Source organism: Lactobacillus sp. OTU4228 (assembly GCF_001006945.1).
GTDB classification, from domain to species: domain Bacteria; phylum Bacillota; class Bacilli; order Lactobacillales; family Lactobacillaceae; genus Lactobacillus; species Lactobacillus amylovorus.
The window spans coordinates 1-57671 of the sequence record NZ_CDLD01000012.1; the positions used below are offsets into that span (position 1 = coordinate 1).

General features: G+C 40.2%; 53 protein-coding genes, 7 tRNA genes, 2 pseudogenes and 1 riboswitch (1 of these 63 running past the window's edge). Of the genes and pseudogenes, 46 read left to right on the forward strand and 16 right to left on the reverse strand.

The window, feature by feature from the left end:
- Positions 1-182: 182 nt before the first annotated feature.
- The 3 genes from eno to BN1206_RS02300 all read right to left on the reverse strand — a co-directional run bounded on the left by eno (position 183) and on the right by BN1206_RS02300 (position 3373).
- Positions 183-1469 carry a phosphopyruvate hydratase gene (gene eno / locus BN1206_RS02290; RefSeq protein WP_013641592.1) on the reverse strand — a complete coding sequence of 429 codons (1287 nt, stop codon included), beginning with the start codon at positions 1467-1469 and terminating at the stop codon, positions 183-185.
- 77 nt (positions 1470-1546) lie between these two features.
- Positions 1547-1607: riboswitch (Fluoride riboswitch) on the reverse strand.
- Positions 1608-1698: 91 nt separating this feature from the next.
- The gene (locus tag BN1206_RS02295) at positions 1699-2061 is read right to left on the reverse strand and encodes a hypothetical protein (RefSeq protein WP_052542864.1); all 363 of its coding nucleotides are present in this window, start codon (positions 2059-2061) and stop codon (positions 1699-1701) included.
- A complete protein-coding gene (locus BN1206_RS02300; protein ID WP_052542865.1) occupies positions 2054-3373 on the reverse strand; it encodes a Y-family DNA polymerase in 1320 nt (439 codons plus the stop codon). The genes BN1206_RS02295 and BN1206_RS02300 overlap by 8 nt, the downstream gene beginning before the upstream one ends.
- 352 nt (positions 3374-3725) lie before the next feature.
- On the opposite strand from BN1206_RS02300, the gene BN1206_RS02305 reads away from it, so the two are divergent.
- From BN1206_RS02305 to BN1206_RS02330, 6 genes are all read left to right on the forward strand, one after another.
- The gene (locus BN1206_RS02305; RefSeq protein ID WP_013437337.1) at positions 3726-4124 is read left to right on the forward strand and encodes an iron-sulfur cluster biosynthesis family protein; all 399 of its coding nucleotides are present in this window, start codon (positions 3726-3728) and stop codon (positions 4122-4124) included.
- A 140-nt stretch (positions 4125-4264) separates the two neighbouring features.
- Positions 4265-4714, forward strand: a complete 450-nt coding sequence (locus BN1206_RS02310; RefSeq protein ID WP_013641596.1) for a GNAT family N-acetyltransferase — start codon at positions 4265-4267, stop codon at positions 4712-4714.
- Positions 4715-4779: 65 nt separating this feature from the next.
- A tRNA-Tyr gene (locus BN1206_RS02315) sits at positions 4780-4861 on the forward strand.
- Positions 4862-4895: 34 nt separating this feature from the next.
- Positions 4896-4967 (forward strand) — tRNA-Gln (locus tag BN1206_RS02320).
- A gap of 202 nt (positions 4968-5169) precedes the next feature.
- Entirely contained in the window at positions 5170-6285 is a 1116-nt protein-coding gene (locus tag BN1206_RS02325; RefSeq protein ID WP_014565636.1) for a hypothetical protein, read from the forward strand.
- Between the two features lie 94 nt (positions 6286-6379).
- Positions 6380-7081, forward strand: a complete 702-nt coding sequence (locus BN1206_RS02330; RefSeq protein ID WP_013437341.1) for a GntR family transcriptional regulator — start codon at positions 6380-6382, stop codon at positions 7079-7081.
- A gap of 62 nt (positions 7082-7143) precedes the next feature.
- On the opposite strand, the gene tagD is transcribed toward BN1206_RS02330, so the two are convergent.
- On the reverse strand, positions 7144-7530 hold the full coding sequence (gene tagD, locus BN1206_RS02335; protein WP_013437345.1) for a glycerol-3-phosphate cytidylyltransferase: 387 nt from the start codon (positions 7528-7530) through the stop codon (positions 7144-7146).
- A gap of 129 nt (positions 7531-7659) precedes the next feature.
- Between tagD and BN1206_RS02340 the strand changes: the two genes are divergently transcribed.
- From BN1206_RS02340 to BN1206_RS02430, 19 genes are all read left to right on the forward strand, one after another.
- A complete protein-coding gene (locus tag BN1206_RS02340; RefSeq protein WP_013437346.1) occupies positions 7660-8388 on the forward strand; it encodes a WecB/TagA/CpsF family glycosyltransferase in 729 nt (242 codons plus the stop codon).
- A gap of 7 nt (positions 8389-8395) precedes the next feature.
- Complete coding sequence (locus tag BN1206_RS02345) at positions 8396-9484, forward strand: glycosyltransferase family 4 protein (protein ID WP_013437347.1); 1089 nt, start codon at positions 8396-8398, stop codon at positions 9482-9484.
- Between the two features lie 81 nt (positions 9485-9565).
- The gene (locus BN1206_RS02350; protein WP_013437348.1) at positions 9566-11044 is read left to right on the forward strand and encodes a nicotinate phosphoribosyltransferase; all 1479 of its coding nucleotides are present in this window, start codon (positions 9566-9568) and stop codon (positions 11042-11044) included.
- Positions 11041-11871, forward strand: coding sequence for an ammonia-dependent NAD(+) synthetase (nadE, locus tag BN1206_RS02355; RefSeq protein WP_013437349.1), 831 nt, complete (start codon positions 11041-11043; stop codon positions 11869-11871). The genes BN1206_RS02350 and nadE overlap by 4 nt, the downstream gene beginning before the upstream one ends.
- Positions 11872-12045: 174 nt before the next feature.
- The gene (locus BN1206_RS02360) at positions 12046-14733 is read left to right on the forward strand and encodes a calcium-translocating P-type ATPase, PMCA-type (RefSeq protein ID WP_255349907.1); all 2688 of its coding nucleotides are present in this window, start codon (positions 12046-12048) and stop codon (positions 14731-14733) included.
- Positions 14734-14824: 91 nt separating this feature from the next.
- The gene (locus tag BN1206_RS02365; RefSeq protein WP_014565638.1) at positions 14825-15976 is read left to right on the forward strand and encodes a CDP-glycerol--glycerophosphate glycerophosphotransferase; all 1152 of its coding nucleotides are present in this window, start codon (positions 14825-14827) and stop codon (positions 15974-15976) included.
- Between the two features lie 3 nt (positions 15977-15979).
- Positions 15980-17410, forward strand: a complete 1431-nt coding sequence (locus tag BN1206_RS02370; RefSeq protein WP_052542867.1) for an oligosaccharide flippase family protein — start codon at positions 15980-15982, stop codon at positions 17408-17410.
- Between the two features lie 2 nt (positions 17411-17412).
- On the forward strand, positions 17413-18111 hold the full coding sequence (locus tag BN1206_RS02375) for a glycosyltransferase family 32 protein (RefSeq protein WP_052542868.1): 699 nt from the start codon (positions 17413-17415) through the stop codon (positions 18109-18111).
- On the forward strand, positions 18108-18563 hold the full coding sequence (locus BN1206_RS02380) for a SprT family protein (RefSeq protein ID WP_052542869.1): 456 nt from the start codon (positions 18108-18110) through the stop codon (positions 18561-18563). Before BN1206_RS02375 ends, BN1206_RS02380 begins: the two co-directional genes overlap by 4 nt.
- A gap of 81 nt (positions 18564-18644) precedes the next feature.
- Positions 18645-18729, forward strand: a tRNA-Leu gene (locus BN1206_RS02385).
- A gap of 86 nt (positions 18730-18815) precedes the next feature.
- Positions 18816-19463: a glycoside hydrolase family 73 protein gene (locus BN1206_RS02390; RefSeq protein WP_014565640.1), complete on the forward strand. Its 648-nt coding sequence runs from the start codon at positions 18816-18818 to the stop codon at positions 19461-19463.
- A gap of 85 nt (positions 19464-19548) precedes the next feature.
- On the forward strand, positions 19549-21795 hold the full coding sequence (pcrA, locus tag BN1206_RS02395; RefSeq protein WP_052542870.1) for a DNA helicase PcrA: 2247 nt from the start codon (positions 19549-19551) through the stop codon (positions 21793-21795).
- Between the two features lie 35 nt (positions 21796-21830).
- Positions 21831-23834 (forward strand): NAD-dependent DNA ligase LigA, encoded by a 2004-nt coding sequence (ligA, locus tag BN1206_RS02400; protein ID WP_013641606.1) that lies wholly within the window; start codon positions 21831-21833, stop codon positions 23832-23834.
- 13 nt (positions 23835-23847) lie between these two features.
- A complete protein-coding gene (locus tag BN1206_RS02405) occupies positions 23848-24996 on the forward strand; it encodes a CamS family sex pheromone protein (protein WP_022087426.1) in 1149 nt (382 codons plus the stop codon).
- Between the two features lie 11 nt (positions 24997-25007).
- A complete protein-coding gene (gene gatC / locus BN1206_RS02410) occupies positions 25008-25316 on the forward strand; it encodes an Asp-tRNA(Asn)/Glu-tRNA(Gln) amidotransferase subunit GatC (protein WP_013437359.1) in 309 nt (102 codons plus the stop codon).
- On the forward strand, positions 25316-26755 hold the full coding sequence (gene gatA / locus BN1206_RS02415) for an Asp-tRNA(Asn)/Glu-tRNA(Gln) amidotransferase subunit GatA (protein WP_052542871.1): 1440 nt from the start codon (positions 25316-25318) through the stop codon (positions 26753-26755). The genes gatC and gatA overlap by 1 nt, the downstream gene beginning before the upstream one ends.
- Before the next feature lie 4 nt (positions 26756-26759).
- The gene (gene gatB, locus BN1206_RS02420) at positions 26760-28190 is read left to right on the forward strand and encodes an Asp-tRNA(Asn)/Glu-tRNA(Gln) amidotransferase subunit GatB (protein WP_013437361.1); all 1431 of its coding nucleotides are present in this window, start codon (positions 26760-26762) and stop codon (positions 28188-28190) included.
- Positions 28191-28215: 25 nt separating this feature from the next.
- On the forward strand, positions 28216-29136 hold the full coding sequence (locus tag BN1206_RS02425) for a diacylglycerol kinase family lipid kinase (RefSeq protein ID WP_052542872.1): 921 nt from the start codon (positions 28216-28218) through the stop codon (positions 29134-29136).
- A gap of 320 nt (positions 29137-29456) precedes the next feature.
- On the forward strand, positions 29457-29639 hold the full coding sequence (locus BN1206_RS02430; RefSeq protein WP_231575951.1) for a hypothetical protein: 183 nt from the start codon (positions 29457-29459) through the stop codon (positions 29637-29639).
- Positions 29640-29689: 50 nt separating this feature from the next.
- Here BN1206_RS02430 and BN1206_RS02435 read toward each other — a convergent pair whose 3' ends face one another.
- Positions 29690-30400, reverse strand: a complete 711-nt coding sequence (locus BN1206_RS02435; protein WP_013437364.1) for a Bax inhibitor-1/YccA family protein — start codon at positions 30398-30400, stop codon at positions 29690-29692.
- A gap of 140 nt (positions 30401-30540) precedes the next feature.
- Here BN1206_RS02435 and BN1206_RS02440 point away from each other — a divergent pair, with 140 nt between their 5' ends.
- The gene (locus BN1206_RS02440; protein WP_013437365.1) at positions 30541-30888 is read left to right on the forward strand and encodes a hypothetical protein; all 348 of its coding nucleotides are present in this window, start codon (positions 30541-30543) and stop codon (positions 30886-30888) included.
- A gap of 51 nt (positions 30889-30939) precedes the next feature.
- Here BN1206_RS02440 and nhaC read toward each other — a convergent pair whose 3' ends face one another.
- Positions 30940-32316, reverse strand: coding sequence for a Na+/H+ antiporter NhaC (nhaC, locus tag BN1206_RS02445; RefSeq protein ID WP_013437366.1), 1377 nt, complete (start codon positions 32314-32316; stop codon positions 30940-30942).
- A gap of 368 nt (positions 32317-32684) precedes the next feature.
- Between nhaC and rlmD the strand changes: the two genes are divergently transcribed.
- The 7 genes from rlmD to BN1206_RS02480 all read left to right on the forward strand — a co-directional run bounded on the left by rlmD (position 32685) and on the right by BN1206_RS02480 (position 36507).
- Entirely contained in the window at positions 32685-34031 is a 1347-nt protein-coding gene (gene rlmD / locus BN1206_RS02450; protein WP_014565643.1) for a 23S rRNA (uracil(1939)-C(5))-methyltransferase RlmD, read from the forward strand.
- A gap of 9 nt (positions 34032-34040) precedes the next feature.
- A complete protein-coding gene (locus tag BN1206_RS02455; RefSeq protein ID WP_052542874.1) occupies positions 34041-34541 on the forward strand; it encodes a GNAT family N-acetyltransferase in 501 nt (166 codons plus the stop codon).
- 101 nt (positions 34542-34642) lie between these two features.
- A tRNA-Ser gene (locus BN1206_RS02460) sits at positions 34643-34729 on the forward strand.
- Positions 34730-34735: 6 nt separating this feature from the next.
- A tRNA-Asp gene (locus BN1206_RS02465) sits at positions 34736-34809 on the forward strand.
- Positions 34810-34816: 7 nt separating this feature from the next.
- Positions 34817-34892 (forward strand) — tRNA-His (locus BN1206_RS02470).
- A gap of 4 nt (positions 34893-34896) precedes the next feature.
- Positions 34897-34969 (forward strand) — tRNA-Val (locus tag BN1206_RS02475).
- Positions 34970-35040: 71 nt separating this feature from the next.
- Positions 35041-36507 (forward strand): MFS transporter, encoded by a 1467-nt coding sequence (locus BN1206_RS02480; RefSeq protein ID WP_013437369.1) that lies wholly within the window; start codon positions 35041-35043, stop codon positions 36505-36507.
- Positions 36508-36561: 54 nt separating this feature from the next.
- Here the strand turns inward: BN1206_RS02480 and BN1206_RS09995 are convergent.
- Positions 36562-36998, reverse strand: a pseudogene (locus tag BN1206_RS09995) (TetR/AcrR family transcriptional regulator); the annotation flags it as partial.
- A 109-nt stretch (positions 36999-37107) separates the two neighbouring features.
- Between BN1206_RS09995 and BN1206_RS02490 the strand changes: the two are divergent.
- The 3 genes from BN1206_RS02490 (at position 37108) to BN1206_RS02500 (ending at position 40124) form a co-directional block, all read left to right on the forward strand.
- Positions 37108-38880 carry an oleate hydratase gene (locus BN1206_RS02490; RefSeq protein WP_013437370.1) on the forward strand — a complete coding sequence of 591 codons (1773 nt, stop codon included), beginning with the start codon at positions 37108-37110 and terminating at the stop codon, positions 38878-38880.
- A 189-nt stretch (positions 38881-39069) separates the two neighbouring features.
- A complete protein-coding gene (locus BN1206_RS02495; protein ID WP_081456847.1) occupies positions 39070-39546 on the forward strand; it encodes a GNAT family N-acetyltransferase in 477 nt (158 codons plus the stop codon).
- An 89-nt stretch (positions 39547-39635) separates the two neighbouring features.
- Positions 39636-40124 (forward strand): DUF3955 domain-containing protein, encoded by a 489-nt coding sequence (locus BN1206_RS02500; RefSeq protein ID WP_014565645.1) that lies wholly within the window; start codon positions 39636-39638, stop codon positions 40122-40124.
- An 18-nt stretch (positions 40125-40142) separates the two neighbouring features.
- On the opposite strand, the gene BN1206_RS02505 is transcribed toward BN1206_RS02500, so the two are convergent.
- Genes BN1206_RS02505 through BN1206_RS09375 form a run of 3 tightly spaced genes read right to left on the reverse strand, consistent with a single transcriptional unit; the run spans position 40143 to position 42667 of the window.
- On the reverse strand, positions 40143-40958 hold the full coding sequence (locus tag BN1206_RS02505; protein WP_014565646.1) for a PTS system mannose/fructose/sorbose family transporter subunit IID: 816 nt from the start codon (positions 40956-40958) through the stop codon (positions 40143-40145).
- Positions 40933-41745 (reverse strand): PTS mannose/fructose/sorbose/N-acetylgalactosamine transporter subunit IIC, encoded by an 813-nt coding sequence (locus BN1206_RS02510; protein ID WP_014565647.1) that lies wholly within the window; start codon positions 41743-41745, stop codon positions 40933-40935. Before BN1206_RS02510 ends, BN1206_RS02505 begins: the two co-directional genes overlap by 26 nt.
- A gap of 10 nt (positions 41746-41755) precedes the next feature.
- A complete protein-coding gene (locus tag BN1206_RS09375; protein ID WP_014565648.1) occupies positions 41756-42667 on the reverse strand; it encodes a PTS sugar transporter subunit IIAB in 912 nt (303 codons plus the stop codon).
- A 344-nt stretch (positions 42668-43011) separates the two neighbouring features.
- On the opposite strand from BN1206_RS09375, the gene BN1206_RS02520 reads away from it, so the two are divergent.
- From BN1206_RS02520 to BN1206_RS02530, 3 genes are all read left to right on the forward strand, one after another.
- On the forward strand, positions 43012-43419 hold the full coding sequence (locus BN1206_RS02520; RefSeq protein ID WP_014565649.1) for an HlyD family secretion protein: 408 nt from the start codon (positions 43012-43014) through the stop codon (positions 43417-43419).
- Positions 43416-45056 carry an SLAP domain-containing protein gene (locus tag BN1206_RS02525; protein WP_052542875.1) on the forward strand — a complete coding sequence of 547 codons (1641 nt, stop codon included), beginning with the start codon at positions 43416-43418 and terminating at the stop codon, positions 45054-45056. The genes BN1206_RS02520 and BN1206_RS02525 overlap by 4 nt, the downstream gene beginning before the upstream one ends.
- Positions 45057-45223: 167 nt before the next feature.
- Positions 45224-46060: an aldo/keto reductase gene (locus BN1206_RS02530; protein ID WP_052542876.1), complete on the forward strand. Its 837-nt coding sequence runs from the start codon at positions 45224-45226 to the stop codon at positions 46058-46060.
- A 66-nt stretch (positions 46061-46126) separates the two neighbouring features.
- On the opposite strand, the gene BN1206_RS02535 is transcribed toward BN1206_RS02530, so the two are convergent.
- From BN1206_RS02535 to BN1206_RS10300, 4 genes and pseudogenes are all read right to left on the reverse strand, one after another.
- Entirely contained in the window at positions 46127-47455 is a 1329-nt protein-coding gene (locus BN1206_RS02535; protein ID WP_013437375.1) for a solute carrier family 23 protein, read from the reverse strand.
- A 10-nt stretch (positions 47456-47465) separates the two neighbouring features.
- Entirely contained in the window at positions 47466-47996 is a 531-nt protein-coding gene (gene pyrR / locus BN1206_RS02540; RefSeq protein ID WP_013437376.1) for a bifunctional pyr operon transcriptional regulator/uracil phosphoribosyltransferase PyrR, read from the reverse strand.
- A 198-nt stretch (positions 47997-48194) separates the two neighbouring features.
- Positions 48195-48362 (reverse strand): annotated as a pseudogene (locus BN1206_RS09700) (HAD family hydrolase); the annotation flags it as partial.
- Positions 48346-48525 (reverse strand): HAD hydrolase family protein, encoded by a 180-nt coding sequence (locus tag BN1206_RS10300; protein ID WP_369792927.1) that lies wholly within the window; start codon positions 48523-48525, stop codon positions 48346-48348. The gene BN1206_RS10300 and the pseudogene BN1206_RS09700, both read right to left, overlap by 17 nt.
- A 134-nt stretch (positions 48526-48659) precedes the next feature.
- Here BN1206_RS10300 and BN1206_RS02545 point away from each other — a divergent pair, with 134 nt between their 5' ends.
- Positions 48660-50129 (forward strand): MFS transporter, encoded by a 1470-nt coding sequence (locus BN1206_RS02545; RefSeq protein WP_013437379.1) that lies wholly within the window; start codon positions 48660-48662, stop codon positions 50127-50129.
- 31 nt (positions 50130-50160) lie between these two features.
- Here BN1206_RS02545 and BN1206_RS02550 read toward each other — a convergent pair whose 3' ends face one another.
- Positions 50161-51360: an MFS transporter gene (locus BN1206_RS02550; protein ID WP_013437380.1), complete on the reverse strand. Its 1200-nt coding sequence runs from the start codon at positions 51358-51360 to the stop codon at positions 50161-50163.
- Between the two features lie 92 nt (positions 51361-51452).
- Here BN1206_RS02550 and BN1206_RS02555 point away from each other — a divergent pair, with 92 nt between their 5' ends.
- The 4 genes from BN1206_RS02555 (at position 51453) to BN1206_RS02570 (ending at position 55995) form a co-directional block, all read left to right on the forward strand.
- Positions 51453-52535 carry a M42 family metallopeptidase gene (locus tag BN1206_RS02555; RefSeq protein ID WP_013437381.1) on the forward strand — a complete coding sequence of 361 codons (1083 nt, stop codon included), beginning with the start codon at positions 51453-51455 and terminating at the stop codon, positions 52533-52535.
- A 97-nt stretch (positions 52536-52632) separates the two neighbouring features.
- The gene (locus BN1206_RS02560) at positions 52633-54255 is read left to right on the forward strand and encodes an ABC-F family ATP-binding cassette domain-containing protein (RefSeq protein WP_013437382.1); all 1623 of its coding nucleotides are present in this window, start codon (positions 52633-52635) and stop codon (positions 54253-54255) included.
- Positions 54256-54351: 96 nt separating this feature from the next.
- Positions 54352-55272 (forward strand): aldo/keto reductase, encoded by a 921-nt coding sequence (locus BN1206_RS02565; RefSeq protein ID WP_013437383.1) that lies wholly within the window; start codon positions 54352-54354, stop codon positions 55270-55272.
- 81 nt (positions 55273-55353) lie between these two features.
- Complete coding sequence (locus BN1206_RS02570; RefSeq protein ID WP_052542877.1) at positions 55354-55995, forward strand: hypothetical protein; 642 nt, start codon at positions 55354-55356, stop codon at positions 55993-55995.
- A 233-nt stretch (positions 55996-56228) separates the two neighbouring features.
- Here BN1206_RS02570 and BN1206_RS02575 read toward each other — a convergent pair whose 3' ends face one another.
- Positions 56229-57047, reverse strand: coding sequence for a transporter substrate-binding domain-containing protein (locus BN1206_RS02575; protein ID WP_013437385.1), 819 nt, complete (start codon positions 57045-57047; stop codon positions 56229-56231).
- Positions 57048-57213: 166 nt separating this feature from the next.
- Here BN1206_RS02575 and BN1206_RS02580 point away from each other — a divergent pair, with 166 nt between their 5' ends.
- The gene (locus BN1206_RS02580) at positions 57214-57654 is read left to right on the forward strand and encodes a MarR family winged helix-turn-helix transcriptional regulator (RefSeq protein ID WP_013437386.1); all 441 of its coding nucleotides are present in this window, start codon (positions 57214-57216) and stop codon (positions 57652-57654) included.
- Positions 57654-57671, forward strand: partial view of an ABC transporter ATP-binding protein gene (locus BN1206_RS02585; protein WP_013437387.1) — the start only. The gene runs 1713 nt beyond the window's last position; 18 of the gene's 1731 nt are visible here — the first part of the coding sequence; its start codon is at positions 57654-57656; the stop codon falls past the right edge of the window. The genes BN1206_RS02580 and BN1206_RS02585 overlap by 1 nt, the downstream gene beginning before the upstream one ends.

Genomic DNA, 57671 nt, shown 5'->3' on the forward strand with positions numbered 1-57671 from the left:
TCACCTTAATTTCTAAAGAGTGGTATCAAAGGACATTATGCAGTGAGGCTTGTGCCTCTTTTTTAATGCAAAAAATCCTATTGATAGAATATCATAGAAATCTATCAACAGGATTTATCATAGAACCGGTTTTTTTAGTTTGGTTTTTGATTGAGGGAGTTTGTATTAATAATTAGCAAATATTAGTCCAAATCAATGTTGTTTGGAAAATGTGCTAAACGTTCATCTTTGACACCAATCTCTTCTTCGATTTCAAGCAAGCGGTTGTACTTTTCAACACGTTCTGAACGAGCTGGAGCACCTGACTTAAGTTCTGCAGCGTTAGTAGCAACAGTGAAGTCAGCGATAAAGGTGTCGCCAGTTTCACCTGAACGGTGAGAAACCATCGTAGTGAAGTTGTTCTTTCTTGCTAATCTAATGGTTTCAAGGGTTTCAGTAACCGTACCAATTTGGTTCAACTTAATTAAAACAGCGTTGCAAAGCTTGTCCTTGATGGCTTTTCTAACTAGCTTAGGGTTAGTACATACATTATCATCAGCCACTACTTGCATTTGCTTGCCGAACTTAGCAGTGAATTTTTCGAAGTTGTCCCAATCATTTTCATCGAATGGGTCTTCAGCAGAGATGATTTCTGGGAATTCCTTAAAGAGCTTTTCGTAGAAATCAATCATTTGCTCGCCATCCCAAACATGTCCTTCGAAGTGATACTTACCATCATTTGCATTGTAGAAGGAACTTGCGGCGGCATCGAATGCAATAGCGATATCTTCACCTGGTTTGTAACCAGCCTTAACAATAGCTTCATGAAGCATCTTCAAGGCTTCTTCAGAACTGTTAAGGTTAGGAGCAAAACCACCTTCGTCACCTAAGCCAGTTTCAAAGCCAGCATCTTCAATAACTTTCTTCAAAGTGTGATAGGTGTTAACGATCTTTTCAAAGCCATCACGGAATGAAGTCTTCTTAACTGGTGTAATCATGAACTCTTGGATATCAATACCGTTGTCAGCGTGCTTACCACCATTGATTACGTTGTGGAAAGTTTGTGGGAGTTCTAAGTCGCAGCCACCAAGGTAACGGTAGAGTGGTTCATGCTTAGACTTGGCGGCAGCGCGAGCAATTGCCATTGAAACACCCAAGATTGCATTGGCACCTAAACGAGCCTTATTAGGAGTGCCATCTAGTTCAATCATCGTACGGTCAATCTTAGCTTGATTGAATGGATCAGCACCTTGTAAAGCTTTATTGATTTCTGTGTTAACGTTGTTGACTGCTTTCAAAACGCCTTTGCCGCCCAAACGTGAGCCGCCATCACGAAGTTCAACCGCTTCTTTTTCACCAGTTGAAGCACCTGATGGAACTTCTGCCTTAGCAACAGTACCATCGGAAAGGAATGCGTGGACTTCAACAGTTGGGTTACCACGTGAATCAAAAATTTCCATTGCACGAACTTTTTCAACATAAACAGTCATAATTCTTGTACCTCCAAAAACTACAAAAAAGAGCAAAACAAATAGACGCCTACTTTCTGTACACACCCAGTGTGTAGGTAAAAGTAGACGTCATTAGATTTTGCTCGTTTAAAGGCGAACGTCATCGCCGTATTCAATTTACAAGTTCAGTGTACAACATAAATTTATTATTGCAAGGTGAAATTTTAGATTAATTATCGTGATATAAGAATCAATATAGGGAGAATTTTTATTCAATAAATTCAATATGATTAATATTATCAATCAGAACCAGATTCCCCGAAATGATCGCCGTATCTTCCTGATAACCTTCGACAAAGCCCACAATATCAGCCTGTAAGTCATTATCTACAGACAGCTCCTTCAACTGCACCGATACTTTTCTATGTTCACCAAAAGACCGCATTAACATGGCCCTGATATCTTTCTGACTCCTCGTCTTCTTTTTGACGTAGACAGTATCTCTTCTGCGCTGTTCCTGATTAATCTTTACCGTGTGGTCACTCAAGTAGAAGCCAGCCCATTTTTTCATCCCTCGATCCTGATAGGTCCTAAAGAATTCCTCAACTCTTTTATCAAACTCGCTACTCATAAGCGTTACCTCCATTGTGGCCACCCACGAGTTTGCTACGTCTGATCGCTGTCGCTCCTGGCAGCAGGCTAGAGGCCTTCACCACACTAGAGAAGCCGTATTTTTTCCGCAGACTATCAACCGTTTTATCTAAAGTCTTCCGCTTCACCTGCAAATCCGGCTTAACAAACAAGTTGAATTGCTGACTAGTGTCCAGCGACAGATCACCATAATCAACGCCAATATTCCTGACGCCTTCTCCTTGCCATTTGTTTCTAAACAGAGCAATCAGCTGCGTAGTTAAATCATGATTATCGTTAGTCGGAGTAATTTTCTTTTGCACGTTAAAGCCGCCACGCGGATGGTCCGGATCGATCGAATCAAAAGAATAACCAATGAATAAGCCGATTTTACCAGTTCGCAGATCATGCGCCCTGATTCTCGCTGCTACTTGTTCACCAATCTCACGAATGACGATCTCAATCTGTCTTTGATCATAGTAGTCGCGATTCAAGACCTGGGAATTGCTGTAGCTTTTAGTTTTCGGAATGTATTTATTCATGATGATGCTGCGATCGACGCCCCAACTCATGGCATAGAGCTGCTCGCCAATCACGCCGAATTCTCTTTTCATAATTTCCGGATTAGAGTGGGCGAGGTCGTACATGTTGTTGATGCCAAGTCGTCTCAAGTGGTCGGCCGTTCTAGTGTTGATGCCCCAGACGTCTTCGAGCTTAGGGATGCGCCAGATCGTATCAGGGACGTCGATATAATGCCAGAAGTCGATCATCGACTCGCGATGCTTAGCCGAAATATCCATAGCAAGTTTGGCTAGCAAGGGATTTTCACCAATGCCGCAGGTCGTGTACAGCCCCAGCGTATCGTGGATATCTTTTTGAATTTTTCTTGCGACATAATACGGATCATCGCCGAAAAGCTTCCACGAATTAGTCATATCGATCATGCCTTCATCGATAGAGTACATGTGAATGTCCTCGTCCGCCGCATATTTATGGAAAATATCTAGCACCTGCATGCTACGCTTGATGTAAAGATTCATATGTGGGTCCACCAGCATCAAGTCAGGTGCTTCTTTTTTAGACGGTAAATTCCTTGCCCGCATTACATTGTGCAGCCCATATTTTTTCTTAGCCAAAGGGGATGCGGCCATGATTAACCCAGACCCCCAGCTGAAATCTGGCTGACGAGAGATTACGGCTAACACCGACTTCATGGGATTCAAACCCAATCTGATTGATTCGCAACTTGCAAAGAAGCTCTTATTATCGATCATGAAGACTAGCCTGTGTGGTTCATATCTATAGTCATACATGTGCATCCCCACCTTACTATGCTAAGCGAATATACGTTCACTTACTTGATAATGCTATTATACGAAAATATGTTTGTGTTATCAATGCTAGTCTGATATTTTTAGCTAAAAAATAAGTCTTCTTTTAAGCCAATCTTTAGAAAAGGTGTTATGTTATGGGTGTATTGTAATTCATGATGCAATACACTTTTAAATACTCAGTATGATCTATATGTGTAAAAAAGTCGTTACCATGGTCTCCTTAAGGTAATGATTTTTTGTGCCTAAATTAATATTTATTGATTTAGATCAATTTATTTACTAGCTTTTTTCGCTATAATTTAATTAACAAAGCCAAAAGGAGAGTGGACTTATGTTGAAAATTACATTTACTGATAAAGCACTTGATTACTTAAAGAGAAGAGAAATCGCAGACAAGACTTTGATCTTAATCACCGATGATGGTGGTGGCAAGTATTCTATCAAGGGTGGCGGCTGCAGCATTGGTTCCCACTTTTCAATCATCTGGGTTGATCAAGTTGATCCCGATTATCCTGTAGAGCTTGAAAACGATCAGGGCTTGAAGATCTATACTTCAAAGTATGATATGACGATGATGGGACCAAACATGGTGATGGATTATGATGCCGGCAGCTTGAATCTTCGTTCTGACGAAGGAATTCTTGACGGTGGCGTAGAAATCGGCAATGGTGCCGCATTAATTAAGGCTAACAAGAACGTTAAGATGGGCGCTGTTGAATGGCGTTGTTAATAAGCGTAAATTTTGATATATTAAAAGCGAAGGACAATTTGCCATAATTGCATTTTGATTCAATGCAAAGGCACAGAAGTCATTACTCTAGAAACCACAATAAGAGTAATGGCTTTTGTTTTTCAAACGAGTAAATATAAATGATTTTACGTGAATATAAATCTGCTGACTGTGCACAACTAGCCCAATTGTTTTATGAAACTGTACATACTATCAACATTTTAGATTACTCCCCAGAGCAAATGGATGCGTGGGCACATAAAGAGATTGATTTACCAAAATGGGATGCATCTTTTAGAGCGCACAAGAGGATTGTTGCAATTGATAAAAAACAAATTGTAGGTTTTGGTGATATTGATAAATCAGGATATTTAGATAGACTTTTTGTTCATAAAGATTATCAAGGACAAGGTATTGCAAGTGCTATTTGTGATGAACTGGAAAGTAGTATAAAAGATGGTAAAATTGTGACACATGCATCTATTACTGCTAGACCATTTTTTAAGGCTAGGGGATACATTGTAGTTAGGAAACAAAAAGTTGTAAGGGATGGAATAGAATTGATCAATTTCGTAATGGAGAAAAAATGAAAACTTTTTTCAATTTTTCCTTGCATTTGTCCTAGATATTCGTTATTATAATTAAGTCAGCTAACGGAGGAGTAGCGAAGTGGCTAAACGCGGCGGTCTGTAAAACCGCTCTCTCTGAGTTCGGCGGTTCGAATCCACCCTCCTCCATTGTTGAGCAACAAGTAAAAAGCTCAGCTGGTATTGGGTTATAGCCAAGTGGTAAGGCAATGGTTTTTGGTACCATCATGCGCTGGTTCGAATCCAGCTAACCCAATAGTTCTAAAAGAACACCCAACCCTAATCAAAGAAACGTCTTATGACGTTTCTTTTTTTACCTAAAATTAAATATCATCATTTGCGTAGATAGAACTTGATCATTTCGATCAGGTTCTATTTTTAATAGGAAAAAATTAACCATTATTAGTGGAAAACAAGTACAATATAAGAGCTGTCTTTTTAAGTAAGGGGAAATTTGAATGGCTAGAATAATCAGAGTTGGAGGTTCAAGCAGCGAAACAAGTTGGCACGAAGCGTTAAAAGATTTGCGTGCCGATGACGTTTTAATGCTGGGGCCTGGCTTTTACTATTTGCCACAAGGCTTAACACTAACAGATATTACGATTAAAGGGACAGGATCCGTCCCAGAAGATACGACAATTGAAGGCTACATTAGCGTTTCAGATGATAGCCGCTATGTCACTTTAGAAAATTTATGCATTAATACCAGCACTGACAACAACAGTCTTTTCGTCCCAGTTGAAAGTGATGGTTATTTGACGCTACGTAATTGCTTTATCAAGGGTAACGGCACCGACACTGCTGCGATCGCTGTGAACGGGAAGGTAACCGTTGAACTTTATTCAACTAAGGTGATTAACGGCTCTGTTTCCATGTACGAAAATGCTAATTTCCGTTTGGAAATGAATGATTCCGAAATCGACTACAAGTCTGATAAATACTGTGCTTTGGCCTTAGAGGGACAAGGTACCGCGATTATCAATAATTCCAACATCCACGGTAGCATCAACACTTTTGCCAAAACCAATGCAGAACTTGATATTAATAATTCCGAAGCCGATTATATTTTATTGCACGGACAAACCTGGATGAACATGCTCAACAGTACGGTGCGTGCTAAGGATGATTCATGTCTTTACCTCAGTGACGACTGCTGGAGCAACATCATGAACAGCAAGTTCAACGGCGGCGTTTATATCGATAAAAAGACGCGGACGATTATCCAAAACTGCACCATCAACCGCATGGTGGTTATTAATGAGGCAAAAGTCACAATGAGCAATTCAACTGTGACCGCCCACAGTGATTTTCAAGATCAATCCAGCTGTGAAGCAACACGTGTCAGCTTTATGGGCAACATGGATTATGAATACTTCTTGGCATTGAGCGGCAACGCTAACTTGCGCGGTCATGATTTACTGCTTCATCCCAACGGCGCCGATTTGGCTATTCAAGACGAAGCCAAGTTGCACACCAACGTCATCGCCGACAAAGGTGAGAAGCTCAGCGTGGAATGTGATAAACGTCCGAATGTGTACATTTTAGGTGTTCAATGGACCGCTAAAAGAAAATAGCATGGTAAAATTATTCTACCGTATTAAATGCAATCTAGACCAATTTACTTTATAATAACAGGTAGTATTAGAGGACTTTGGAGGGCGACATATTATGGAAGAACCTATGTATATCAAGATCCATAATCAGATCAAGCGCGATATTGAAAATCATGTGTACAAAGTGGGAGACAGAATTCCAGCTGAACGTCAATTATCAGTGAAGTTTGGCGTTTCAAGAATGACTTTGCGTCAAGCAATCAAGACACTGGAAGAAGAAGGGATTCTTGAACGGCGCCTGGGCAGCGGTACTTATGTAGCTAGCCAAAAGGTGCAGGAAAGAATGTCAGGGATCATGTCATTTACCGATATTACTAAGGCAAATGGTCAAGTTCCTTCCAGCAAGTTGACATCTTACCAAATTGGCAACCCATCATTGTCAGAAAAGGAACGTCTGATGCTTAAGAAGGACGAAAAGGTTCTACGCATGGAGAGAATTCGTTACGCTGACGATGTGCCAATTTGTTATGAAGTAGTTACTGTGCCTTACTACTTGGTTAAGGACTTCTCAAAAGAAGAAGTTTCCAGCCACCTTTATGAAACACTTGAAAAGCGTGGCGGTTTTGAAATAGGCCGAGTAACTGAACATATTTCTGCCTCAATTGCTAATGAACAAGATGCGCGCTTGTTAAAAGCTAAGAAGGGCGAAGCTTTAATTACTAGACGTCAGGTTACTGAACTGGCATCTGGACAACCATTTGAATATACGCGTGCTCGCTATGTTGCCGAAAGATTTGAATTCACTTTCTCTAAGTAATAGATAGGACAAAATAAAACTCCAACCTCATTCAAAATTTGAGTGAGATTGGAGTTTTTGTTTTACTTCAAATCTTCTTTAATTTTAGTAGTTGAAATACCTGGCGTTCTTGGCAAGTAAACGACGTCACAGTAAGGTTTCAAAAAGTCGAATTTACCTTTCCAGTCGTCACCCATCACGAAGGTGTCGATGTTGTATTTCTTCACGTCGTCGATCTTCTGATCCCAGTCTTTTTCAGGGATAACCTTATCAACGTAGCGGATAGCTTCCAAGATGTATTTTCTTTCTGGGTAAGTGTTGTAGGCTTCCTTGTGCTTCTTGAATTCGTTGAATTCATCAGTTGAAAGCCCCACGATTAGATAATCGCCTAATTCTTTTGCACGTTTAAGCAGGCGCACATGACCATAATGAAGCAGGTCGAATGTGCCATAAGTAATTACTCGTTTCATGTTCTCTCCTTTGATTAAAACAATCTTATCATGTTTAAAGAAAATATGAAACTTGGACTTCGTTAACGTACTTGTCTGATCAAATGGTAAAATAGAAAATAGATGAGAATACGCGCGAGGTGTACAAAAATGGACAAAGTTAATGTTTTAGGCGTTGATTTTGATAATAAGACTTTTAATCAATTTCAAAATGAATTTATTGAGCGATTGAATAATCACTTATCTACTTTTGTAGTAACAGCCAATCCCGAAATCGTGATGGCAGCTAATGAAAATCCCGAGTTTATGAAAATCTTAAAAAACGACACGGATTACATTACCGCTGATGGGATCGGCATTGTTAAAGCAGCTAAGATGCTTAAGCAGCCTTTGCCTGAGCGAGTAACTGGCTATGATCTTTTTACTTGGTTAATGAGCGTGGCTAACGACCGCGGCAGTCGAGTTTACCTAATCGGTGCTAAGCCACAAGTAATCCACGCAGTCCAAGCAAAAGTGGCTAAGGAATATCCTAATATCAACTTGGTTGGTGCCGAAGACGGCTACTTTACCGACGATTTAGAGTTGGTAGCTCGCAGAATCGCCAAGACCCAACCAGACATGGTTTTTGCGGCACTAGGTTTTCCTAAGCAAGAGCAACTACTCGCAATTTTGCGCAGAAATGAACTTCCTGCTCTAATGATGGGAGTTGGCGGAAGTTTTGACGTCTTTTCCGGTATGGTTAAAAGAGCGCCAGAAGCGTTCCAAAAGACGCACTTAGAATGGTTTTATCGTTTAATTACTAATCCAACTCGTTTCAAGCGAATGCTGGTTTTGCCGCAGTTCGTAGCACGAGTTCAACAATCGAAGAGAGGAAAATAATCACAGAATGAAGGTTTTGCATGTAAATGCTGGTCTTGAAAATGGCGGCGGCCTATCGCATATTGTAAATTTATTAACCGAGGCCAAACAGGAAGGCAAGGACTTCGAATTATTAACTTTAGCAGAAGGTCCTGTTGCGCAGGCAGCACGTGAACACGGGATTGAGACTCATGTTTTGGGCGCAAATAGCCGTTATGATTTAGCCAGTTTGAAGAAATTAACCCGCTTTATCAATGATGGTGACTACGACATTGTGCATACTCACGGAGCTAGGGCCAACTTATTTCTCTCACTGATTCATAAGAAGATTAAGGCAACTTGGTGCATTACGGTGCACTCTGATCCTTATTTGGACTTTGCTGGTCGCAGCCTTTTAGGCAAGATTTTCACCAGTTTGAATATCCGTGCCTTAAGAAAGGCTGACTGTGTTTTTGCGGTGACTGAGTGTTTTGCCAGATTGCTCATTAATAAAGCACAGGTGGATAAAAATAAGGTGCACGTCATCTATAACGGCATTGTTTTCCACAACGACAGCGAAATCCCTGCTAAATATGAACACACATACTTCAATATTATCAACGTTGCTCGTACCGAAAAGGTAAAGGGCCAAGAATTGCTGCTTAAGGCGGTTAAACAGCTCAACGACCAGCATATTCGTTTGCACATCGCAGGCGACGGCAGTCAGCTTGAGCCGCTTAAGGCTTTGACGAGACAATTAAACATGGCTCCACAAGTAACTTTCCACGGCTTTATGACGCATCATCAATTAAGCAGCTTGTATAAACGCATCGACCTTGCCGTTTTGACCTCATATTCCGAAAGTTTTCCACTTGTGCTTTTAGAGGCAACCGATAATTTAATTCCTATTTTATCCACAGACGTAGGCGACATTCATAAGATGATCCCTGGGCCAGAATATGGTTTTATCGCTAAAGTGGGCGACATTGATTCCATTGCCAAGCAGGTTAATTTAGCAGTAAACAAGTCAAATAAGGAACTCCGTCAAATGGCTCATGCCGAAAAACGTTACGCTGAAGAACATTTTTCAATTAAGAATCAATTGGATTCAATTTTGGCTGTATATCGTACGTTTTGAGTCGAAGAATAGTCATACGTTCGTAATGGTTGTATAATAAAAAACAAAATCATAATTTTTTAATTAACAGAAAGGGAAACAATGTTTTACCCAGAATTAGACAAAGACGATTCTTTGGCTTTACACACTGATTTATACGAAATTAACATGATGTACACCTACTTCAAGAAGGGCATCGCAGATCGCAACGCCGTTTTTGAAGTCTTCTATCGTAAAGAGCCGTTCGGCAACGGTTATGCCGTTTACGCAGGTCTTGAACACGTCATCGATTACTTGAAGAATTTAAAATTCAAGGAAAGCGACCTTCAATATTTGAAAGAACAAGAAGATTACGATGATGACTTTATTGACTACTTGCGCAATTTAAAGCTCAAGCTCACCATCCGTTCAATGAGAGAAGGGGAATTGGTCTTCGCTAATGAACCAATCCTTCAAGTTGAAGGTCCTCTTGCTCAATGTCAATTAGTTGAAACTGCTATTTTGAACATCATCAACTTCCAGACTTTACTTGCTACTAAAGCAGCACGTATTAAGTTGGCTGTTCAAGATGACAGCATAATGGAATTTGGTTCACGTCGTGCTCAAGAAACTGACGCAGCTATTTGGGGTACTAGAGCCGCTTATATTGGCGGTTTTGACTCAACTAGTAACGTGCGTGCTGGTAAGTTATTCAATATTCCAATTTCAGGTACTCATGCTCACTCTTTAGTTGAAGCATTCGGCAGCGAATACGAAGCCTTCAAGGCATACGCTGAAACCCACAAGGATTGTGTCTTCTTGGTTGATACTTACGACACTGTTAGAAGTGGTGTGCCTAACGCGATCAAGGTTGCCAACGAAATGGGCGACAAGATCAACTTCTTGGGTGTTCGTATCGACTCCGGCGACATGGCTTACATTTCTAAACAAGTTCGTAAGGAATTGGACGATGCCGGCTATCCTAACGCTAAGATTTTTGCTTCAAATGATTTAGACGAAAATACCATCACTAACTTGAAGATGCAAGGTGCCAAGATCGATGTTTGGGGTATCGGTACTAAGTTTATTACCGCTTATGACCAACCAGCCCTTGGCGCAGTTTACAAGTTAGTTGCCATGGAAGATGACGTTCACGCAATGCGTGACACTTTGAAGATTTCTTCAAACGCAATCAAGGTTTCTACTCCAGGCAAAAAGCAAGTATGGCGTATCAGTGCCAACACTGCTAAGAAAAATGAAGGTGACTGGGTATCTCGCTACGACGAAGACCCACGTAAGTTTGATGCATTGTTCATGTTCCACCCTCAATACACTTACATCAACAAGGTGGTTACTGATTACACTGCTATTCCGCTTTTGCACGATATCTTTAAGGAAGGTAAGCTCGTTTACAAACAACCTAGCCTTGATGAAATTAAGAAGTTCTGTGCTGACAACCTTGATGGCTTATGGGATGAATACAAGCGTAGCTTGAATCCACAAGAATACCCAGTAGACTTGTCACAAAACTTATACGAAAGTAAAATGAATCTTATTCAAGACATTCGTCGTAAGATTAGAGAAAGAAGTATTGGTCGATGAGAGAATTACAAAAAGAAATTATTGCTTATGAACATGTTCAACCTGAAATTGATCCTAAGAAGGAAATCAGACGTTCAATCGATTTCTTAAAGAATTACTTGAAGGCTAACCCATTTCTTAAGTCATATGTTTTAGGTATTTCTGGTGGTCAAGACTCAACTTTGACTGGTAAGTTATGCCAAATGGCAATGGAAGAAATGCGTAAAGAAACTGGCGATGATTCTTACCAATTTATCGCTGTTCGTTTGCCATACGGTGTTCAAGCTGACGCAGATGATGCGGCTGATGCTGTTAAGTTTCAACACCCAGATCAAGATTTGATCGTTAACATCAAAGAACCAGTTGACGCCATGGTTAAGGTAGTTGAAGCAACTGGCCAAAAGATTACCGACTTTAACAAGGGTAACATCAAGGCCCGTGAAAGAATGGTCGTTCAATACGCTATCGCTGGTGCTAACAACGGTGCAGTTGTAGGTACTGACCACGCCGCTGAAAACTTCTGTGGTTTCTACACTAAGTTCGGTGATGGTGCTGCCGATTTGACTCCATTGTTCCGTTTAGACAAGCGTCAAGGCAAGATGCTTTTGAAAGAATTAGGTTGTCCTGAACACCTTTACGAAAAGGCACCTACTGCTGACCTTGAAGAAGAAAAGCCAGACTTGCCGGACGAAGTTGCACTTGGTGTAACTTACAAGGAAATTGACGATTACCTTGAAGGAAAAGAAGTTTCTGACAAGGCTGCTAACCAAATTGAAAAATTATGGAACAAGAGTAAACACAAGCGTCATTTGCCAGTTACTGTTTTCGATGATTTCTACAAAAAGTAAAATTATTCGCTAAAACTTGTGAAAGTTTAAAAATTTTCTTATAATAAACTTGTCATAAGGGAGTGACGGCAATTTGCTTGCGATAAACTCAACAGCCGAAGCTATTATACTTCTGGGTTTATCTTAATTTGTGAGACTTATGTGCTACAAGCATGTAAGTCTCTTTTTGTTTATATTAAGGAGGAAACTAAATTGGCTAAGAAATATTACACCGAGTCAGTACCCGATGTGGAAAAAGAGCTAAAAACATCCCTCGATGCCGGACTAAGCGATAGCGAAGCCAAAGCCAGACTTGAAAAGTATGGCCCCAATGCTTTAGCTGCTAAAAAGAAGGAGAGCATGTTTATGCGCTTCATCGATCAATTCAAGGATTTCATGATCATTGTTTTGATCATCGCCGCCATTTTATCCGGTGTAGTTGCTAAAGAATGGACCGATGCAGCAATCATCATGATCGTTGTTATCTTGAACGCCATTTTAGGTGTCTTTCAAGAGGCAAGAAGTGAAGCTGCGATTGAAGCCCTAAAGGATATGGCCACGCCGGAAGCGCATGTCCGGCGTAACGACGCAATCATTACGATTCCAAGTACCGAATTGGTACCAGGCGACATCGTTTTGCTTGAAGCCGGTGACGTTGTTCCAGCTGACTTGCGTTTGAATTTGGCAAGTAGTTTGAAGATTGAAGAATCAGCCTTGACTGGTGAATCTGTCCCAGTTGAAAAGAAGATTGAGACTTTATCTGGCGATGATATTGCTTTGGGTGACCGTGTGAACATGGCATATTCCAACACTAACGTTACTTACGGACGTGGTGAAGGTATTGTGGTTAGCACGGGGATGCACACCGAAGTTGGTAAGATCGCTACAATGCTTAACAATGCCGATGAAACTGACACTCCTTTGAAGCAGAACTTAACCCAGTTGGGTAAGACTTTAACCATCATGATTTTGGCAATCTGTGTGATTGTCTTTGCCGTTGGTGTATTAAAAGCAAATCCAGCCGACCGTAATTCTACTTTGATGATTAACATGTTCTTAGTTGCCGTATCACTTGCCGTAGCTGCAATTCCAGAAGGACTTCCAGCTATTGTTACGATTATTTTGGCATTAGGAACCCAAACGATGGCTAAACATAAGGCAATCGTTAGAAAATTGCCTGCCGTTGAAACTTTGGGTGCTACCGACATTATTTGTTCAGATAAGACTGGTACTTTGACCCAAAACAGAATGACCGTTGAAAAGGTCTTCCATGACGGCGCAGTTCACGACAACAGCGACGAGATTAGCGAAACTAATCCTGCACTTTTGTCCATGGTTTTAGCCAACGATACTCAAATTGAAAACGGTGGTAACCTTTTAGGTGACCCAACCGAAACTGCTTTGATTCAATTTGCTTTCGATCAAAGTATTGACGTAGAAACTTTGCTTAAAAAGTACAAGCGTGTCCAAGAAGTACCATTTGATTCAGAACGTAAATTGATGAGTACTGTTAACGTAGATGGTGATAAATACTATGTTGCCGTTAAGGGTGCTCCTGATATGCTTTTGAAGCGTATTACTAAGATTGATATTAACGGTAAGATTGAACCAATCACCGATGAAGACAAGAAAAATATTCTTGAAACTAACAAGAATATGGCCAAGAAAGCTTTGCGTGTGCTGGGTTTGGCTTACAAGACCGTTGATGAACTTTATGATGATCCGTCCACTGACAATGTCGAACAAGATTTGATCTTTGCTGGACTTGTCGGCATGATCGACCCAGAACGTGGTGAAGCTAAGGACGCTGTTGCCGAAGCTAAGAGTGCTGGTATTAGAACCGTTATGATCACTGGTGACCACCAAACTACTGCTCAAGCTATCGCAGAACGTTTGGGTATTATTGGAAAAGGTCAAGACGAGCGCGTTTTAACCGGTGCTGAACTTGATAAATTGAGCGACGACTACTTCACCAAGCACGTTGGCGACTACAGTGTTTATGCCCGTGTTTCTCCAGAACACAAGGTAAGAATCGTTAAGGCATGGCAAGCAAACAACAAGATCGTTGCTATGACCGGTGACGGTGTTAATGATGCTCCAAGTTTGAAGCAAGCCGACATTGGTATCGGTATGGGTATCACTGGTACTGAAGTATCAAAGGGTGCCAGTGATATGGTTTTAGCCGATGATAACTTCGCTACGATCGTTGAAGCTGTTAAGCAAGGACGTAAGGTCTTCAGTAACATCCAAAAAGCTATTTTGTACTTAATGAGTTGTAACGTTGGTGAAGTCTTAACTGTCTTCATGATGACTATGCTTGGCTGGGACATTTTGGCTCCAGTACAACTTCTTTGGATCAACTTGGTAACTGATACTTTGCCAGCTATCGCCTTAGGTGTTGAACCAGTTGAAGATGGGATTATGAAGCGTAAGCCTCGTGGTAAGAATTCTAACTTCTTCAGCGGCGGTGTTGCTAGCTCCATTGTTTACCAAGGTATTTTGGAAGGTATCTTAGTCTTGGGTGCTTACCAAATCGGTCTTCACGTTGGTCCACACGTAGGTGATCCATCCATGCAACATGGGGATGCTTTAACCATGGCCTTCCTTACTTTGGGACTTATCCAGTTGTTCCACGCAATTAACTCTAAGTTTATTCACCAATCAATTTTCAGAAAGCATACTTTTGCCAACAAATGGTTCAATGGTGCGATTATTATCTCAGCTTTGATTATGGCAGCCGTTGAATTGCCATTCATGACTAAGTTCTTCGATGTAACTGAACTTGACGGTGATCAATGGTTAGTCATCCTTGTTGCTGGTATCTGCATTATCTTGATTGTGGAAATCGTCAAATTCTTCCAAAGAAGAATGGGAAAAGAATAAAGTTTAACAAAAATAAATAAAAAAGCTTGAGTTTGTTCAAGCTTTTTTATTATGCTTAAAAGTAAGATTATTTTTTTAGGAAGTTGTTTAAATGAAAAGTTTTTTGTTTCGTCTTTATTTAGCCTGGATGAAGTTTCGTGCGCGTTTTACCACAATGGAAGACAACACGATCGTGGTGTTAAACGGTTCGGGTCGTTCAGGTTCAAATGGCTATGCTTTTTACAAGTGGCTCTTAGTTAACCACCCTGAATTTAACACTACATTGGTTGAACCATGGCCATCATCTCACCTTAAGTGGGAAACTTGGCAAAAGATTGGGGCAGCGCGTTATGTAATCACCACGCACCAGCCTTTTAAGGTGCGCAAACACCAGATTAATGTGCAATTGTGGCACGGTGTTCCACTGAAGCGAATGGGCATCATGGCCAACAATACTAAGTACCGTGACAACAAGCGCAATGAAAAACTGTGGCACAAAACAGCTGATATCGTGGCCTCAAGTTCTGATTTATACGAGACCTTAATGAGTGCCTGCATGGCAATTGAGACTAAGAAGTACCACAAAATTGGTTTTCCTAGATTGGACTTGCTTGATTCGCCAGTAATTTCTAAAAAGCAGCTGTTAAAAGACCTGTTCAAGACTGAAGATGATCAAGCACAAATCGGCATCTACATGCCAACTTTTAGATATGAGCTTGAAGATAAGACCATCATGGATAAGATCAAGGAAGGAAACTTCTTTGCCTTTGAAGATTTTGATGGCGAAAGGTTAAATGAAGCGCTCAAAAGGCGTCACCAATATTTAATCGTGAAATTGCATCCCTACGAGATGCGCTTATTTAGTGCTTTCAAGAGTAATTACTCTAACATCGCATTTTTGAACAATGACTACTTATTTGATCATGACTATGACTTGTACGAATTGCTCGGCGATACCGACTTCTTGATGACCGACTTCTCATCAATTTACTTCGACTATTTGCATTTAAACAAGCCGATCGTGTTCGTAACCAACTTCCTGAAGCAATATGAAAAAACACGTGGCCTGTTGATGGGACCATACAGCGAGATTACGCCAGGGATCAGCGTAAATTCTGAACAAGAATTGATTAACAACCTTGATCACTTGGACAACCAACAAATTGCTAACCGTAGGCTTTACTGGCTGCATTTGACTAGTCAAGTAAAGGGACCATACTGTGAAAAGGTCTTTAAGTATATGACGCAAGAATATAGAGGGTAGAATATGCGCAAAACGTTTTTAAATATTCTTTATAACGCGATCTATCAAATTTTTATTGTCTTGGTGCCGTTAATCACGGTGCCATATTTGTCTAGAGTTTTAGGACCAAAAACCTATGGGATCTACAGCAGTGTTAACAACACTGTGCAGTTTTTGATGATCTTTTGTATCCTGTCAGTTTCTTATGTAGGGATGCGGACGATCTCGTGTACGCGGACTTATGGTACGCCTGAAGAATTGACTAGAGCCTTCTGGGGTCTTTGGTACTTCCAAGGTATTGCCGGTTTAATTACGATTGCCATTACGGTCTTTGTAACGACAGTCTTTCACATTCAATACTGGTTCTACCTTTTACTCATGGTGCCATATTTAATTTCAGCGCAGGTCGATATTTCCTGGTTCTTCCAAGGATTAGCCGACTTCGGTCGCGTTGTTTTGAAAAACACGGCGGTAAGGCTGGTCAGCGTGGTTTTGATTTTGCTTTGGGTAAAATCACCAGCCGATTTGTGGAAGTACTTACTGATTATGTCGGTATCAACGATGCTGGGTTCATTCGTCTTTTGGTTTGACATCCACCGTTACGTTGGCAGACCCGTAGCTCATTTTTATAAATTCAAGAAAACGGCCATTGCGATCGGAACTTTGATGATTCCGCAGATTGCGACGCAGATTTATACTTCGCTTGATAAACCAATCTTAGGTCTGTTTGCCGGTTCAGCACAGGTATCTTTCTACGATAACTCGCAGCGTATCTCCAACATGATTTTAGGCGTTATCACTAGTATTTCCCTGGTTATCATGCCTAAAATGGCCAGTGAAGGCAAAGAGACGCAAAAAGTGGTCATGAAAAAATCACTGGAAGCTACTGTTATGTTAGGTACATTGTTTGCCGTGATCATCATGGCTAATACCAAGCAATTTGTACCGTTCTTCTTTGGTGATAAATATATTCCGATGACGCCACTCATGTTTTGGTTTACTTTGACCATCATCATGATTCCAACCGGTGGTGTTTTTGCCAACCAGTTTGCCTTAGCTAACCAGCGTGATAAGGATTATGCTTTTCCTGTAGTGATCGGTGCGATCGTTGAAATCGTGTTAAGTTACATCCTTGACCGTCCATACGGCGCTTGGGGTGCCATGATTGCTATTTTGATTACGGAAGCCGTAGTTTTAGTATTGCGTTTGTGGGTAGTGCGCGACGGCTATGACTTTGCTTATGTCTTCCATGATGTGCCAAAGTATTTCTTGATCGCTATTATTACGTTAGCTGTTGGCATGTTTATGCCTAACTTGATTCATTCAGCCTTTTTCAACATGGCAGTTAAATCAATTATCATGTTAGTAATTTACCTAGGTTTGATGTTCTTACTAAAGCTGGACTTCAACGAAGACATTATCAAGTTAGTCAAAAATTTCTTTAAACGAGGTTAAAAATGATTCCTAAAACAATTCATTATGTTTGGGTTGGGCATAATCCGAAGAGCAAGATCATCCAAGAATGTATTGCGACTTGGAAAAAGAATTTGCCTGATTTTAAATTTGTGGAATGGAACGAAGACAACTTTGATATGCACGAAAATAAATATATTGAACAGGCATATCAAGCTAAAAAATGGGCCTTTGTGTCTGACTATATTCGTGCCAAAGCTATTTATGAACAGGGCGGTATTTATTTGGATACTGATGTGCGTGTAGTGAGCGACTTAACGCCGCTGTTAAATGATCGTGCGTTTATCGGCTTTGAAAATAATGACTACTTGTCTGCCGCAATTTTTGGCGCAGAAAAGGGCCATCCTTTCATGCAGGACATTTTGGACTACTATAAGGACCGCAACTTTGAATACGACGTCAACAATCAAATGGCCGGGGTCAACAGTGTTTCTGTGACCGACATGTTGATTGATAAATATGGTTTAAAGATTGGCAATAAGGAGCAAATGCTCAAAGAGGGCATCCACGTTTATCCTGATGGCGTTTTGTGCAATCCATCGGCGGATTCTAAGAGCATTCACTTGTTTACAGGAACTTGGATGAACGGCAAGCACTCTTTTAAGCATAAGATCGTAACGGATTTGAAGCGCCACATTAATACGCCAAAAGGTGCCGGTTTATATGCGAAGTGGATTCGATGAGACAAGAAGAATTACAAAAATTAACAGAACAAATTTCAAGGGACTATTTTCATCGTCCCTTTTTGCATATGGTGAAAATTGATCACCGGATGAGAACAACGGGTGGCCGCTATCATTTAGATGACCATCATATTGAAATTAATGCGCATTTTTTAGAAGCAAAAAATCAAAAATATTTGGTGGGCATTATTAAACATGAACTGTGTCACTACCATCTGCATTTAATGGGGCTAGGCTACCAGCATAAAGATCGCGATTTTAAAATTCTGCTTAATAGGGTAGGCGGCAGTCGCTATGCACCTGATATTGGTTTAAGACGCCGGAAAAAATATAAATATCTTTATGTCTGTGAAAACTGCAGGCTAAAATATCCACGCATGCGCAGAATAAATACGATCCGCTATAGGTGTGGCAAATGCAAGGGGCGCTTGCGTTTAGCGCGTACTTTTTAAAGAAAATAACAAATAAAATTAAATTATTTTCGAAATTTACTTGCACATCACTCGAATTTAGTCTATTATAGTTACTGTTCCGCGGGCGTGGCGGAATGGCAGACGCGCAAGACTAAGGATCTTGTGATCGCTTTAGATCGTGGAAGTTCGAGTCTTCTCGCCCGCACAAATTAAGAAGTCGCAGTGAGCGACTTCTTTTTTTTATATATTTTTCGGATATACTTTAATTAATGGATTAAAGGAATTGGAATTATGGCAAAAAAGCGTAAATCAAGAATACCAAAAAGTGTAAAGTTAGTTGTTCGCGTATTTATTATTTTGTTTGTGTTGATGATTGCCTTCGTGGGCTTTCGTTACTACAGACGCTATGCAATTCAATCTGAGCAGATCAGACAAGCGCAGTTGCAGCGCCAGCAAGAACAGGCAAAATTACTTAAACAAAGAAAAGCTTTTATTAAAAAGATCGGGCCAATTGCGCGTGAGGTCGACAAGTCTTATGATCTTTTGCCAAGTATCACGATTGCTCAGGCCTGCCTTGAAAGTAATTATGGCCAAAGCGATTTATCGCAAAAGTACAACAACTTATTCGGCGTTAAGGGGACTAACCCGAATACTTCGGCCGTGATGACGACAAAAGAATACGTTAAGGACAAGTGGGTGACTGTGAAGGCGCGTTTCCAAATATACGACTCATACGAGGCTTCTATTCGTGCCCATGCTAGATTATTCCAAAACGGGACAACGTGGAACCACGACCAATATAAGCACGTTTTAGCGTCAAAGGATTATAAGACGCAGGCCAAGGCTTTGGTTACCGATGGCTACGCGACCGATCCGGATTACGCTGACAAATTGATTAATTTAATTGAACAATTTGACCTCGAAAAATATGATAAGTAAATCTTTAAAGCAACGAATGTTCGTTGCTTTTTTGGTATAATGTTTAAGTTGCATTAATGAATTATTTTTTGTGAAGGGGACAATAATGAGCGAAAAATCTATCTTAGCTGGTTTGAATCCGCAACAAAAGAAAGCTGTCGAGACGACCGAAGGTCCGCTTTTGGTTGTTGCTGGCGCGGGTTCAGGCAAAACTTCTGTGTTGACAAGGCGTATTGCTTACTTAGTTGAAGAAAATCAAGTGGCACCATGGAATATTTTGGCCATTACCTTCACTAACAAAGCCGCAACTGAAATGCGTGAACGTGAACAAAAGTTGCTTGGCCCAGCTGCCGAGAATATTTGGATGTCAACTTTCCATGCCCTCTGCGTCAGAATTTTGCGTAGGGATGCGGACAAGATTGGCTACAGCCACAACTTTTCAATTGCGGACTCAGCTGAACAATTGACTTTGGTGAAGCACATCGAAAAGGACTTGAACATTAATCCTAAGATGTACGACCCACGTGGCGTTTTAGCTGCAATTTCTAACGGTAAGAACGACTTGCTTGATCCAGAAGCATTTGAAACTACTGCTTCTTCACCTTTTGAAAAGATGGCGGCCAAGATCTACAAGGAATACCAAAGAAGATTGCGCAGAGATCAAATCATGGACTTTGACGATTTGATCATGCAGACCTTGGTTTTGTTTAAAAAAGATCCAGAAACGCTGCATTATTACCAAAACAAGTTCCGCTATATTTTGGTTGACGAATACCAGGATACTAACGAAGCACAATACCAATTGTGTCATGCTTTGGCTGCCCAATATAAGAATATCTGCGTTGTTGGGGATGCTGATCAGTCAATTTACGGCTGGCGTGGCGCTAATATGGAAAACATCATGAACTTTGAGCATGATTACCAAAAAGATGGTGTAAGAACCGTCAAGCTAGAACAAAATTACCGTTCAACTGGCCACATTTTGTATGCCGCTAATTCAGTGATTAAGAACAACCAAAACCGCAAGGACAAGAACTTGTGGACTGATCAAGGCGAAGGACAAAAGGTTACTTACTACCAAGCTCAAAGCGGCGATGATGAAGCGCACTACATTATTTCCAAGATCCAAGAAGAAGTTAAGGACAAGCACCGTTCTTACAAGAATTTTGCCATTCTTTATCGTACTAACGCCCAATCGCGTACAGTCGAAGAAGCTTTTGTTAAGTCAAACATTCCTTACCAAATTGTTGGTGGTCACAAGTTCTACGACAGAAAAGAAATTAAGGATGTCATGGCTTATTTGAAGTTGGTGGCTAACCCTGCCGATACGATGAGCATGAACCGCATCATCAATACGCCTAAGCGTGGAATTGGTGCTGCAACTGTGGATAAGTTGTTAACATTTGCTGATGACAACCACTACACCGTTTTAGATGCGATGGACCATGTGGCAGAAAGTCCAATTAGTACGCGAGCTGCTAAGAAGTTGAGCGACTTTGGCGCAAAGCTGAGGGATGCGATTGCTTATGCGCAAACTAGCAGCGTTACCGGTTTAACCGAAAAAATCTTAGAAGACTTTGATTATACTGATGCTTTAAAGGCTGAAAATACCATTGAATCTGAGACACGTCTTGAGAACTTGGACGAATTCTTATCTGTAACCAAACGTTTTGACGATCATTACGAACCTGAAGAAGACGATTCTAATCCACTAAGCGACTTCTTAGCTGAAGTATCACTTTTAAGCGACCAAGACGATCTAGACGAAGACGATAACCAAGTAGCCTTGATGACTTTGCACGCTGCTAAGGGTCTAGAATTCCCAGTTGTCTTCTTGATCGGCATGGAAGATGGCCTCTTCCCATTGCAAAGATCAATGATGGACGATAATGAATTAGAAGAAGAGCGACGTTTGGCTTATGTTGGTATTACCCGTGCCAAGCAAGAACTGTTCTTAACTAATGCCTACTCACGTATGATGTACGGCAGAATGCAGAACAATCCGCCTTCAAGATTTTTGGATGAAATTGATTCTAAGGACCTTCATAAAGAAGAAAACGAAAAGCTCGAAGGCAGTTTTATCAAGTCCAGCTTTGCGGCTACTTCTGCTCCTTTTGCTAGAAAGGCAGAACGTGCTCGTGCCACAGTTTATACTGCTAAAAAAGCCAGCGGTGCTGTCGGTGCCGAAAAGAAGGGCTGGAGCGTTGGTGATCAAGTAGAACACAAAGCTTGGGGCCGCGGCGTAGTAACCAAGGTCAATGGCACTGGCGAAGACATGGAACTTGATATTGCCTTTCCAGGTAAGGGCATTAAGAGACTTTTGGCTGCGTTTGCGCCAATTAAGAAGGTATAATTGGAATAAATGAGATTTTAATCAGGAGGGCAAAAATGGCAGAAATTACTCTTGATGAAGCCAAAAAAGAGGCTGCTTCACTTAGAACCCAATTGAATGAATGGGCCGATGCATACTACTCAAAAGATGCACCTGAAGTTGAAGATAATGTCTATGATCAAAGCTATAATCGTTTGCTTGAACTCGAAAAAGAGTTCCCAGAGATAGTCACACCCGATTCAATTACGCAAAGAGTTGGTGGACAAATTGACAACGATTTTACTAAAGTTGAGCACCCGATTCCTATGCTTTCAATGGGGGATGTCTTTTCAAAAGAAGAATTGAAAGAATTTGACCAACGGATGCAAAAATTGGTTGGCCACCCCGTTGAATACAACGTCGAATTAAAGATCGATGGTTTGTCATTATCGCTTGAATATGAAAACGGTAAGTTGGTTCGTGCTTCGACTCGTGGTAACGGTTATGTAGGTGAAGATGTAACGGCTAACGCGCATTACATTGCCGACATTCCGCAAACTTTGCCAGAGCCTTTGACTACGGAAGTGCGTGGCGAATGTTACATGGGCAAGGAAGCCTTTGCCAAGCTTAACGAAGAGCGTGAAGAACAAGGTTTGAGCGTTTTTGCCAATCCACGTAACGCCGCAGCCGGTTCGCTTCGTCAGCTTGACCCTAAGGTAACGAAGAAGCGTCAACTGAGCACCTTTATCTATACTTGGGTTAATCCACCAGAAGGTATTACTAGCCAGCACCAAGCCATTGAGCGTATGCACGAATTAGGTTTTCACACTAATGAAACCGGTCGTAAATTAGCTACGCTTGATGAGATCTTTGACTTTATTGATGAATATACGGCTAAGCGTAACAGTTTGACCTATGGCATCGATGGGATCGTATTGAAGATTGATGATTTAAACATTGAACAAGAATTGGGTAATACCGTAAAAGTGCCACGTTGGGAAATTGCTTATAAGTTCCCACCAGAAGAACAAGAGACAATTGTCCGCGACATCGTTTGGACGGTTGGCCGTACCGGTGTCGTAACGCCAACTGCTGTGATGGATCCCGTTCAACTTGCTGGTACAACTGTTGCTAGAGCTTCGCTGCACAACCCTGACTATTTAAATGAAAAGGGCGTTCGCATTGGCGATACGGTTAAATTGCACAAGGCCGGCGACATCATTCCAGAAATTTCTGAAGTTGTTTTAGCAAAGCGTCCAGCAGATTCAGAGCCTTACAAGATTCCTGATACTTGTCCATCATGTGGTCAAAAACTGGTTCACTTAGAAGACGAAGTAGCTCTTCGCTGCATTAACCCATCTTGTCCAGCCCAAGTAGAAGAAGGAATTACCCACTTTGCATCGCGTCCTGCGATGAATATTGCCGGCTTAGGTCCTAAGATCGTTAAGCAGTTAATTGCCAAGGATTTGGTGCACAACGTTGCCGATCTTTACCACTTAACTGCCGATGATTTGGCCGAGCTTGATCACTTTAAGGAAAAATCGATCAATAATTTGCTTACTGCAATTGATAATTCCAAGTCAAATTCAGTAGAATTGTTAATTACAGGCCTTGGAATTGATCACGTTGGAGCAAAAGCAGCCCGTTTAATCGCCCAAAAATTTAAAAATCTGTCAAAGATTATGGCTCAAGGGGTGCAAGATATTGCTTCAATAGATACAATAGGCATGACGATTGCCGAATCGATGACTACGTATTTTGCTCAGCCTGAAGTACAAAAGCTGATTGAAGAATTGCGCGAAAGTGGTTTGAACATGGATTACCTCGGTGAAGATGAAGAAGCTGCACCTGATAACCCATTCAAAGATAAAACGGTTGTATTAACTGGAAAATTAGAGCATTATACAAGAAGTGAATTTACCAAGAAGTTGCAAGCCTTAGGTGCTAAGGTTACCGGCTCAGTTTCTAAGAAGACCAATTATGTAATTTATGGTAAGGATGCCGGATCTAAGTACAATAAGGCCGAGCAACTGGGAATTCCGCTTTTAACCGAAGAAGAAGCAATCGCACAAATTGAATAAAGGGACAATTATTGTGAAAAAATATTTGCAGATTATGGCTTTGGCTGGGGTGATGATTACCCTAAGTGGCTGTGGCAGACTAAAGGACTCAAGTTTAGCCAACAATGCGACAACTACTTCTACAACTAAGAGAAAAAGTTATCAAACAACTAATACGGGCAATAGCGGCTACAGCGTTTTGTTAAAGAACGGCCGCTACGTTACTAGCCCTATTTCTGGTTTGACTGCTACTGATAACGACAACTCAGTAGATACGCGTGAACTTGAACGTGGTTTGATTCAAATTTCTAAGAATCAATTTTCAACTAACCAATACGTTTTCCAAGAAGGTCAATATTTGGATTCTTCAACGGTTACCGATTGGCTAACCAGAAAATCAAAATCTAATCCCAAGGGCTTGAACCCTGTTAATAACGGCAAGACCGGTACTGATACCAGAAATCCAATTTATTTGGAAGAAATTATTGAACAAGATTACTTGACCGGTTCCGGTTCTAAGTATTCAATTGGCGGTATGAGTTTGGGTCTGGCCATGAATTCCGTTGACTACTTCCAAAAGAAGCGGAATGGTGCAGAATTCCAAACCGATATTTCAAGAGCTGAACAACGCGCACAAGGCGAGAAGATGGCTAATGAAATCGTCGCTCGTTTGCGTAAAAAGAAGGCTTTGAAGAATATTCCAATTACCGTTGGTTTGTTCTCAAAGACCGGAAAAGACTCATTAGTTGGCGGAACTTACTTCGCTTACGGGACAGCGGCGTCTAATAGTAGTAAAATAACTAAATGGAAATCCGTGTCGGAAAAAATACAGATTTTACCGACAACTGGTAATGAAAAGGCAATTAATAGCAACGACGCATCGCACTTTAATGATTTCAAGACGTCTATTCAAAATTATTTCCCTAATATTAGTGGGGTAACGGCAACTTTGCGTTATGATAATGGCAAGCTGGCTCAAGAAAATATTTCAGTAACGACCCAGTTTTATGGCTACGAGCAAATTCAAAGTTTTACTCGTTTAGCTTTGTCAACAGCAAAGAAGTATTTGCCTAACAATATTCCAATTGAAATTAGGATTGGATCGGTTGACGATGTTCAAGCATTAATTGCCAAGGAAACCGGCGATAGTGATTATCAAGTCCATGTTTATGGCGGCGAATAGGAGGTATTTGCGTGGAAATCACAAAAGATACCATTAAACACGTTGCGACTCTTTCGCGACTTGCGTTTAATGAGGAAGAATTAGATAAATTTACTGATCAAATGGGATCAATCATCAACATGGCTGATCAACTTAGCGAAGTTGATACTGAAGGTGTTGATGAAACTGTCCAAGTTGTTGATCGTGATACTGTCTTCAGAGAAGATAAACCTGAACACTGGCAAGGACAAACTAGAGAAACATTAATGGCAAACGTTCCTGAAAAGGCTAACGGCTACATTAAGGTTCCTGTAATTATTAATAAGGATGAGGACGAGTAATGAATTACTTAAACGAAGATATTGATTCATTAAACAAAAAGCTTGCCAGCGGTGACTTGTCAGCAGATAAGTTAGCGAAAGACACTGTGGCAAACATTAAGGATACAGATAAGAAGTTAAACGCTTGGATCACTGTTTTAGATGATGCAAAGCCTGCAGAAAACCTTGACTACTCAAAGAGCAAGTTAGCAGGTATTCCAATTGCTATCAAGGACAACATTATCACTAACGGTATTAAGACTACTGCTGCTAGTCACATTTTGTACAATTACATGCCAATGTACGACGCAACAGTTATTTCTAAGCTTAAGAAGGCTGGCGTAACCTTGGTAGGTAAGACCAACATGGATGAATTCGCTATGGGTTCATCAACTGAACACTCATACTACGGTGCTACTCACAACCCATGGAACTTAGACAAGGTTCCTGGTGGTTCATCCGGTGGTTCTGCAGCTGCAGTTGCCGGTGGTCAAGTTGTTGCAGCCCTTGGTTCAGATACTGGTGGTTCAATTCGTCAACCAGCTGCATTCAACGGCATTTTTGGTATTAAGCCAACTTACGGCCGTGTATCTCGTTGGGGTCTTATCGCATTTGGTTCTTCACTTGACCAAATCGGTGTAATGACTAAGCGCGTTAAGGACTCAGCAGAAGTATTGAATGTTATTGCTGGTGCAGACGAACACGACTCAACTGTTTCAACTCGTGAAGTTCCTGACTTTACCAAGTTTATTGGTCAAGACGTTAAGGGCCTTCGCGTAGCTGTTCCTAAGGAATACATGGAAGCAGTTAGCGGTGAAATGCGTGAAGTTATCCAAAAGCAAATCGATACTTTAAAGGATGCTGGCGCAATCATCAACGAAGTATCATTGCCACACACTAAGTACGTTGTTCCTGACTACTACATCATCGCTTCAAGTGAAGCTTCATCAAACTTGCAAAGATACGATGGTATTCGTTACGGCTACCGTGCTAAGGATACTAAGAACTTGCTTGACGTTTACGTTAAGTCACGTTCAGAAGGCTTCGGTACAGAAGTTAAGCGTCGTATCATGCTTGGTTCATTTGCACTTTCAGCCGGTTCATACAACAGATTCTTCAGACAAGCTGCTAAGGTTAGAACATTAATTTGCAATGACTTTGACAAGATCTTTGCTGAAAATGACGTAATCGTTGGACCTACTACTACTGAACCTGCATTTGGTATTGGCGAAGAAGTTTCTGACCCAATCAAGATGTACAACAACGATATTTTGACTATTTCTGCCAACTTAGCAGGTATTCCTGCAGCTAGTGTTCCAGCTGGTTTAGTTGATGGTATGCCTGTCGGCTTACAAATTATGGCTAAGCGCTTTGATGAAGGTAACGTCTTCAAGACTGCTGACTTTATTGAACGCAGCAACAAGTTTTACGAAAAAACACCAACTGGAATGGAGGATTAATTGAATGAATTTTAAATCGACTATCGGACTTGAAGTCCACTTCGAATTAAAGACAAAGAGCAAGATTTTCTCTCCTTCACCAGTAACCTACGGTGCTGAACAAAACACGGAGACTAATGTTATTGACTGGGCTATGCCTGGTACTTTGCCAATGGTTAACAAGAACGTTTACCGTTTAGGTATTATGGTTGCCATTGCTACTCATGCTCACATTTTGCCAACTACTCACTTTGACCGTAAGAACTACTTCTATCCTGATAACCCAAAGGCTTACCAGATTACTCAGTTCTTCCAACCACTTGCTCGTGATGGTTACATCGAAGTTGAAGTTCGCGGTAAGAAGAAGAGAATCGGTATCCACGAAATGCACATCGAAGAAGATGCCGGTAAGAACACTCACGGAACTAACGGTTTCTCATACGTTGACTTAAACCGTCAAGGTGTTCCACTTCTTGAAGTTGTTTCTGAACCTGACATGGAAGACCCAGAAGAAGCTTACGCATACCTTGAAAAATTACGTAAGATCGTTCAATTTACTGGTGCTTCAGACGTTAAGATGGAAGAAGGTTCAATGCGTGTTGATACCAACATTTCCATCCGTCCTGCAGGTCAAAAGGAACTTGGTACTAAGGTTGAAATGAAGAACTTGAACTCATTTGACCATGTACGTCGTTCACTTGCTTACGAAGAAAAGCGTCAAGAACAAGTTCTTTTAGCTGGTGGTCACATCCAACTTTCAACTCGTCGTTTCGACGAAGCAACTGGTAAGACTGTTTTGGAACGTGTTAAGGAAGGTGATTCCGACTACCGTTACTTCCCAGAACCAGATATTGCTCCTGACCACATTAGTCAAGAATGGATCGATCAAATTGCTAAGGAACTTCCAAAGAGCCCATTTGATCGTTACGATGACTATGTAAACAAGTACGGTTTGAAGCCATACGACGCAAATGTTTTGCTTCAAACTAAGGAAAGTTCAGACTTCTTCGACGCAGCAGTTGCAGCTGGTGCTGATCCAACTCTTGCTGCTAACTGGATGAACACTCAAGTAAATGGTTACTTGAACGACCACCGTGTAGGTTTGAACGACATTAAACTTACTCCAGAACACTTGGCAGAAATGATCCAGTTGATCAAGGATGGTACTATTTCATCCAAGATCGCTAAGAAGGTCTTTGCTGAAACTATTGCTAACGGTACTGATCCTAAGAAGTACGTTGAAGATAATGGTATGGTTCAATTGTCAGATACTTCAGTCTTAGCACCAATGGTTAAGAAGGTTGTTGACGATAACCCACAATCAGTAGAAGACTTTAAGAATGGTAAGGACCGTGCAATTGGTTACTTAGTTGGTCAAATCATGAAACAAACTCGTGGTAAGGCTAACCCTAAGATGGTTAACAAGTTGCTTAACCAAGAATTGCAAAGTCGTTAATTTTTAGAACGTTAAGGTAGTAATTATGACTAGTAAAGCAAGATTAATTTATAATCCTGTATCCGGTCACGAGCAGATGCCCAAAAACGTGGCCGATATTTTAGATGTGTTAGAGCAAGCTGGCTATGAAGCTAGTGCGTTTAGAACTACACCTGAACAAAATAGTGCTCGCAATGAAGCTACGCGTGCTGCAAAAGAAGGTTTTGACCTGATCGTTGCAGCCGGTGGTGACGGGACAATCAATGAAGTAGTTAATGGGATTGCCTTTTTAGATAAGAGACCTAAGATGGCAATTATTCCAGCAGGTACGACTAACGATTATGCCCGTGCATTAGCTATCCCACGTGACAATATTCCGGATGCCGCAAAGGTTATTTTGAAGAATAAGACACGCAAGATGGATATCGGTAAAGCGGTTTTTGGTGATCAAACTCAATATTTTGTAAATATTGCTGCCAGCGGTTCTTTAACAGAATTAACATATGGCGTGCCATCCGAAGTAAAATCAGCTTTAGGTTATGCAGCTTACCTCATTAAGGGTGCAGAAATGTTGCCTCACTTAACTGAGAACGAAATGCGTTTAACTTATGATGATGGCGTTTATGAAGGCAAGCTCTCAATGTTCTTGTTGGGAATGACCAACTCAATTGGTGGTTTTGAACAAGTTATGCCTGATGCGCAACTTAGTGACGGACTTTTCCAATTGATCGTTGTTAAGCCTTCAGATCCTGTTAGCATGATGAAGTTGATGGCTTTGGCTTTGAATGGTAAGCACGTTGATGATCCTAACATCATCTATACCAAAACTAGAAGCTTAAAGGCTGAACTTATTGGTAAGAATGCAGGACGAGATTTGCCAGTTAACCTTGATGGTGAAATTGGTGGATATTGTCCAGTTGAATTCCATAATTTACAACAAAGAATTGAATTCTACGTTGGTAAATAATGATGATAAGAATCTGGGAATTTCCTAGATTCTTATTTTTTCTATTTAATTCTGAAAAGGGTTATTAGAAAAATGACACACAAAAGTATTCAACCAAAATGGCTTGTCATTACTCAGTTAGTGCGCAAAAGTCACATGGAGAGTGGACTGTCTATGTACAAAAGGAACCTTTTGGTAAGGTGAAAAAATATCAAATTAAATAATTTTAATATTGCAATTTACGTAAAATCTTTAAAGCAAGTTGCGATGAATTTATGCAGCGTGTTGGCACTATGGCCGGGAATCCTCAGTTAAAGCTCACCGAAAAGGAACGGACCCTCATGACAATTAATGTACGAGTCTTCGTTCACAGTATGATTGGGCTGGTTGAAGTTTTGTTAAATTATGGCGATATTCTTTTACCATATGATGTGCGTCAGAGCATTATGGCATTCTTACACCAGTCTCCGGTAGAATTGATGAGCAGCATGGTTCCTAATAAAGAAGAAAAAACAGAGCAATAAAAAATCCTGTTGGTGTAAAAACCAACAGGTATTTTCTTATCTTCATTAAATTAGTTACGGTCGTTGCCCATGCCAAAGATTTGAAGCAAGAACAAGAAGATGTTAATGAAGTCTAAGTAAAGTTGTAAAGCACCCAATACAGCAAGGCCGTTAGTAGGAACTTGGCTGCCGTAGTTGTTGTAGATGCTCTTCATCTTTTGTGCATCATAAGCGGTCAAGCCAGTGAAGATTATAACACCGATGATTGAGAATACGAATGAAGCAACTGAGTTGCGCAAGAAAATATTAACAATCATAGCTACAAGCAAACCAATCAAAGCAGCGCCCATGTAAGAACCTAAGTTGTTTAAATCTCTCTTAGTAAATGTACCGAAGATGGCCATTGCACCAAAGACAGCAGCCGAAGAAAGGAATGCCGTACTGATTTGAGCGCCAGTGTAGAAACCAGCTAAAAGTGCAAATTCAAATCCGTAGATGACAGCCAGAATCATTAACATTACAAAGCCAGCAACTGGATTTCTTGTAGCTCTGAAGCTGATCCCCATTGATAAACCAAGAGGTACGATCAGAATAATCCACATCAATGCAGTTGGCATTTGCATCACAGCTGCTCTGAAAACAGTCATGGTCAAAAATGCGGTGATAGCTGATACAAGAACAGCTAAGCCCATGTAGCTATACATCTTGGAAAGAAAACCATTAACTTCTGAGACGTCGTGAACTTGGCGACGTTCAGGACTTGAAAAGTTCATGTTGTCCATATATATGTCACTCTTTCTATTTAATTGTCTTATCTATTTTAACGTATTTGTTTAAAAATTATAAATTTTTTGGATCTTTGGGCAAATACTTAACACTTTCTTGAAGATCTTGCTATCCTTGAAATAAGGAAGTGATTTTTATGGATAAGAAATATACTGATAGTGAAGTGCGCGGCGAGCGTAGCGACCATCCTGATAAGAGTTATGCGGCAGATGAAGTGAGAAAATTATTCTTTACAGAAAATGCTAAAAAGAAATATGACATTTTAACTGGTTCGCAAAAGACCTTTATTGATAGGGAACTTGATGATTTAAGATTGAGTCGAAGCAGTTCGGTAAGCCGCAAAGATAATTCTGAATTGCAACAAAAAATTGTTTTTGAAGAGCAAAATAATCAGGTGATTGTGACGGATATTTTGTATGATGATTATCGTAATTCAAAAGAATATAAAAAAGCGCAAGTTCGCATGTATGATATGAATAATTAAAAGGCCTGCAAAATTAATTGCAGACCCTTTTTAATATCTAGTTATATCCAATTATTTGTTTTTCTTAGCCCATTTTAAGCCGATGCCTGTAACACCACTAAAGATTGAGAAGACAGGTGATAACAAGCTGAAGAAGACGAATGGCAAGAATTGAAGCACAGGTACACCCAATGCAGATGCAGCGAATGAACCGGCAACGCCCCAAGGAATTAAGTAGTTGATAACACTACCACCATCTTCAAGTACACGACTAAGTGCTAATGGTGAAAGACCGATTTTATCAAAGGCTGGCTTGAATGCACGACCAGGCAAAATTACTGATAAGTATTGTTCACCAACGAAGAGGTTGATACAAATACCTGAAAGAATAGTTACGGTGATTAAACGACCAGGTTTGTTCAGATGCTTAACGAGTGGTTCCATCGCACTTTGCACGATGTTGAACTTCATGAGCATCCCACCAAGTGACAAAGTTGAAATGATGAGCGCTACAGTAGCCATCATGCTGGAAATACCACCACGGGTAAGCAATGCGTTAACTGAAGCATCGCTAGTTTTGGCAACGAAACCGTTCATGATCAAGTTGTTCAATGATTGAGCAGATTCATGAGGACTTTGGATAAAGATCATGACCACAGTAATTGCAATGTTCATGAACAAGGTAGGAATTGCAGGGATCTTACGCCAAGCACAGATCAACATAAGAACGATTGGCAAAAGTGCCCACCATGAAATGGTGAAGTTGTTTTGTAAAACTTGTGAGGTACGTTCAATCTTGGTTGGGTCCATATGGCCGCTGTTACCCAAGATCCAGAACAGAATAAGTGATACGACGAATGAAGGAATAGTGGACCACATCATGTTCTTGATGTGTGAGAAAAGTTCACTTTCGGCAACGGCTGATGACAAGTTGGTTGAGTCTGACAAAGGAGACATTTTATCGCCGAATACCGCACCGGAGATGATAGCACCGGCAACTAAGGCAGGGTTGGCACCCATACTTGAACCGATACCAAACAAGGCAATCCCGACAGTTGAGATGGTGGTAAAACCACTACCGATGGCGACACCAACGATTGAACAAACGATGAAGACCGATGGTACGAAGAAACTACCACTGATCATGTTAAAACCAAGAACCATGATGGAAGGGATGATTCCGGCTTTGATCCAAACACCAATTAAGGCACCGATCAACATGAAGATGAAGATAGGAATGATCGCAACGCCGATACCTTCTTTAATCCCGTTTTGAACGTCTTGCCAACTAAAGCCGCGCAATCTTGCCCAAAAGGTAAGAAGTAGTACAGTGAACAAAACTGGCACTTCTGGGGACAAACCGAATTTAATTACGGAAACACCCAAGATAGCTAGTAGAACTATCAGAATGATAATTGATTCTGCAAAAGATACCTTCTTTTTTTCCATATTTCTATTCCTCCAAATAAAAAAGCCCCGCTGACCTAAGTCAACGGGACGACGATAGCCGTGGTACCACCCACTCTTTCAAGTCTAAGTACTTGAATCTCTATCAGATGGTAACGGTTCTGAATATTTCCGAGCGATAAAAATTACGATGTAATTCGTCTAGCTTCGCCTGTCTGGTTCGCACCTACCACCAGTTCTCTGAACGCTGAGCGAAGTAGCTACTGTTTTCGTTAATTGTTGGAAATTATGATAGCAATATTAAAAATGTATGTCAATACTTTTCATGAAAAATAATTTTCAAGACACAAAACTAGTCAAGTATTATAATGATTACAGTATTGATTTATTAAAAAGGTTGAAGATAATACATGAAGAAAAACCAAATTGTTGACTTAGAGATTACCGACCTCTCATACGAAGCAATGGGGGTTGCTCACTATGAAGGTTTGACAGTCTTCGTTACTAACGCTCTTCCAGGTGAAATCGTTAGTGCAAAAATTTTAAAGGTCAAAAAGAACTTTGCTTTTGCCAAAATCGAAAAAATTAAGAAAGAGAGCCCAGATCGAGTAAAGATCAAGCTTAACCAATGGGTGCAAACTGGCTTGGCATCTTTGGCACATATCAAATATGACAAGCAACTTGAATTTAAGCGTAATCAAGTAGTTAACTTGCTTAAAAAGGCGCACTTAGATGACATTGAAGTAGGGCAAACTTTGCCAAGTCCTGAACAAACAGGCTACCGTAACAAGGCACAAGTGCCAGTGCGTGAAATCAATGGTCAGCTTGAGATCGGCTTTTTCAGACGTCATTCACACGACTTAGTGCCACTGACTAATTTCTTTACTACTGATCCTGAAATCGACCGTGTGCTTGTTGCCGTACGTGATATTTTACGTAAATATAGAGTGCCTGCTTATGATGAAATCAATCATAAAGGTGAAGTACGCTATCTTGACGTGCGTAGAAGTAAGGCAACTGGCGAGATCATGGTCATTTTGGTCTGCTTGCACAATGACTTCCCACAACTTTTGGGCGTTGCTGCTGAAGTGAGCCAAATTCCTGGTGTTACTGGCTTGATTTTGAACCACAACCCTAAGAAGACCAACGTAATTTTGGGTAAGAAGGACTACTTGGTCTTGGGTAACGATCAAATTACTGATCAAATTGGTGATTTGAAATTCAGAATTTCACCACAAAGTTTCTTCCAAATCAATTCATTGCAAACACCACGCTTGTACGATTTGGCTATTAAGAAGGCTGATTTGAAGCCAAGCGACGTTGTGATTGATGCTTATTCAGGTATTGGGACAATCGGCTTGAGTGTGGCTAAGCACGTGAAGGCGGTCCGCGGAATCGAAGTTGTACGGGATGCCATTAAAGATGCCAAGGATAATGCTAAGTTGAACGATATCGATAACGCTAAGTATTACTTGGGTAAGGCCGAAGAAATTATGCCACGTTGGGCTAAGCAAGGTCTTAAGACCGATGTTGTTTTCGTTGACCCACCTAGAAAAGGTTTAACGCCTGAATTTATTGATGCGACTGCGAAGACTGGTCCTGAAAAAGTTGTTTATATTTCATGTAACCCTGCAACCATGGTCCGTGATTTGCAACTGTTCCAAGAACAGGGCTATGAATTTGATCGCATCGATCCCGTTGATATGTTCCCACAGACTCCACATGTTGAAGCCGTTACTGTTTTGACAAAGAAGTAAAGTAGAAAAATGATTATTAAACCGTTAATTTCTGAAGACGAAGCAAGACAAACTAGTAAACTTTTTCAAAAATGTTGGCAAGATGTATATAAGGAAATTTTGCCCGCTGAATTTTTAGACAATATTCCAGAAAATGCCTGGGTTAAGAGATTTAATGAGAGCGGCCGTCACAATCTGATTTTTGAAGACGACAAAAATATTGTGCGCGCTGCTGTCAGCTATGGCCGCCCACGTGATACCAGAATGCTTGGTTGCGGTGAATTGATGGCCTTATACGTTGAACCAGATTTTCAAGGTTATAATGTCGGCAAGACCTTGCTTAACGCCGCAGAAAACGAATTGAAGAAGATGGGCTACGGCAAGATTTATTTATGGTGCCTTGATGGTAATGAAAAGGCTCAAGGATTTTATGAACACTTCGGCTGGCGCAACATCGCAACCGAAAGATTCGTTGAAATCGTCGGCAAAGAATACAAATACTTGCTCTACCAAAAGAATTTACGTGACTAAAAAAGACTGCAGATATTGCTTAAATTGCAATATCTGTATTTTTTTACAAAAAACACTTGCGCTTTTTCCTCAGTCTAGTATAATAATATCTGTTCGGCTATGGAGGATTACCCAAGTGGCTTAAGGGGACGGTTTTGAAAACCGTTAGGCGGTTCTGCCGCGCGTGGGTTCAAATCCCACATCCTCCTTTGATTGGTCCATTGGAGCAGTGGTTTATCTCGCCTCCCTGTCACGGAGGAGATCGTGGGTTCAAATCCCACATGGACCGTAATATGGCGGAATTGGTGAAGGGGTTAACACACTGGTTTGTGGATCCAGCATGCGTGGGTTCGAATCCCACATTCCGCCCCATAATGGAGGATTAGCTCAGCTGGGAGAGCATCTGCCTTACAAGCAGGAGGTCACAGGTTCGAGCCCTGTATCCTCCATATTTTTTTACCCAAAAACGTTAGATGATGATTTATCTAGCGTTTTTATTTTGAAGTTGAGAGGGGTTTGAATGAATAAGAAGCAAGTTACGATGGTTACCATCGCGTTGATGCTGGGCAATGTGATGTCTGGACTAGATGGTACGATTATTAACACGGCGATTCCAGCGATTGTTGCATCCCTGCACGGAATCCAATTCATGGGTTGGATTGTCGCTATCTTTTTGCTGGGGATGTCCATTTCCATTCCCATCTGGACCAAGGTAGGGGAAAAGATCACCAATAAACGTGCCTTTGAAATCTCACTGGCACTGTTTGTTATCGGTTCTGTCTTGCAAGGTATGGCGCCAAATATCATCTTCTTCCTATGTTCTAGATTTATCATGGGTGTTGGTGCCGGTGGTATGGGGTCACTACCTTATATCATCGCTGGTTACGTTTTTAAAAACATTAAGACTAGAACTAAGGTCCTGGGCTATTTAACCGCTAGTTGGAACGGTGCCGCTATTTTAGGGCCACTTATTGGTGGTTGGCTGATCGATGCTTTTTCATGGCACTGGGTCTTCTACATCAATATCCCAATTGGCTTGATTGCATTTTTAATCTGCTTGATCTACTACAAGCCAGTTACGCCAAAGCAAACGCCAGTCTTCGATATTCCAGGCGCAAGTTTATTGGTAATCGGATTGCTTCCATTCTTGATGGGCGTGCAATTAGTCGGTTTGACCGCTAGCTGGATTGTCATTAGTTTGATCATCGTCAGCTTGGTCTTTATCGTATTGTTTTTTATCCGTGAAAATCATGCGCAAAATCCAATTATTCCGGTGTCTTTGTTCAAGAATAAAGATCTAGATGGTGACTTTCTTTTATTTGCCTTCACTTGGGGCGCATTTATCGCCGTTAACACTTATTTGCCAATGTGGGCACAGGCGCTTCTCGGTTTATCAGCACTTCTTGGTGGGATGACCTTGATTCCAAACTCAATTGTGGAAATCATTGCTTCACAAAGCGTGGCTGCAATTCAAGATCACTTGACCACCTTTAAGCTGGTCTTCATCGGTATTTTTGCAATGCTTATTTCTTCGGCAGGCATGTTCTTTGCGGACTTGCACACGCCGATCCAACTTTTGGCTGCTATCGGTGCTTTTTCAGGTATCGGAGTTGGTTTTATCTTCGTTGCCTTGCAATTGAAGGTGCAAATCGACGCTGGACTTAAGAACATGGCCACGGCTACCTCAACTTCATATTTGATTAGAATTTTGGCGCAGACTGTGATGGCCGCTGTGTATGGCGTAATCATGAACTTGAATTTGGCTAGTGGTGTAAGCAGTCATCCAGGCATTACGATTACGATGATGAACAAGTTGAGTGATGCTAAGAGTGCGAAATTGTTGCCACAAAATTTAGTACCAACGATGAGAAACATTTTACATTCAGGTATTAAGGAGATTATGTTGGTATCAGTGATTTTGCTGGTCATTGCACTTGTTTTGAACTTTTACTTCAACTTTGGCAAAAAACAGAAGAAACTGCAATAGTAAATGAAAAAGCTAATTCCGATTGGGATTAGCTTTTTTAGTATAAAAGGGACAGACCAGCAGCATGTAAATACTGCCAGACTGATAAGCGATAGCATAATCTGGCAAGTTTAAATCCGGGTGATAAACGGTGAAGAGCTTCCTTAAATAGCGCGTTTGCAAGTTAAGCAAACTGCCTTCGAATCCCGCATCAAGCAAGGTTTTCATAGTACTTGGATTCTCTTTGAAAAAATTAAGTAAACGGTCAACTGCTCAGTCAGCGACTTTAATTTATGCTCGTTAATGTCATCGATAAATTTTTGATACTGATTAGCCAAAAATTGTACTAATACTGAATCTTTATTTTCATAATTGCGGTAAAAAGAAGTCCGCGAAACATCTGCCTTACGTGTAATCTCAGCAATGGAGATCTCTGCGTAAGGCTTTTTTTGTAGCAATGAAAAAAGAGATTGTTCAATCTGCTGCTGAGTACGTACGCTTTTCATATTCATAGAAATTCATCCCTCTATAAGTAAATATTGACAAGTGAAAACGCTTACACTATTATTATAATTGTAAATGGTTACAAGTGTAAGGATTATTTGAAAGAGGTGTTGATCTATGCATTATAGCAATGGTAATTATGAAGCTTTCGTAAACGCAAGTAAGCCAAAAGACGTTGATCAAAAATCAGCATATATCGTCGGTTCAGGTTTGGCCGCACTTGCTAGTGCTGTATTTTTAATCCGTGACGGTCACATGAAGGGTGAGAGAATTCATATCTTTGAAGAATTAGGTCTGCCTGGTGGCTCAATGGACGGTATTTATAATAAACAAAAAGAAAGTTACATCATCCGTGGTGGTCGTGAAATGGAGCCACACTTTGAATGTTTGTGGGACCTATTTAGATCAATTCCATCACCAGAAAACAAAGACGAATCTGTCCTTGATGAATTTTACCGCTTGAACAGAAGAGATCCAAGTTACGCTAAGACTCGTGTCATCGTTAACCGCGGCGAAGCTCTCCCAACAGATGGCCAATTGCTCCTTACTCCAAAGGCTGTCAAAGAAATCGTTGATCTTTGCTTAACTCCAGAAAAAGATTTGCAAAACAAGAAGATTAATGAGGTCTTTGACAAGGAATTCTTCCAATCTAACTTCTGGCTTTACTGGTCAACTATGTTTGCCTTTGAGCCATGGGCAAGTGCAATGGAAATGCGTCGTTACTTGATGCGTTTCGTTCAACACGTTGCTACTCTTAAGAACTTGTCATCACTACGCTTTACCAAGTATAACCAATATGAATCATTAATTCTGCCAATGGTTAAATACTTGAAAGATCATGGCGTACAATTCCACTATGATACGGTTGTAGATAATGTGTTTGTTAACCGTTCAAATGGTGAAAAAGTTGCTAAACAAATTATTTTAACCGAAAATGGCGAAAAGAAGAATATTGATTTAACTGAAAACGACCTTGTCTTTGTTACTAACGGTTCAATTACTGAAAGCACCACTTATGGTGACAACCTCCACCCAGCTCCAGAAGAGCATGAATTAGGTGCGAGCTGGCAATTATGGAAGAATTTAGCTGCTCAAGATGAAGACTTTGGTCATCCAGAGGTCTTCTGCAAGGATATTCCAAAGGCTAACTGGAGAATGTCAGCTACGATTACCTTTAAGAATAATGATATCGTGCCATTTATTGAAGCAGTTAATAAGAAGGATCCACATAGTGGCTCAATTGTTACTAGTGGTCCAACTACGATTAAGGATTCTAACTGGTTATTAGGTTACTCAATTAGTCGTCAACCACACTTTAAGGCACAAAAGCCAAATGAATTGATTGTTTGGCTTTATGGTTTGTTCTCAGACACTAAGGGTAATTATGTAGAAAAGACCATGCCTGACTGTAATGGCATTGAATTGTGTGAAGAATGGCTTTACCACATGGGTGTTCCTGAAGAAAGAATTCCTGAAATGGCTGCAGCTGCAACTACTATTCCAGCACACATGCCATATATTACTTCATATTTTATGCCAAGAGCATTAGGCGACAGACCGAAGGTAGTTCCAGATCATTCAAAGAACTTAGCCTTCATCGGTAACTTTGCAGAAACACCAAGAGACACCGTCTTTACTACTGAATATTCAGTTAGAACTGCGATGGAAGCTGTCTATACATTGCTTGATATTGATCGTGGCGTACCTGAAGTATTTGCTTCTGCCTTTGATGTCAGAATGTTGATGAATGCGATGTACTACTTGAACGATCAAAAGAAGCTCAAAGATCTTGATTTGCCAATGCCTGAGAAGTTGGCAATTAAGGGGATGCTCAAGAAGGTTAAAGGCACCTACGTAGAAGAATTGCTTAAGAAGTACAAGTTGATTTAAATGAAAATTATATAACATAGATAAAAAGAACAGGTCGAATGATCTGTTCTTTTTGCTTGTTATCGTATTTTTTTGATAAAATATGTGTGTAAAAATATTATATTTTTTAGTTTAATAGAAAAGAAGGATACTATTTTAGATTCTAAGCCCGCCCGATGGGGTACAAAAGCATATCGTGACGCTAAGCAGTTGTACATGAAGGCATTCCCTGAATGGGAAAGATTCTCAATGTTTTCACTATTAGCAATGTCACTTCACCGTAATGTAAAGTTTCACGCAATTTATGATGATGGCAAGTTCTGCGGCATTACCTATTATGCTGAAAATGACAACACCGTCTACCTGACTTATTTAGCAGTCAGTGAAAAGTTGCGCGGACAAGGATATGGTTCCAAGATTTTGACTATGCTGGAAGATAACTTCCCAGATAAGCAAATCGTGATCGATATTGAACCGGTAACTAAGAAGGTAAAAAATTACAAGCAACGTGTTAGTCGGCTGAAGTTCTACGAGAGAAATGGTTTCCATAGAACAGACCAGAAGTTGAAGGATCCAGATGGAGAATTTGAAGCTTTGACGACTGGTGAAAGATTAGATAAAAATAGTTTCATTAAAATTTTACGTCAAATGAGCTTTGGCTTTTATCAAGCTAGGGTCGAGAAATAAAAAGGAAAGCACTGCTGTCGTTTATGCAAGCAGTGCTTTCTTGTTAGGTTTATATAGTTCTGCCAAAATTAATTTATGAGGTGAAAGAGATGGAATTTAGTGATCAAATTAAGCAGCTAAGAAAGGAAAATAATCTGTCGCAGGTGCAGTATGCAAAAAAATTGCACGTTACAAGACAGGCGGTGTCCAACTGGAAAAATAACCGCAATTTGCTCGACTTAGAAATGTTGATCGAGATCAATCGTGTCTTTCACATCTCACTAGATCAGTTAATTTTAGGAGACGATAATATGAACAAGATGACACAAAAATTGATTAAAGATACTGATGAAAACCGCAAAGCTAAGTACAATATGATTACGACCTTGATTGGTGGATTCTTGATGATTGTTGGATTTGTTTGTTTCTTTATCAAGGCTAATTCGGTAGAATACGTTGATAAGCAAGGCTTTTTACACGAAAACTTCTATTTGATTCTGGTCGGCTATTTATTTCTCTTTGCGGGAATTATTGTTCTTATTGCCGGGGGAATAGTTTACTTGAGAAATAAACATAAGCATAAAAAAAGAGCTCCGTAAGGAGCTTCTTTTTTGTCTTTAACCCAAAATGTGGAAGTATGATAAGATGATACCGAGGATCAAGACGAACCAGATCATCTTAGTTGATGTAACGCCTTTCTTACCAAGTAGCCAGTAAACAAGTGTTACGAGTAGTACTGGTACCAAGGATGGCATGATTTGGTTTAAAATTGTTTGCATCTTCAGCGTGATTTTACCGGTATGGAAAACGTATGGTACTTTCGCCTTAATAACGGTAGGGATCAACGCACCAACCACCGTTACACCAAGCAAAATAGCTGAGTCAGTGATAGCATTCAACTTACCAGAAGCTGAATCGATCAACTTAGTACCTTGGTAGTAACCCATTGGCAAGAATGAAAAACGAAGGAACAAGATGATAAGATCAACAAGGATCCAAAGGATAGAACCAAGTGGATTGCCTCTAAGTCCCATGTAAGCACCAATTGAACCACAGATAGTTGGAATAATCGCACTAAAGATCGTGTCACCAATACCGGCAAGTGGTCCCATTAAACCAGTCTTAATACCAGCAACAGTATCTTTAGACTTTATACCTTGACTTTCTTCAAGGGCTAAGTCAACACCAATGATGAAGTTACCAACATAAGCGTTAACGTTGAAAAATTGAGTTTGCATCTGCATCATTTCGACTAATTCGTCGTCTTTGTACCAGCGCTTAAGAAAAGGCAAGACAGCGTAGAAGTAACCAGGTGCCATCATTCTTTCGTAGTTCCAAGATAATTGACTGCCCCAAAGCCAACGCCAGTTAGCTCTGAATAAATCTCTCTTGGTTAACTTACCTGAATTAGTTTTCGTATTCGCCTTCGTCATTTTCATATTCCTCACTTTCTGTATTATTTGTGTTTGTAGTAGCAGGTTTTTCTTCTAATTTAGCAACTTCGCGTTGGTAGTGAATGTAGGCAAGAGCTGCACCTAGTAAGGCAACACCAAGCATCGGAATCTTCATGTAGGAAGCTGCGATAAAACCAATTGCTAAATATGAAATGAAACGCTTAGTTGGTAAGTATCTAAGCAAGATAGCGATACCAACAACAGGTAAGATACCACCGGAAACTTTAAGACCGTTAGTTAACCAAGTAGGGATGATGTGTAAGATCATTCTGACAACATCGTTACCAACAATTAAAAGAATGAAGACAGGGATCGCACGTGAAAGTCCCCATGAGAAAGTTCCCCAAAGGGCGTTTCTTGCGGCTGCATCTGGATTGTTTTCCTTAATAAATTTGTCCATTCTGTGTTGGAAGATGGTGTTGATGAATCGAGCAAGCACATCGAGTTGCACCATTAATAAACCAACTGGAACGGCTAAACCGATCGCAAATTGAATACCTTTACCAGATAAAACGGCATAAACGGTACCAACGATCGCACCAGTCATAAAGTCAGGCATTGAAGCACCACCATAGGTTGATACCCCAAGGACCATCAATTGCAGGGTGGATCCTACGGCAAGACCTGTAGTGATGTCACCCATAATAATTCCTGAAACCATACCAATGGCTAAAGGATTGTTCAAAATCGATACAGTTAATTGATCGATAATTACCCAAAAAGCTAGGCAAGTTAATAGTAAAATTTGCCACCAAGCTATTGTCATTTTTAACTCCTTACTTAATCATTTCCATAAAATCTTCTTTAGGTTCACTAGGTACCATTTGATGGTAGATGTGGCATCCCTTTTGATCCAAATATTCAAAGTCTTCTACATCTTTATCAAGCACTGCGACACTCTTAGCGACTTGGCGTGAGTGAGGCTTAGTTGACATGTTGCCGACGTTGATTTCAGGTAGTTTTACATCAAAGTCGACAAGTTGACGCAATACGCCGGGGTTCTTAACCAGTAATAAAACGGTTTGACCAACGTATTTGCCAGAGTTAATTCTGCGAGCTGCACCGTGAGCAGTAAGAATACTGAGGTGAACGCCGTGTGGACAGGCAGTCTTAAGGCCGGTCTTGAGCACGTCATTTTTAACGATGTCATCACCGACAACCATGATGCGAGTTAATTTCAAGGCGTTGGTCCACATAGTTGCAACTTGACCGTGAATTAACCGTTCGTCGATACGCACGTTTTGCATCGTGTGAGGAGTTAGGGTCACGTTCTTGTTAGGCGTTTCTTCCTTCTTAATTGTCTTCTTTGGTTCTTCCTTTTTCTTGGTTAAACCAACAGGTGCCATGTTGTCGATTGCTTGCTTAATTGCTTCATCGATTGGCGTGCCCATAACGACAGCGAGCAGTAGCGGCATTGATAAACCGCTGTAAACCGCAACGTCGGGATGCTTTTGTTGGTAGCGTTGCGCCGTGTTGGCTGGCGTACCACCTGCAATATCGACGAGGATAGTTGGTGCTTCATCGAACTCGCTGGCTGCTTTAGTAATCTCTTCAAGTAAGTCATCTTGATTCATGGTTTGTTTGAACGCGATTGCCTTGACGTTTTTGTGTTCGCCGGCAATCATTTCTACGCTGGCTTTGGTTGCCTTAGCGTATTCGCCATGACTGACAAGTAAAAAATTTGCCATTCTTTCTTCTCCTTTTGTACATAACAAATAGATATTATACACTAATTGGTCTAATTAACAAAAAGGCAGTATCACACATTTGTATTGAATTAATTATTATTGGTCTAGTCTATTTATTATGTAAGTGATTACATTGGTGGTAGAATGGGAAAGTTGATAGAAATGAGATTTATACACTGAGATTATTAAACGCCTATATTAATAACTACTTGTTAATGGATTTCAATTAAAAGATGTTCTTAGCTTTTCTTAAACCAAAGTTTATTGAAATTAATATACTAAAGAAATAAAATAAAGACGTAATTTTAGAAGAACGAGTAAAAGAAAGTTAAAGGTTGTAATATATGGGAATAAAGAAGGTAGAAGTAACTAGTGCCATAGCACTAGCTTTATCTGCAGTAGCTTTAGTAGGGACACAAACTAATAATAAAGTTCAAGCTGCGAGTTCTAATGTCGAGAATAGCTCTGTCGTTAAAGAAAGTAGCAATGCAGACATAGCTACTATTCAAAAAAATTATCAAGTAGCACAAGATCAATATAAAAAAGCAAATGATGCTTGGAATCAAATTCAACAAAGTGAAAATAGTAAGCTAAATCAAGCTGAGACTAATGCTGAACAAGCTAAGGCAAATTATGATTCTCAAGTTAAATTAAATGAACAAGCCAAAGCTGAAAATGAAACAGCTCAAAATAATCTCGATCAAGCTCAAAAGGTAAAGGAACAAGCTGAGAAAATGCTCAAGAGGCTGTGAATGGTGGCCTGGATAAAGCCAATTCTGCTCGGAATGCTAAACAAAAAGAAGTAGATTCAGCTCAATCCGATTTAAATAAAACTCAAAGTGATGCAAAGAAAAAACAGGAAGAAGTAAATAAAGATCAACAAGATTTTGATAATAAATCTAAAGCAGTCTCCGATGATACTCAAAAGTTAAATCAGGCTAATTCCGAGCTACAAACAAAAACTGATGCGAAAAATGCCGCTGATACTGCTGTAGATCAAGCCAATGAGGAAGCAAAAAAGAATCCGGACTATAAATCAGCTAGTGATCAGTATGAATCTGCTACAGATAAATTAAATGAAGCTCAAAAGAATAAGGACGCGGCAGATAAGGCGTTAAGTGAAGCAAATGAAGCAGTCAACACCGCTACTGCAACCCAGAGCGCAAAGCAAACCGCAGCTGATAAAGCTAAAAATGAATTTGATGGTATAACTTCTCAATATAATGCTGCTAAGGATATTTTTGAAAAAGCTCAAATAAGTGAAAAGAATGTTGAAGCAGCATTAAATAAACAGAAACAAGCTACTCAAGAATTAGCAAATGCTGTTAAAGCTCAAAAACAAGCAACTGATAATTTAAGAAAAGATACTATTGCACAGCAACTTGCACAGCAAGTTCTCGCTACTGCTAAAACGCAACAACAAACTTTGGATTTTGCAGTTAAACAAAAGTCTGATAAGCTTAATAATTTACAAACAGAATTAGATCAACTTAAACAAACTGCCACAGCTTTACAAAAGAAGGTTGATGATTTCACTAACGCTACTAATGCTTTAATCATTGCTAACCAAGAAGCCGAAACTGCTGCTCAGAATGCTAAAGATGCACAAGAAAAACTTCAAGAATTAGATAAAATTAATGAAAATGTTCAAAGTAATTTGGTATCAGTTCAAAAAGAATACAATGATACCATTGCTAGAGCACAATCAGCTTTGAAAGAAGCTAAAAGTGCTTTGGATAATGCTCAAGCCGAATTAACTAATGCTCAATTAGCAGAGGCACAAGCAAATAAGCAAAATGAAAATAATTATTCTCAAACAATTGGTGATGAAAACAGCTCAAATTCAAATAACACTAATGTAAATGTAGCCAATAATAATTCAGATTCACAATTTGTTACAGATAATAACGCAACTAATGAGCACCAGGGATCCATTTTAACTCCGACTACTAAAACTTCTAATGCAGATAAAGAAAGTAAGGCAGTAAGGGTTATACGTAAAGCATATGTTTACACTTCAAACCATAAAGTTGCTAAGAAGAATGGAAAGAAAATTTCCCTTAAAAAGCGTAGTTTAATTAAAGTGTTAGATAATGCTAAAGTATATAGAATTAAGGGCGGAAGATTTTATCGTATTGGTAAAAATAGATTTGTAAAAGTTGGAAACGTTGAAAAATTCACAATCCAAATTAACATGCATGCTACTATTGCAGGTCGTAAGAATCGTAAAGTTCATGTTTCAAACTCTAATGGTAAGCGTATAAATAAGTATGTAATTGCTGGTCATAATTATAGATTTGATCGTAAAAAGGTTATTAAAGGTAAAGTTTATTACCGAATCGCTAATAAAGATCAGTGGATTAAAGAAAATAAGTTGATTTTTAAATAAAATAAATAGTATTTATTAATAAAGTTTAGATTGGTATGCAAAAAGAGGAGAGATTTTTTATATCTCTCCTCTTTTTGCAATTATTCTGTGAAAATGATCGTCTTTTTTCTTTTCCCAGGAAATAGATGCTAAAATAAGTTAAAAATTATCTTTCAGAGGAAAACAACATGGAAAATTTCGTCACATTAAACAATGGAGTAAAAATGCCACGCCTTGGCTTCGGCGTCTATCAAATCGATGATCTCGCACAAACGCAACAAGTTGTCGAAGATGGTCTAGAAATCGGCTATCGTCTGGTTGATACAGCACAAATTTACGGTAATGAACAGGCAGTCGGGGATGCAATCAAGCGTAGCAACGTCCCACGTGAAGACATCTTCGTTACTTCAAAAATCTGGGTCAATGATTACGGCTACGACAACACGCTCAAGGCCTTCGATGATTCAATGAAGAAACTGCAACTCGATTACATCGATCTTTATCTGATCCACAAGCCATACAACGATTATTACGGCACCTGGCGCGCACTTGAACGCTTATACAAAGAAGGTCGCATTCGTGCGATCGGCGTCAGCAGCTTTTGGAATGAACGCCTTGCCGATCTGATTACTTTTAATGATGTGAAACCAGCCGTGAACCAGATTGAAACTAACGTCTGGAACCAAGAGTGGAAGTCACAAAAGTACATGGAAAAAGAGGGCGTGCAGCCTGAAGCCTGGGCACCATTTGCGGAAGGAGCCAACCATATCTTTACCAATCCAGTTCTAGAAGAAATTGCTGCAAAGCATCATAAAAGTACTGCTCAAGTAATGCTGAGATGGTTCTTGCAAAGAAACTATGTAGTGATTCCAAAGTCAGTTCATAAGAAGAGATTGGCAGAAAACTTCGATGTTTTCGATTTTGAATTAGATGCTGAAGATATGAAGAAGATCAAGACCTTGGATCAAGGTCACAGTATTTTAGAGGATGAAATGGATCCAGAAATTGTTGAGAGTTTTAGATAAAAGACTATAAAAAACAGGAGTCCAAATTTAGGACTCCTGTTTTTTATAGTCAGTTAAATTCTACATTTATTGGTAAATCTTACCGTCTTGTTTTTGCTTATTCTTTTCTTCAAGTGCCTTTTCACTAGCAGCCTTCTTAGGTAATAACCAGTTCAAAAGCATCCCGATAATAGTGGAAAGAGCAACTGAAGTTAATTGGAAGTTACCCAATTGGAGGTAAGCACCACCAATACCGATAACCAAGATAACTGAAGCAATCAACATGTTACGCTTTTCGCCAAAGTCGATTTGGTCATCAACCAAAATTTTCAAACCGTTTGAAGCGATAGTACCAAAGAGCAAGAATGAAATACCACCGATAACTGGCATTGGAATTGATTCAATCAAGGCAGCAAGCTTACCAACAAAACTGAAGATGATGGCACAAACTGCGGCACCAGCAAGGACCCAAACTGAGTGAACCTTAGTCATGGCTAACACACCGATATTTTCACCGTAAGAAGTGGTAGGAGGACCACCGATGAAACCGGCAATAATTGTGGAAATACCGTCACCCATCATGGTTCTGTGAAGACCAGGGTTCTTGAAGAAGTTACGCTTAGTCAATGAGTTAAGCACCATAATGTGGCCCATGTGTTCAGTCATCGTAACGAAGGCAATTGGTGCCATCGCAAGGATGGCTGCTGGGTACCATTTGAAGTGGTAGCTGATGCCCATTACGTCAAGGGCTGGCACTGAGAACCAGGCAGCTTTTTCAACGCCTGAGAAGTCAACGATGCCCAAGAAACAAGAGAGAACATAGCCACAAATGATTCCAAGCATGATGGAAACCAAACTAGTGAAGCCCTTGAAGCACATTTGGAAGATCAAAGTCATTACCAAAGTGAAGATGGCAACACCGAAGTAAGTTAAGTCATACTTTTGGTGGTTCATCATGGCGTCGTTTGCGGCAGTAGTAGCAAGTGACAAACCAATAACGATAATGATTGGTCCAACCACGATTGGTGGCAAAACCTTGTTAACCCAACCAGAACCAACCTTGGCAATGATCAAAGCCACGATTACGTAAACTAAACCAGAAGCAATCGCACCTTGAGCAACTGCAGGATAGCCGTCAGTCTTCATCAATGCTTGCATAGTCGCAACGAAGGCAAAACTTGAACCTAAGTATGCTGGGATCTTAAAGTGGGTCAAGATCATGTGGACTAAAGTACCGACACCTGATGAAAGCAGGGCGATACTTGGGTTGATTCCGATTAAGATTGGAACCAAAACGGTAGAACCGAACATGGCAAACATATGCTGCAAGGAGAGCAGGATACCTTGACCAAGTTCAGGCTTTTCGTAGACGTCTAAAATCGCGTCCGGGTTTCTAAACTTTTCTTTTTCACTCATTCAAATACTCCTATTTGTTCATGATATCAATGCCGTCTTTATCATCGACTTCGGTCATTGATACTTTAACTTCCTCATCCATTGCGGTAGGGATGTTCTTACCGATAAAGTCAGGGCGAATTGGCAATTCACGGTGACCACGGTCGATTAAAACGGCCAAGTTGATCTTAGCTGGGCGACCTTGATCCATGATTGCGTCAAGGGCAGCTCTAATTGTTCTACCGGTGAACAAAACGTCATCAACTACAACAACGTTCTTGTCAGTGACATCAAAGTCGAGTTGTTGACCATGAATCATCTTTTCCTTTTCGCTTTCTGGCAGGTCATCACGATATTGAGAAACATCGATTGCTCCAACGGGAACATCAACGTCTTCAAGATTCTTAAGGTTCTTAGCAATTCTTTGAGCTAAGTAAAGGCCTCTAGTTTTAATACCGATTAAAACTAAATTTTCCGTACCTTTGTTGCGTTCGATAATTTCGTAGGTCATTCGCATTAAGGCACGTTTCATACTAATTGCATCAACAATTTCTTTTGCCATATATTTTTCCTTTCTCGGATGACCAAAAGAAAAAGACCACCAAGGACACTGAGTCCAAGACGGTCTTTCTGTTTCTGCTAGCACAAAAAAGACTAGCTCACGCAGATTTCCTTCTTAGCCTCACAGGACTAACTTTAAAGGTCATCACTATGCTTTTCTTATATTAAACTAGCAAAAACGGATATTGTCAAGCAGATTCTAAAGAATGTTCTTTTCGATGTAATTCAAAACTCCTTCGTCGTCGTTAGTGTCAGTTACGTGGTTGACCGCTTCAAGAACTGCTGGAACGGCGTTCTTCATTGCAGCGCCATCGCCGACTTCACGCAGCATTTCCAAATCGTTGCCGCCATCACCGAAGGAACACATTGTAATCGGTGAAGAAATCCTTGAGTTGATAATATTGGTTGCCGCTAGCTACGATGAAGTGAATGCCTTTTTCATCGAGCTTAGAATGAATTTCCTTGAATCTAGCTTCGTTGTATTTGCTTTGTGAATTTAAAAAGTTCCGTCCATGTCGACAGCGATTAATTTGATCATAAAAATTGCTCCCTTTGAAATGATATTTTTATTTCATCATGAAATCGCTTACCATTTTGACAATTATGGAAGATATCCTGCATACTATTTTTAGTTGAAAGTTTTTAAGTAAAAGGGTGAGATTGAATGAATAAAAAGCAAATTTCAATGGTAACTTGGTCCTTGCTTTTAGCAAATATTATGTCAGGACTGGACGCTACCATTATTAATACTGCAATTCCGGCGATTGTTTCTGACTTGCACGGAATTCAATATATGGGCTGGATCGTTGCCTGCTTCTTGCTGGGGATGTCCGTTTCAGTACCAATTTGGAGCAAATTAGGTGAAAGAATGGGCAATAAATTTGCTTTTGAACTTTCACTTGTCCTCTTTATTGTAGGGTCGCTGCTTGAAGGGGTAGCGCCAAACATTTACTTCTTCTTAATTGCCCGGATCTTGATGGGCGTTGGTGCCGGCGGGATGGGTTCACTGCCTTATGTCATCGTTGGGTATATTTATCCAAATATTAAAAGAAGAACAGTCATTTTGAGCTACATTGCGGCCAGCTTCAGTGCGGCATGTATTGCGGGACCGCTTGTTGGTGGCTGGATCGTTGATGCCCTTTCTTGGCACTGGGTCTTCTACATCAATGTCCCATTAGGACTGATTTCCATTATTTTGAGTTTTATCTTTTATCGCGATGTGCACAAGGCTAAGGAAAAAGTACACTTTGACAAAATGGGTGCCTTCACTTTGATCGCTGGCTTGTCCTGCTTTTTAGTTGGAATTCAGATGCTGGGGTTAGCTAGTGGTATCATGGTTGCAGCTTTCGTCATTATCGGAATTGCCTTACTTGTTGCCTTTATCTTTGTGGAAAAGAAGGCAGATAGTCCTGTTGTACCGTTGAGTGTTTTTATGAATAAAGCGTTGGTGGGCGACTTTATCCTGTTTGCCCTAGCATGGGGTGCTTATATTTCAGTTAACACTTATTTGCCAATGTGGTCGCAGGCCATTTTAGGGACCTCCGCTTTAATCGGTGGGATGACCTTGATCCCTAACTCCATTTTGGATATCGCCGGTTCACAAAGCGCGCCATATTTCTTGCGTCACTTTAGCAATTATCGTTTGCTCATTATCGATTTTACTTTGATCGTCATTACCGTTTTAGGCTTGATCTTGGTGCCAATGAACACGCCATATCAAATCTTGATGATCATTGCAGCTTTATCTGGTTTAGGTGTAGGTTCGATCTTTGTTATTTTGCAGATCAAGGTGCAGATTGACGCCAGTGAAAAAGATATGGCACCGGCTACGTCACTGAGTTTCTTGATTCGAATTCTTGCTCAAACTGTGATGGCTGCCATTTATGGGGTCATCATGAACTTGGCTTTGGCTCGAGGAATCGCCGGCCATCGCGGCATTACGATGACCATGATGAACAAGTTGAGTGATGCGGAATCGGCTAAGAGTTTGCCAACTGCATTATTGCCAATCATGAGAAGAATTTTCCATTCAGGAATTATCGAAATTATGTATGTGGCACTGTTTTTAATGATTTGTGCGTACGTAGTTAACTTTATTTATAACAGACATGAAGCCAAAAAAGTGGCAGAATAAAAAGCTTGAGATTTTTCTCAAGCTTTTATTTTTACTGTAAATTGCGAATGACGTTGATTCTGAACAAAAGTAGATTGATTAATACGATCACCGTGGTGACGATGAAGACCATGCTATAGTTGAACATCCCTGATACGAATGAACCAAGTAGCGGTCCTACGATGTTGCCGATGTACATAGCCGACTGGTTCCATGAAAAGATACGGCCAGTAACGGCGGCAGGTGAGTTTTTGGTTAACATCGTTTGTACTTGTGGGAATAAACAAGCGTCAGAAAAACCAACTAAGAAGCGCAAAATTCCTAATTCAACTGTGTTTCGTACAAAAGCGGTCAGGAAGAAGAAAATTGATGCCGCAATAAAACCAGCCACGATGATTTTGTGAGTACCGATTTTATCACCGAGTGCACCGAAGCGGGAGGCCACTAGGAAAGTAGCAATCCCAGGAAGGGCGGCGATAACACCAGAGATGAAGACAACGTTGCCATGGCCATTAAGTAATTGGCGGATATATAGTGAAACGATTGGGTTAATGGAGTTATTAGCTGCTTGAATAATTAAAGTTGTTAATAGCAAACCAAAGATCAGATGAGGCGAACGAAGCGACTTAATTACGCCGCTGGCCTTGTCCAATTTTTTCGCGGTAACTGGCTTAAAGTCGTCTTCATGAACGAAGAATAGAACTAAGATTGAGCATAATAAGAGCAAGCCACCAGTGATCATAAAGGTAATGCGGTATGAAAAAATTGATGTTAAAGCACCACCAACAAGTGGTCCCAGCAAGGTACCGGCAGTGGTCGCTGAAGCAATCGTTCCTAGAGCTTGTCCAGAATTTGTCTTCGGCGTTTCGGTGGCAACTAAGGCATTAGAGTTAGAAATAAAGCCGGCAAATACACCTTGCAGCATTCTAAGCAAAAGCAATTGCCAAACATTTTGGACTAACCCCATGCAGGCGATAACGACGGACATCCCGATTCCAGCCCGCAAAATCATTGGTTTACGTCCTTTTTTATCAGCTAATTTGCCCCACCAAGGAGAAACAACCGCTGAAACGATGAACGTACCAGAATAAACGATCCCGGACCAGAAGTTAAGTTGTTGGTGAGAGAAGTTGCCTAACGTGTTAATGTATAACGATAAGAAAGGCATAATTTCTGAAAATGCGATCCCTGCAATGAAGACCGCGATCGATAAGACGAATAGATTTTTCTTCCAAATAGGTTTTTCTTTCACGATGCAAACCCTCCTATATTTTAGTTTAGCAAAAAATAAAGATAAAGAACTATGATAAAATTTGATGTAAGGACTTACAGAAGGAGAAAATTATGGAAAAAGCACAAGAAATCGAAATGCTTAAAGAATTCTCAGATGCTAACGCTACATCTGGTTTTGAAGAAGAATTCGTTAAACTTTTTACTAGCTATGCAGAAAAGACAGCCAATATTGAGACTGACGGGATGCTCAATGTTTATGCATCAAAGAAGGAAAACAAGGGCAACCGTCCTGTAATTCAACTTGATGCCCACTCAGATGCGGTTGGTTTCATCACCCAGGCCGTTCGTCCAAATGGTTTAATCAAGTTTGTTCCACTCGGCGGCTGGGTAAAATACAATATCCCTGCTTTGAAGGTTAAGGTTAGAAACCGCGATGGCGAATACATCCCTGGTGTTGTCGCAACTAAGCCACCACACTTTATGACTGCTGCTGAAAGAAACAACGTGCCTGACGTTGCCGATATGTCAATTGATGTTGGTTCAAGCAGCCGTGAAGAAACAATTAAAGACTACAAGATCGACACAGGTTGTCCAATCTTTGTTGATGTAAAATGCGAATACCACGAAAAATCTGGTTTGTTCTTTGGTAAAGACTTCGACGACCGTTTTGGTGCCGGTGCGATGATTGACGTTTTGGACAACTTGAAGGGTGAAGAAACTAACTTTGATGTTGTTGCCGCTTTGTCTAGCCAAGAAGAAGTAGGTCTTCGCGGAGCTTACGTAACTGCTAGAAAAGTTAAGCCAGATCTATGTATTGTACTTGAAAGCTGTCCAGCAGATGACACCTTCACTCCTGATTGGCTTTCACAAACCGGTTTAAAGCGTGGACCAATGCTTCGCGATATGGATACTACTTTCTTGCCAAACCCTAAGTTCCAACAATATGCTTGCGACTTGGCTGACAAGATCAACATTCCATACACTCGTTCAGTTAGAACTGGTGGTGGCCAAGACGGTGCCGCAATTTACTACGAAAATGGTGCACCAACGATCGTTATTGGTATTCCAGTTCGTTATGAACACTCACCATATTGCTTCAGTAGTTACAAGGACTTCAAGGCATCTGTTGATTTAGCTACTGCAGTTATTCGTGATATTACCCAGGAAAAGTTAGACAGTTTCAAAAAGTTTTAATCTTAATAAAAATTAAAAAAGCAGGTTTTCTATTTATTAGAGCTTGCTTTTTTGCTATACTTAGACATTATTTTATATTAAAAGTGAGGTATAACGATTGATTACAGTATCCGACTTAAGTCTTAAATTTGGCGGCCGCACACTTTATGAAGACGTAAATTTAAAATTTACTCCGGGCAACTGCTACGGCGTAATTGGTGCAAATGGTGCCGGCAAGTCAACTTTTCTTAAATTATTAGAAGGCAAGCTTGAACCAACTACAGGTTCAATTAGTATCGATCCTAATGAGCGTATGTCTAGCTTGAATCAGGACCACTTCGCCTTTGATGATTTTTCCGTAATGGACACCGTAATTCAAGGACATAAAGAACTTTACCAAGTAATGAAGGACAAGGATGCCCTTTATGCTAAAACTGATTTTAGTGATGAAGATGGGGTTAAGGCAGCTGAACTTGAAAGTAAATTTGCTGAACTCGATGGCTGGAACGCCGAAGCCGATGCTTCAAAACTATTGCAATCTTTAGGCATCCCTGAAGAAGAGCATCAAACACTCATGAAGGAATTGCCAGAATCCGAAAAGGTTAAGGTGCTTCTTGCTCAAGCGCTCTTTGGTAATCCTGACATTCTTTTACTCGACGAACCTACTAACGGTCTTGACGTGCACACCGTTGAATGGTTGGAAAACTTCTTAGCAGATTATCCTAATATCGTGATCGTAGTTTCCCACGACCGTCACTTCTTAAACCAAGTATGTACTGAAATGTGTGACGTTGACCGTGGCAAGATTCAACTTTACGTTGGTAACTACGACTTCTGGTACGAATCAAGCAAGTTGGCTAACGAACTTGCAGCTAACCAAAATGCTAAAAAAGAAGAAAAGATTAAGCAATTGCAAGAATTTATCGCTCGTTTCTCAGCTAATGCTTCTAAGTCTCGCCAAGCTACTTCACGTAAGAAGCAACTTGATAAGATCACTTTAGATGACATCAAGCCATCTTCACGTAAGTATCCATTCGTTAAATTTGAAATGCACCGCGATTTGGGTAATGACTTAGTTAAGGTAGAAAACGTTTCTTATTCAGTTGATGGTGAAAAGATTTTGGACAACGTTTCATTTATCGTACGTCCTGGAGATAAGGTGGCCTTTTTATCACGTAACGCCTTGGCTACTACTGCATTACTTGATATCGTTGCCGGTAAGATTAAGCCTGATTCAGGTACAGTAACTTGGGGTCAAACTACTGCCTTTAATTACATGGCGCGTGACTTGAACGCTAACTTCAACAACGATGATTTGACTATTCTTGATTGGCTTCGTCAATATGCCACTAAAGAACAAGATGACAATACTTTCTTGCGTGGCTTCTTAGGTAGAATGCTCTTCAGTGGCGATGAAATTGAAAAGAAGATCAAAGTTTTATCCGGTGGGGAAAAGGTACGTTGCCAATTGTCACGCATGATGCTTGAACCAGCCAATGTTTTAATCATGGACGATCCAACTAACCACCTTGATTTGGAATCAATCACCGCATTGAACGATGCTTTGGTTGCATATCCTGGTTCAATTTTGTTCACTTCTCACGACCACGAATTCATTCAAACTATTGCTAACCACATTATTGAAGTTGGTCCTAAGGGTATCGTTAGCCGCCAAGACACAACTTACGATGAATTCTTGGACAAGGACAGCATTCAAGAACAAGTTGAAAAAATCTATTAATAAGTAAAAGCTGATTTATCAATTAGATAAATCAGTTTTATTTTGCTCAAAAATAGCGCATAATAAAGGCAAAATAGTAATGAAAGGACTTACATTATGAAGCAAATAAAGATGGGTTGCACCACTTTGGATATTCCTGCCATGGCCTTAGGTATTATGCGAATGGACAAAAAGAGCATTCCCGAAGCTCAGGTTGCCATTCAAGCCGCTTATGATTCAGACATCAACTTTATCGATTCTGCCGATATTTATGGCGGTGGCAAATCTGAAGAAGTATTTGGTCAGGCTTTGAAGCAAATGAATCTTAAACGTGAAGATTTGTTTATCCAATCTAAGACAGGCATTGTTCCTGGTAAACGCTATGATTTTTCAAAAGAGCATATTCTGAAAGGTGTCGATGGCATTTTGGATAGAATGGGGATCGACTATCTTGACGCCTTGGTACTTCACAGACCTGATGCCTTATTTGATCCAGAAGAAGTGGCAGAAGCCTTCGATCAACTTCAAGCTAGTGGTAAAGTACGTTTCTTCGGTGTTTCCAATTTTGATTCTGCCCAATTTGAATTGTTGCAAAATTCACTCAGTCAACGTTTGATGTTTAACCAATTGCAGTTTGGTTTGAAGCACACAGGAATGATTGACTTCGGGATGCACATGAACATGCTTGATAATCCTTCTATTGATCGTGATGGCCAATTCTTGGATTATGCTCGCTTGCACCACGTAACTGTTCAAACCTGGTCACCATTCCAATATGGGATGTTTGAAGGTGCTTTCATTAACAATGACGGCTTCCCTAAACTGAATGCGGAATTGCAAAAGTTAGCTGACAAATACAACGTAGGTAAGAATGCCATCGCAGCAGCCTGGATCTTACGTCACCCTGCGAACATGCAAATGCTAGTTGGTTCAATGAATCCAGAACACATTAAAGATTCCGCAAAAGGCAGCGATATTGAGCTTACTAGACAAGAATGGTATGACTTATATCTTGCAGCAGGTAACTATTTAGCTTAAAAATTAGTTATAAATTTAATATTTTTAACTAATTTTTTGTTATAGTACGGCTGTAGATAGAGGAAGGAGGGGAGACTTATCATGCAAAAACAAGATATGATCTATGAAGATTTTATGGAAGATCGTGCAATTAAAATGTTCAAGGATGACGAATTGAACTATTCCGTTTATGTTCAGGTTTTTACTACTGATAACTTGCCGTTTTCACCAATTACCGGTGATAAAAAACATATCTTTTTTGACTATGACCAAGCAGCCACAGATGGCGTTGCAATTAGTGATGTGTGCGGCAACAAGTTCAATCAAGTTACACAAAAATATGAAGTTACGGACCGCACCTATGTTGTTGGAAAAGTAGTTAAGCAAAGTCTTCCTGAAGATAAAGCGCTCTTATTGATGAAGAAGGCCGCTCATAATATTATTGCGGAACTAAATAAACCGGTTCTCATGTCTAAGATGAAGCACCGGCCGCATATTATGAATGATGTTGAGCGTTGCACTCAGCTATTAACCGATGAAAGCATAGATCTGGGCACTTTAAGCAAAGAAACCGGCATTGCCGAGGATACTTTGCTTAGTTACCGTGATCAGCCTGATTTGCTTAAGAATGCTTATCATATTGAGCTTAAGAAATTAGTAGCTAAGTACTTTGAGGTCTTCTTTAATCGTAATGAAATTGAACGTTTTCGTTTCATGTTAATCGATATTGTTGGGCTTACTTGAAAGAGAATAAGGATAATCCAGCTGTTTATGATCCAGCATATGAACTATATATGATGTGCTAAGTAGGAGATTGGCATGGCCTGGCCAAGATGGAAGAAACTTGGCGTGCAATGTATGCGACACATGAATAGCCAAAGTTGCTATTTTCGAGTGGCCTAGGTTAAACTATTTACTGGGAAATAATGATTTGTATAAAAAAGCATAGAGCTAACGAATTGCTAGTTCTATGCTTTTTAATATTGCTCAATTTCTTTGATGTTGAAGCCAGGAATATTGCCGAACCATTTTTTAGCAAGACGGGTGTAAGTACCGTCCTTTTTTAATTCATCTAAAGCAGTATTGATGTGCTTCATCATTGCCGTTTGTCCTTTGTTGACGGCAATACCATATGGCTGGTTGGTAAAGGTGCCACCAGTTAGCTTGTAGCCAGGGTTATCGTGCAAGATGCCGGCTAAAATACCGTTATCTGTAACTAAAGCATCCCCTTGGTCTGCCTTTAATGCGGCAAAGGCCTGACCATAATCGTCAAACTGCAAGATCTCTGCTTTCGGTGCAAATTTATGCACGGCATCAGCGGCTGTCGTTCCTTTAACGATGAGTACGCGTTTATTATTTAAGTCTTTGACGTTCTTTATTTTACTGTTTTTAGCAACCATAATTGATTGGCCAGCAGGAAAGTAGGGGTTGCTAAAGTTGACCTGCTTTTTACGTTCCGGCGTGATTGTCATAGCGGCAATGACTGCATCGATATTTTTATTTTTTAATAATTGAATCTTAGTGTTTGCGGTCGTTGTGACAAAGTTGGCCTTGGCATTTTTACCAAGCATCTTATGCGTTAAAGCTTCGGCTAAGTCGATTTCAAAACCACGAATTTTACTGTCTTTGACGCTCATTGAGCCAAACAGTGGCGTATCTGCTTTGACGCCCCAATTGATGGTCTTAGTTTGTCTAACCGTTTGATAAACACTCTCATTTTTCTTTTGGCCACATGCAGATAGTGTGATAGTAATTAAAGCAATTAAAAAAGTTAAGTAGAATTTTTTTCTATTCATATACCTCCACCTTGTCTGGATATTGATTTTTTAATTATAGCAGACGGTTCTTTTTTTAAGGAAAGATATTTTCATTTTAAATTATTTCTTAAATTTATTTGACAATAGTCCACATGTGTACTAATATATTTTAGTACATGCAGAGACTAAATATAGAGGCGAGAAAATGGATATTAGCGATACAGCGAAGTTAAATTTAGCAATTGTTCATGGCAGTCATGGCTATGACTATTGGGATCAAACCCATGGAATGACTAGTTACTTAAGTATGATTTTATATGAGTTAACCATTCGTAAGAAGTTAACTCAAAAGCAACTAGTTGATTTAACGGATTTGCCCAAACAGTCAATCAACAAGGGGATCAAGCAGTTAATTGAATCGGGCTATTTATCGATGACAGTTGACCCACAAGACAAGCGAGTCCGCTTTTGTGAATTAACACCAACTGGTGAAAAATTTGCTCATGAAAAATTGCATTCTTTATTTGAGATTGAAGATAAAACAGCTAAAAAATTAGGCAAAGAAAAAATGAAGCAACTCACTGCTTTAAATGAAGAATGGAGTAATACTTTTTGGCATTTCTTAACTGAAGAAAGGAGTAATTAATGCAGACTTTTAAAATC

What these genes read in the sequence shown, in the direction of transcription:
- BN1206_RS02350 (WP_013437348.1), top strand. Translation starts at nt 9,566, where the DNA reads ATGTTTTACCCAGAATTAGACAAAGACGATTCTTTGGCTTTACACACT.
- BN1206_RS02295 (WP_052542864.1), bottom strand. Translation starts at nt 2,061, where the DNA reads ATGAGTAGCGAGTTTGATAAAAGAGTTGAGGAATTCTTTAGGACCTAT.
- rlmD (WP_014565643.1), top strand. Translation starts at nt 32,685, where the DNA reads ATGAAGAAAAACCAAATTGTTGACTTAGAGATTACCGACCTCTCATAC.
- BN1206_RS02345 (WP_013437347.1), top strand. Translation starts at nt 8,396, where the DNA reads ATGAAGGTTTTGCATGTAAATGCTGGTCTTGAAAATGGCGGCGGCCTA.
- ligA (WP_013641606.1), top strand. Translation starts at nt 21,831, where the DNA reads ATGGCAGAAATTACTCTTGATGAAGCCAAAAAAGAGGCTGCTTCACTT.
- BN1206_RS02555 (WP_013437381.1), top strand. Translation starts at nt 51,453, where the DNA reads ATGGAAAAAGCACAAGAAATCGAAATGCTTAAAGAATTCTCAGATGCT.
- nhaC (WP_013437366.1), bottom strand. Translation starts at nt 32,316, where the DNA reads ATGGAAAAAAAGAAGGTATCTTTTGCAGAATCAATTATCATTCTGATA.
- BN1206_RS02435 (WP_013437364.1), bottom strand. Translation starts at nt 30,400, where the DNA reads ATGGACAACATGAACTTTTCAAGTCCTGAACGTCGCCAAGTTCACGAC.
- gatB (WP_013437361.1), top strand. Translation starts at nt 26,760, where the DNA reads ATGAATTTTAAATCGACTATCGGACTTGAAGTCCACTTCGAATTAAAG.
- BN1206_RS02500 (WP_014565645.1), top strand. Translation starts at nt 39,636, where the DNA reads ATGGAATTTAGTGATCAAATTAAGCAGCTAAGAAAGGAAAATAATCTG.
- BN1206_RS02490 (WP_013437370.1), top strand. Translation starts at nt 37,108, where the DNA reads ATGCATTATAGCAATGGTAATTATGAAGCTTTCGTAAACGCAAGTAAG.
- BN1206_RS02570 (WP_052542877.1), top strand. Translation starts at nt 55,354, where the DNA reads ATGCAAAAACAAGATATGATCTATGAAGATTTTATGGAAGATCGTGCA.
- BN1206_RS02340 (WP_013437346.1), top strand. Translation starts at nt 7,660, where the DNA reads ATGGACAAAGTTAATGTTTTAGGCGTTGATTTTGATAATAAGACTTTT.
- BN1206_RS02390 (WP_014565640.1), top strand. Translation starts at nt 18,816, where the DNA reads ATGGCAAAAAAGCGTAAATCAAGAATACCAAAAAGTGTAAAGTTAGTT.
- BN1206_RS02330 (WP_013437341.1), top strand. Translation starts at nt 6,380, where the DNA reads ATGGAAGAACCTATGTATATCAAGATCCATAATCAGATCAAGCGCGAT.
- BN1206_RS02545 (WP_013437379.1), top strand. Translation starts at nt 48,660, where the DNA reads ATGAATAAAAAGCAAATTTCAATGGTAACTTGGTCCTTGCTTTTAGCA.
- BN1206_RS02565 (WP_013437383.1), top strand. Translation starts at nt 54,352, where the DNA reads ATGAAGCAAATAAAGATGGGTTGCACCACTTTGGATATTCCTGCCATG.
- BN1206_RS02380 (WP_052542869.1), top strand. Translation starts at nt 18,108, where the DNA reads ATGAGACAAGAAGAATTACAAAAATTAACAGAACAAATTTCAAGGGAC.
- nadE (WP_013437349.1), top strand. Translation starts at nt 11,041, where the DNA reads ATGAGAGAATTACAAAAAGAAATTATTGCTTATGAACATGTTCAACCT.
- BN1206_RS02365 (WP_014565638.1), top strand. Translation starts at nt 14,825, where the DNA reads ATGAAAAGTTTTTTGTTTCGTCTTTATTTAGCCTGGATGAAGTTTCGT.
- BN1206_RS02375 (WP_052542868.1), top strand. Translation starts at nt 17,413, where the DNA reads ATGATTCCTAAAACAATTCATTATGTTTGGGTTGGGCATAATCCGAAG.
- BN1206_RS09375 (WP_014565648.1), bottom strand. Translation starts at nt 42,667, where the DNA reads ATGGCAAATTTTTTACTTGTCAGTCATGGCGAATACGCTAAGGCAACC.
- eno (WP_013641592.1), bottom strand. Translation starts at nt 1,469, where the DNA reads ATGACTGTTTATGTTGAAAAAGTTCGTGCAATGGAAATTTTTGATTCA.
- BN1206_RS02325 (WP_014565636.1), top strand. Translation starts at nt 5,170, where the DNA reads ATGGCTAGAATAATCAGAGTTGGAGGTTCAAGCAGCGAAACAAGTTGG.
- BN1206_RS02480 (WP_013437369.1), top strand. Translation starts at nt 35,041, where the DNA reads ATGAATAAGAAGCAAGTTACGATGGTTACCATCGCGTTGATGCTGGGC.
- BN1206_RS02580 (WP_013437386.1), top strand. Translation starts at nt 57,214, where the DNA reads ATGGATATTAGCGATACAGCGAAGTTAAATTTAGCAATTGTTCATGGC.
- BN1206_RS02575 (WP_013437385.1), bottom strand. Translation starts at nt 57,047, where the DNA reads ATGAATAGAAAAAAATTCTACTTAACTTTTTTAATTGCTTTAATTACT.
- BN1206_RS02440 (WP_013437365.1), top strand. Translation starts at nt 30,541, where the DNA reads ATGGATAAGAAATATACTGATAGTGAAGTGCGCGGCGAGCGTAGCGAC.
- BN1206_RS02530 (WP_052542876.1), top strand. Translation starts at nt 45,224, where the DNA reads ATGGAAAATTTCGTCACATTAAACAATGGAGTAAAAATGCCACGCCTT.
- BN1206_RS02520 (WP_014565649.1), top strand. Translation starts at nt 43,012, where the DNA reads ATGGGAATAAAGAAGGTAGAAGTAACTAGTGCCATAGCACTAGCTTTA.
- BN1206_RS02425 (WP_052542872.1), top strand. Translation starts at nt 28,216, where the DNA reads ATGACTAGTAAAGCAAGATTAATTTATAATCCTGTATCCGGTCACGAG.
- BN1206_RS02300 (WP_052542865.1), bottom strand. Translation starts at nt 3,373, where the DNA reads ATGTATGACTATAGATATGAACCACACAGGCTAGTCTTCATGATCGAT.
- BN1206_RS02455 (WP_052542874.1), top strand. Translation starts at nt 34,041, where the DNA reads ATGATTATTAAACCGTTAATTTCTGAAGACGAAGCAAGACAAACTAGT.
- gatA (WP_052542871.1), top strand. Translation starts at nt 25,316, where the DNA reads ATGAATTACTTAAACGAAGATATTGATTCATTAAACAAAAAGCTTGCC.
- BN1206_RS02430 (WP_231575951.1), top strand. Translation starts at nt 29,457, where the DNA reads ATGACAATTAATGTACGAGTCTTCGTTCACAGTATGATTGGGCTGGTT.
- BN1206_RS02535 (WP_013437375.1), bottom strand. Translation starts at nt 47,455, where the DNA reads ATGAGTGAAAAAGAAAAGTTTAGAAACCCGGACGCGATTTTAGACGTC.
- BN1206_RS02305 (WP_013437337.1), top strand. Translation starts at nt 3,726, where the DNA reads ATGTTGAAAATTACATTTACTGATAAAGCACTTGATTACTTAAAGAGA.
- pcrA (WP_052542870.1), top strand. Translation starts at nt 19,549, where the DNA reads ATGAGCGAAAAATCTATCTTAGCTGGTTTGAATCCGCAACAAAAGAAA.
- tagD (WP_013437345.1), bottom strand. Translation starts at nt 7,530, where the DNA reads ATGAAACGAGTAATTACTTATGGCACATTCGACCTGCTTCATTATGGT.
- BN1206_RS02505 (WP_014565646.1), bottom strand. Translation starts at nt 40,958, where the DNA reads ATGACGAAGGCGAATACGAAAACTAATTCAGGTAAGTTAACCAAGAGA.
- BN1206_RS02370 (WP_052542867.1), top strand. Translation starts at nt 15,980, where the DNA reads ATGCGCAAAACGTTTTTAAATATTCTTTATAACGCGATCTATCAAATT.
- pyrR (WP_013437376.1), bottom strand. Translation starts at nt 47,996, where the DNA reads ATGGCAAAAGAAATTGTTGATGCAATTAGTATGAAACGTGCCTTAATG.
- BN1206_RS02510 (WP_014565647.1), bottom strand. Translation starts at nt 41,745, where the DNA reads ATGACAATAGCTTGGTGGCAAATTTTACTATTAACTTGCCTAGCTTTT.
- BN1206_RS02310 (WP_013641596.1), top strand. Translation starts at nt 4,265, where the DNA reads ATGATTTTACGTGAATATAAATCTGCTGACTGTGCACAACTAGCCCAA.